This window comes from Sporobacter termitidis DSM 10068 (assembly GCF_900130065.1).
Classification (GTDB): Bacteria; Bacillota; Clostridia; order Oscillospirales; family Oscillospiraceae; genus Sporobacter; species Sporobacter termitidis.
In genome coordinates this window covers 1-57,671 of sequence record NZ_FQXV01000009.1, presented here as the reverse complement: position 1 = coordinate 57,671, position 57,671 = coordinate 1, and the positions used below count along the sequence as shown (strand labels likewise).

Annotated in this window: 46 protein-coding genes, 1 pseudogene and 2 riboswitches (1 of these 49 running past the window's edge); of the genes and pseudogenes, 9 read left to right on the top strand and 38 right to left on the bottom strand. The window is 58.1% G+C overall.

What is annotated here, in order from left to right; all coding sequences use genetic code 11:
• A protein-coding gene (locus BUB60_RS12845) for a mechanosensitive ion channel family protein (protein ID WP_073079966.1) crosses the window boundary here: on the top strand, positions 1 to 485 show its end. Its footprint begins 589 nt before the window's first position; the window shows 485 of its 1,074 coding nt (coding positions 590-1,074); the start codon falls outside the window, past its left edge; it ends in the stop codon at positions 483 to 485.
• A 51-nt stretch (positions 486 to 536) separates the two neighbouring features.
• Here the strand turns inward: BUB60_RS12845 and BUB60_RS12840 are convergent, their stop codons facing one another.
• From BUB60_RS12840 to BUB60_RS12820, 6 genes are all read right to left on the bottom strand, one after another.
• A complete protein-coding gene (locus BUB60_RS12840; RefSeq protein ID WP_073079963.1) occupies positions 537 to 1,922 on the bottom strand; it encodes an MATE family efflux transporter in 1,386 nt (461 codons plus the stop codon).
• 213 nt (positions 1,923 to 2,135) lie between these two features.
• A complete protein-coding gene (locus tag BUB60_RS12835; RefSeq protein ID WP_242941204.1) occupies positions 2,136 to 2,705 on the bottom strand; it encodes a phosphohydrolase in 570 nt (189 codons plus the stop codon).
• Between the two features lie 5 nt (positions 2,706 to 2,710).
• Positions 2,711 to 3,730 carry a helix-turn-helix transcriptional regulator gene (locus tag BUB60_RS12830; protein ID WP_073079693.1) on the bottom strand — a complete coding sequence of 340 codons (1,020 nt, stop codon included), beginning with the start codon at positions 3,728 to 3,730 and terminating at the stop codon, positions 2,711 to 2,713.
• Positions 3,731 to 3,798: 68 nt separating this feature from the next.
• The gene (locus tag BUB60_RS12825; protein ID WP_073079691.1) at positions 3,799 to 3,987 is read right to left on the bottom strand and encodes a hypothetical protein; all 189 of its coding nucleotides are present in this window, start codon (positions 3,985 to 3,987) and stop codon (positions 3,799 to 3,801) included.
• A gap of 28 nt (positions 3,988 to 4,015) precedes the next feature.
• Entirely contained in the window at positions 4,016 to 4,150 is a 135-nt protein-coding gene (locus BUB60_RS20765; RefSeq protein WP_278277507.1) for a hypothetical protein, read from the bottom strand.
• A 559-nt stretch (positions 4,151 to 4,709) separates the two neighbouring features.
• Positions 4,710 to 10,193: an S-layer homology domain-containing protein gene (locus BUB60_RS12820; protein WP_073079690.1), complete on the bottom strand. Its 5,484-nt coding sequence runs from the start codon at positions 10,191 to 10,193 to the stop codon at positions 4,710 to 4,712.
• Positions 10,194 to 10,263: 70 nt separating this feature from the next.
• A riboswitch (cyclic di-GMP riboswitch) is annotated at positions 10,264 to 10,369 on the bottom strand.
• 63 nt (positions 10,370 to 10,432) lie between these two features.
• A riboswitch (cyclic di-GMP riboswitch) is annotated at positions 10,433 to 10,512 on the bottom strand.
• A gap of 308 nt (positions 10,513 to 10,820) precedes the next feature.
• Here BUB60_RS12820 and BUB60_RS12815 point away from each other — a divergent pair.
• A complete protein-coding gene (locus tag BUB60_RS12815; RefSeq protein WP_341444225.1) occupies positions 10,821 to 11,096 on the top strand; it encodes a DUF1294 domain-containing protein in 276 nt (91 codons plus the stop codon).
• Between the two features lie 8 nt (positions 11,097 to 11,104).
• Here BUB60_RS12815 and BUB60_RS12810 read toward each other — a convergent pair whose 3' ends face one another.
• The 9 genes from BUB60_RS12810 to BUB60_RS12770 all read right to left on the bottom strand — a co-directional run bounded on the left by BUB60_RS12810 (position 11,105) and on the right by BUB60_RS12770 (position 20,450).
• Positions 11,105 to 11,716, bottom strand: coding sequence for an NUDIX hydrolase (locus BUB60_RS12810; RefSeq protein ID WP_073079689.1), 612 nt, complete (start codon positions 11,714 to 11,716; stop codon positions 11,105 to 11,107).
• 43 nt (positions 11,717 to 11,759) lie between these two features.
• A complete protein-coding gene (locus BUB60_RS12805) occupies positions 11,760 to 12,263 on the bottom strand; it encodes a metallopeptidase family protein (RefSeq protein WP_073079688.1) in 504 nt (167 codons plus the stop codon).
• Positions 12,264 to 12,560: 297 nt separating this feature from the next.
• Positions 12,561 to 13,259, bottom strand: a complete 699-nt coding sequence (locus BUB60_RS12800; protein ID WP_073079686.1) for an ABC transporter ATP-binding protein — start codon at positions 13,257 to 13,259, stop codon at positions 12,561 to 12,563.
• On the bottom strand, positions 13,252 to 14,094 hold the full coding sequence (locus tag BUB60_RS12795) for an ABC transporter ATP-binding protein (protein ID WP_073079684.1): 843 nt from the start codon (positions 14,092 to 14,094) through the stop codon (positions 13,252 to 13,254). Before BUB60_RS12795 ends, BUB60_RS12800 begins: the two co-directional genes overlap by 8 nt.
• The gene (locus tag BUB60_RS12790; RefSeq protein ID WP_073079682.1) at positions 14,091 to 15,167 is read right to left on the bottom strand and encodes a branched-chain amino acid ABC transporter permease; all 1,077 of its coding nucleotides are present in this window, start codon (positions 15,165 to 15,167) and stop codon (positions 14,091 to 14,093) included. The genes BUB60_RS12795 and BUB60_RS12790 overlap by 4 nt, the downstream gene beginning before the upstream one ends.
• A 10-nt stretch (positions 15,168 to 15,177) precedes the next feature.
• The gene (locus BUB60_RS12785; protein WP_073079679.1) at positions 15,178 to 16,062 is read right to left on the bottom strand and encodes a branched-chain amino acid ABC transporter permease; all 885 of its coding nucleotides are present in this window, start codon (positions 16,060 to 16,062) and stop codon (positions 15,178 to 15,180) included.
• Between the two features lie 138 nt (positions 16,063 to 16,200).
• On the bottom strand, positions 16,201 to 17,376 hold the full coding sequence (locus BUB60_RS12780; RefSeq protein WP_073079956.1) for an ABC transporter substrate-binding protein: 1,176 nt from the start codon (positions 17,374 to 17,376) through the stop codon (positions 16,201 to 16,203).
• 205 nt (positions 17,377 to 17,581) lie between these two features.
• Positions 17,582 to 18,589 carry an asparaginase gene (locus BUB60_RS12775; RefSeq protein WP_073079677.1) on the bottom strand — a complete coding sequence of 336 codons (1,008 nt, stop codon included), beginning with the start codon at positions 18,587 to 18,589 and terminating at the stop codon, positions 17,582 to 17,584.
• A 304-nt stretch (positions 18,590 to 18,893) separates the two neighbouring features.
• Positions 18,894 to 20,450, bottom strand: a complete 1,557-nt coding sequence (locus BUB60_RS12770; protein WP_073079675.1) for an FAD-dependent oxidoreductase — start codon at positions 20,448 to 20,450, stop codon at positions 18,894 to 18,896.
• A 181-nt stretch (positions 20,451 to 20,631) separates the two neighbouring features.
• Between BUB60_RS12770 and BUB60_RS12765 the strand changes: the two genes are divergently transcribed.
• The gene (locus BUB60_RS12765; protein WP_200796632.1) at positions 20,632 to 21,123 is read left to right on the top strand and encodes an RNA polymerase sigma factor; all 492 of its coding nucleotides are present in this window, start codon (positions 20,632 to 20,634) and stop codon (positions 21,121 to 21,123) included.
• On the top strand, positions 21,124 to 22,497 hold the full coding sequence (locus BUB60_RS12760; protein WP_073079671.1) for a hypothetical protein: 1,374 nt from the start codon (positions 21,124 to 21,126) through the stop codon (positions 22,495 to 22,497).
• 88 nt (positions 22,498 to 22,585) lie between these two features.
• On the opposite strand, the gene BUB60_RS12755 is transcribed toward BUB60_RS12760, so the two are convergent.
• From BUB60_RS12755 to BUB60_RS12745, 3 genes are all read right to left on the bottom strand, one after another.
• Complete coding sequence (locus tag BUB60_RS12755) at positions 22,586 to 23,689, bottom strand: uroporphyrinogen decarboxylase family protein (RefSeq protein ID WP_073079669.1); 1,104 nt, start codon at positions 23,687 to 23,689, stop codon at positions 22,586 to 22,588.
• Between the two features lie 32 nt (positions 23,690 to 23,721).
• On the bottom strand, positions 23,722 to 25,071 hold the full coding sequence (locus BUB60_RS12750; protein ID WP_073079667.1) for an AfsR/SARP family transcriptional regulator: 1,350 nt from the start codon (positions 25,069 to 25,071) through the stop codon (positions 23,722 to 23,724).
• A gap of 308 nt (positions 25,072 to 25,379) precedes the next feature.
• Complete coding sequence (locus BUB60_RS12745) at positions 25,380 to 27,545, bottom strand: ATP-dependent helicase (protein ID WP_073079665.1); 2,166 nt, start codon at positions 27,543 to 27,545, stop codon at positions 25,380 to 25,382.
• 258 nt (positions 27,546 to 27,803) lie between these two features.
• Here BUB60_RS12745 and BUB60_RS12740 point away from each other — a divergent pair, with 258 nt between their 5' ends.
• On the top strand, positions 27,804 to 29,813 hold the full coding sequence (locus BUB60_RS12740; RefSeq protein WP_073079663.1) for an oxidoreductase: 2,010 nt from the start codon (positions 27,804 to 27,806) through the stop codon (positions 29,811 to 29,813).
• Between the two features lie 477 nt (positions 29,814 to 30,290).
• On the opposite strand, the gene BUB60_RS12735 is transcribed toward BUB60_RS12740, so the two are convergent.
• From BUB60_RS12735 to def, 17 genes and pseudogenes are all read right to left on the bottom strand, one after another.
• On the bottom strand, positions 30,291 to 31,580 hold the full coding sequence (locus BUB60_RS12735; RefSeq protein ID WP_242941203.1) for an S-layer homology domain-containing protein: 1,290 nt from the start codon (positions 31,578 to 31,580) through the stop codon (positions 30,291 to 30,293).
• A gap of 15 nt (positions 31,581 to 31,595) precedes the next feature.
• Positions 31,596 to 31,823: pseudogene (locus tag BUB60_RS20870) on the bottom strand (S-layer homology domain-containing protein); the annotation flags it as partial.
• 250 nt (positions 31,824 to 32,073) lie between these two features.
• Entirely contained in the window at positions 32,074 to 32,913 is an 840-nt protein-coding gene (locus BUB60_RS12730; protein WP_159435416.1) for a YitT family protein, read from the bottom strand.
• Between the two features lie 243 nt (positions 32,914 to 33,156).
• Positions 33,157 to 34,386, bottom strand: coding sequence for a Zn-dependent hydrolase (locus BUB60_RS12725; protein WP_073079657.1), 1,230 nt, complete (start codon positions 34,384 to 34,386; stop codon positions 33,157 to 33,159).
• A gap of 18 nt (positions 34,387 to 34,404) precedes the next feature.
• Positions 34,405 to 35,928 (bottom strand): NAD-dependent dihydropyrimidine dehydrogenase subunit PreA, encoded by a 1,524-nt coding sequence (gene preA / locus BUB60_RS12720; protein ID WP_073079654.1) that lies wholly within the window; start codon positions 35,926 to 35,928, stop codon positions 34,405 to 34,407.
• A gap of 17 nt (positions 35,929 to 35,945) precedes the next feature.
• On the bottom strand, positions 35,946 to 37,313 hold the full coding sequence (hydA, locus tag BUB60_RS12715; RefSeq protein ID WP_073079651.1) for a dihydropyrimidinase: 1,368 nt from the start codon (positions 37,311 to 37,313) through the stop codon (positions 35,946 to 35,948).
• A 232-nt stretch (positions 37,314 to 37,545) separates the two neighbouring features.
• Complete coding sequence (locus BUB60_RS12710) at positions 37,546 to 38,730, bottom strand: ABC transporter substrate-binding protein (RefSeq protein WP_073079649.1); 1,185 nt, start codon at positions 38,728 to 38,730, stop codon at positions 37,546 to 37,548.
• Positions 38,731 to 38,781: 51 nt separating this feature from the next.
• A complete protein-coding gene (locus BUB60_RS12705) occupies positions 38,782 to 39,588 on the bottom strand; it encodes an ABC transporter permease (RefSeq protein ID WP_073079647.1) in 807 nt (268 codons plus the stop codon).
• Positions 39,585 to 40,409 carry an ABC transporter permease gene (locus BUB60_RS12700; RefSeq protein ID WP_073079645.1) on the bottom strand — a complete coding sequence of 275 codons (825 nt, stop codon included), beginning with the start codon at positions 40,407 to 40,409 and terminating at the stop codon, positions 39,585 to 39,587. Before BUB60_RS12700 ends, BUB60_RS12705 begins: the two co-directional genes overlap by 4 nt.
• A 2-nt stretch (positions 40,410 to 40,411) precedes the next feature.
• A complete protein-coding gene (locus BUB60_RS12695) occupies positions 40,412 to 41,227 on the bottom strand; it encodes an ABC transporter ATP-binding protein (RefSeq protein WP_073079642.1) in 816 nt (271 codons plus the stop codon).
• Between the two features lie 110 nt (positions 41,228 to 41,337).
• Entirely contained in the window at positions 41,338 to 42,489 is a 1,152-nt protein-coding gene (locus tag BUB60_RS12690) for an iron-containing alcohol dehydrogenase (protein ID WP_073079640.1), read from the bottom strand.
• Positions 42,490 to 42,501: 12 nt separating this feature from the next.
• Positions 42,502 to 43,830, bottom strand: a complete 1,329-nt coding sequence (locus tag BUB60_RS12685; protein ID WP_073079638.1) for an aminotransferase class III-fold pyridoxal phosphate-dependent enzyme — start codon at positions 43,828 to 43,830, stop codon at positions 42,502 to 42,504.
• An 877-nt stretch (positions 43,831 to 44,707) separates the two neighbouring features.
• Positions 44,708 to 45,637 (bottom strand): hypothetical protein, encoded by a 930-nt coding sequence (locus BUB60_RS20410; RefSeq protein ID WP_073079636.1) that lies wholly within the window; start codon positions 45,635 to 45,637, stop codon positions 44,708 to 44,710.
• On the bottom strand, positions 45,634 to 47,016 hold the full coding sequence (locus BUB60_RS12675) for a radical SAM/SPASM domain-containing protein (protein WP_073079634.1): 1,383 nt from the start codon (positions 47,014 to 47,016) through the stop codon (positions 45,634 to 45,636). The genes BUB60_RS20410 and BUB60_RS12675 overlap by 4 nt, the downstream gene beginning before the upstream one ends.
• Before the next feature lie 74 nt (positions 47,017 to 47,090).
• Positions 47,091 to 47,822: a L,D-transpeptidase family protein gene (locus tag BUB60_RS12670; RefSeq protein WP_073079631.1), complete on the bottom strand. Its 732-nt coding sequence runs from the start codon at positions 47,820 to 47,822 to the stop codon at positions 47,091 to 47,093.
• Between the two features lie 103 nt (positions 47,823 to 47,925).
• A complete protein-coding gene (locus BUB60_RS12665; protein WP_073079629.1) occupies positions 47,926 to 48,429 on the bottom strand; it encodes an amidase domain-containing protein in 504 nt (167 codons plus the stop codon).
• A 71-nt stretch (positions 48,430 to 48,500) separates the two neighbouring features.
• Positions 48,501 to 48,992, bottom strand: coding sequence for a peptide deformylase (gene def, locus BUB60_RS12660; RefSeq protein WP_073079627.1), 492 nt, complete (start codon positions 48,990 to 48,992; stop codon positions 48,501 to 48,503).
• 142 nt (positions 48,993 to 49,134) lie between these two features.
• Here def and BUB60_RS12655 point away from each other — a divergent pair, with 142 nt between their 5' ends.
• Entirely contained in the window at positions 49,135 to 50,076 is a 942-nt protein-coding gene (locus BUB60_RS12655) for a PrsW family intramembrane metalloprotease (RefSeq protein WP_073079954.1), read from the top strand.
• 385 nt (positions 50,077 to 50,461) lie between these two features.
• Here BUB60_RS12655 and ftsH read toward each other — a convergent pair whose 3' ends face one another.
• Positions 50,462 to 52,294 carry an ATP-dependent zinc metalloprotease FtsH gene (ftsH, locus tag BUB60_RS12650; protein WP_073079625.1) on the bottom strand — a complete coding sequence of 611 codons (1,833 nt, stop codon included), beginning with the start codon at positions 52,292 to 52,294 and terminating at the stop codon, positions 50,462 to 50,464.
• 306 nt (positions 52,295 to 52,600) lie between these two features.
• On the opposite strand from ftsH, the gene BUB60_RS12645 reads away from it, so the two are divergent.
• Positions 52,601 to 54,025, top strand: coding sequence for an MFS transporter (locus tag BUB60_RS12645; protein WP_073079622.1), 1,425 nt, complete (start codon positions 52,601 to 52,603; stop codon positions 54,023 to 54,025).
• A 98-nt stretch (positions 54,026 to 54,123) separates the two neighbouring features.
• On the opposite strand, the gene BUB60_RS12640 is transcribed toward BUB60_RS12645, so the two are convergent.
• Complete coding sequence (locus tag BUB60_RS12640; RefSeq protein ID WP_073079620.1) at positions 54,124 to 54,864, bottom strand: C1 family peptidase; 741 nt, start codon at positions 54,862 to 54,864, stop codon at positions 54,124 to 54,126.
• 245 nt (positions 54,865 to 55,109) lie between these two features.
• On the bottom strand, positions 55,110 to 56,015 hold the full coding sequence (locus BUB60_RS12635; protein WP_073079618.1) for a LysR family transcriptional regulator: 906 nt from the start codon (positions 56,013 to 56,015) through the stop codon (positions 55,110 to 55,112).
• Positions 56,016 to 56,252: 237 nt separating this feature from the next.
• Here BUB60_RS12635 and BUB60_RS12630 point away from each other — a divergent pair, with 237 nt between their 5' ends.
• Together BUB60_RS12630 and BUB60_RS12625 are read left to right on the top strand one after the other, a co-directional pair.
• Entirely contained in the window at positions 56,253 to 57,035 is a 783-nt protein-coding gene (locus BUB60_RS12630; protein ID WP_159435415.1) for an SDR family NAD(P)-dependent oxidoreductase, read from the top strand.
• A 108-nt stretch (positions 57,036 to 57,143) separates the two neighbouring features.
• A partial coding sequence (locus BUB60_RS12625) for an alcohol dehydrogenase catalytic domain-containing protein (protein ID WP_159435414.1) occupies positions 57,144 to 57,671 on the top strand: 528 nt, incomplete at its 3' end.

Sequence of the window (57,671 nt, the reverse complement as noted above, 5' to 3'; positions counted from 1 at the left end):
ATTTTATCGAGGCCGGCGACAAGTCGGGGACGGTCGAGCATATCGGCGTCAAAACGACGCGCCTGCGCGCGCTGAGCGGAGAACAGCTCATTTTTTCAAACAAGGACCTGACCAGCTCCCGTATTCAGAATTACAAGACAATGGAACAGCGGCGCGTCCTGTTCACACTTGGTGTGACATACGACACGCCGCCGGAAAAATTAAAAGAGATCCCAGACATTATGAAAAATATCGTCGAAGGCATTGCGGATACGAAGTTTTCCCGCTGCCATTTCGTCACCTTCGGCGAATACGGCCTGAATTTTGAAACGGCGTATATCATCATGAGCAGCGACTATGACAAATACATGGACATCCATCAGCAGGTGAACTTGAGCATCAAGGAAATCTTCGATCAAAACGGGATAGAGTTCGCGGTGCCGGCGCAGCTGCTGAAAATCCCGGGCACGGCCAGGCCGCCGGTAAATAAAAAGCTGCCATCCTGAGACGCTGCGTTTCTCAGAATGACAGCATGCTGACAGCCGGATAAAACCGTATCAGGAGGCCTGAAGCCGGGCGGCGCCAGGCTCCATCCTGCCGATGATCCTCTTCTTGACGATGTACAGGCACAGGACGTTGACGGCCAGCGTGATACCCCATGAAATGGGGTAAGACAGCATCAGGGTCATATAAGACCTGTAGATTCTGAAAACCGTTTCGACCCAGACCACCCGGAAGACGCAGATTCCCATGAAACAGACGATGGCCGGCAGGAGCGACGCGCCCATGCCGCGCATCACGCCGCAGGTGGTGTTGTTCAGGGAAAGCACGGCGTACGTGGAGCAGATGATCAGCAGGCGCAGCGCGCCCGTTTGCAGGACGACCGGCTCCGTCGCGTCGTAGATGCTGATAAGCGGCGTGCGGAAGACGACCGTCAGCGTACAGAGGACGGCGGAGACGAGCAGGACGAAGCCGCAGCAGCTGAAGTAGATGCGCCGGACGTTGTCGTATTTCTGCGCGCCCATGTTCTGCCCCGTAAACGCGATGGCGGCCTGGGGCAGGGCGTTCAGCGCCGCGTAGAGAAAGCCCTCGATGTTGATGGCCGCCGTGTTGCCGGCACCGACGTCAATATCGAAGGAATTGATGGACGACTGGATGAGCACGTTGGAAATGCCAAACATCATACCCTGCAGCCCCTCGGGGACGCCGATCTTCGCGATCATCCAGAGCTTTCTCCAGTCGATGCGGAGCTTTCTCAGCCGGACGGCGTAAGCGCCCCGGCTTTTCATCAGTGTCCGGAGCACGAGGGCGGCGGCAAGGCCCTGCGCCATGACGGAAGCGATGGCGACCCCGGCCACGCTCATGCCCAGGCACAGGACAAAAAACAGGTTGAGCCCCACGTTCAGGACGCCCGCCAGGCTCAAAAAGTACAGGGGACTTTTCGTATCGCCGACGGCGCGCAGAATGGCGCTCCCAAAGTTATACAGCGCGATGATGGGCAGGCCGGCGAAATAGATCTTCATGTAAACGGCGGAAAGGCCGATGATGCTCTCCGGCGTCCCGGTCAGCCGGAGCAGCGGCTCTGTGAGCAGTATTCCGCAGATGCCGATAAAAACGCCGCCGACCAAGCTGGCCGCGACGGCGGTATGTACCGTTATTTCAATACCCTCGTTATCTTTCGCCCCGTAGTACCTGGCCACAAGGACGTTGGCGCCGGTGGCGAGCCCCATAAAGACAAACAGTAAAAGCTCGGTCAGCGTAAATGTCGCTCCGACGGCGGCCAGCGCGTCGCTCCCCCGGAAGCGCCCGACGACCACCATGTTGACGGCCTGAAACATCAGCTGCAGGACACCCGCCGCCATCAGCGGAAGGGAGAACATCAGAATTTTCGGCGCAAGGGGCCCGGCGCACATATTGATTTCGCGATTGCGGCTATTTGGCATGCGGTTCAAGGGATTCATCTCATCTCGATATCATTGGTATCAGCAGATTATAGCACAGTCGAACGGTAATAAACAGAGCAAATTAAAAAAATTTTAATAACTTTTAAAATTCTCTTAATATTTAAAGCAAGAGGCCGGGAGGCTTTATATAACAATAGAAAAAATCCCGTCCCTTACGCTTCAAAGGACAGGATTTACGGCTGTCGGCGCAGGTTATTCCGGTGCAGCGTTGCCGGTCAGTTGTTTGAGGAGAAACAAAAATTCTTTTTCCACGGCGGCGTGGGGCTTCTCGGAAAAGTCGGGGTCGGAGCGCAATTCCGGCTCGTCCTGATAGATGGCGCTGCCGTGCAGGCGTTTGAACTCGTGGTGCATCAGGGCGTCGTCGATCGCCTTGAGGTGCGCGAGCTCCTCCGGCGTCATCGCGGCGGGGCCGAATTTCTCGTAAATCAGCCCTTGCAGCGTGCGCTCATAGTCGACATAACCGGGCAGCCGGTGCTTGACGGGGCGCGTGATGTCCGAGAGATAGGCCTCGCTGGCGTCGTGCAGCAGGCACGCCAGCCGGATTCTGTCCGACAGGCCGCGGTGCTCGGCCTCCCTGCTGCAGTTGAGGGAATGCTGCGCCACCGAATAAAAGGTCCTAAAATGCCCGTTGGCCCGCGTCATCATCGACAGGGCGTGGGCGATGTCTTCGAGGACGATGTCCTCGGGCCGGGGCGCGGTGGGGTCAAAACTGATATTTGCATAGGTCAGGATATGGTTCGGATTTTTCGCCATTGGCTCCATAGGTATCATGCTCCTTGCTTTGTTGCGGCTGCCGCCGGATTTCCGTACTGCCTCAGCGCCGCCCGCAGCAGCACGGTCAGCTTTTCCACGACGCTCTCCGGCGACAGGATTTTCGCCTCGCTCCCGAAGCCCGCCACCCACGCCAGAAACTGCGGGCTGACGGCGACGCTGACGCTGACCACAAAATGCGCCTCGTCGGACGGCACGGCGGACACGTCCCGTCCGAACCGGTCGATCACCACGCCGATGAGCCTGTTTTCAAATTCGATGCGGACCGTCTCCTCCTCGCCGCTGAACATGGAAAACAGCTTTTTGGAATAGACGGCGATGTCGAGGTTTTGAAAATGCTCCGAGCCGTCGCGCCCCTCTTCCGTCATGGCGATATCCGTCATTTTGTCCACGCGGTAGTGCTTGATCTGCCCGGCGGAGGAATCGTAGGCGATCATGTAGTAGTTTTCGTCGTCCCACGTCAGCGCGTAGGGGCTCGCCACGTAACGCACCCCGCCGTGCCGGAAGACCTTTTCCTTCGTCACGGAATATTCGAAATATTTAAAGCTGATCTTTTTGTTGTCCACAATGCCCGTATGGATCTTGTCGACATTATAATAAATGCTCTCGTTCATCGTTTTGACCCTGCCCGCCACGTAGACCTGCCTTTGGAGAGACTGTCCCTCCCATACGCTGCAGAGGCTCTCGATTTTCTTGATGAGCTCCATCGATTTTTTGTGGGTGATGAACTTTGAGGACTGGACGCTGTCCACCAGCAGCTTGAGCTCGGGCAGCTCGAAATCCTTGCTGGCCAGATAATAGCCGGTCGTCCGGCCCCGGGCGCTGACAATGTCGAGCCCGAACAGCTTGAGGGCCTCCAGGTCGTCGTAAATGCTCTTCCGCTCGGCGCTGATATCGTACCGCGCCAGCTCCGTGATGAGCTCGGGAACCGTGATCGCGTGGTGCTCGTCTGTTTTCTCCTGAAGGATCTTCATCAGGTATAAAAGCTTCAGCTTCTGGTTGGAGGACCTGGGCATCCTATCCCCTCCCGTCGTTTTTGTTCTTGAAATTCATTATATCATGCGGCGCAATATAAGGTTGCCGCTCAGTGCAGGAACAGCACCACCAGGACGGACAGGCAGGCGGCGACGAAAATGACGTTCCAGAACGTGTCGGCCTTGCGCGTATCCCTTGTCCTGCGGGGCTTTCTTTGCTCGTATAAGTAAATGATGTTGTCCGCGCCGTAATCCTCGCCGACCCACTGGCCGCAGCGCCCGCTGTTTCCGGTTCTCATTTTGGTTCCCTCCTGTTTTGTGTTGAATTTAAGCGGCCTCGATGGCGCGGAGCTCGCACTGCGCCTCGTATTCGCTGTCGGCGGAAAAGAGAAAGTCGCCCTGCTCGTCAAGCACTTCGACATGGCCGCCGGCATATCTGATTTTATATTTTCTTTCGTTCATAAAAACACGTCCTTTCATCTGTTCCGCCTTGTTATCTTAATCATAAGGCATCGGGTGTCCGATAAAACGGTCAATAAACGAAAAAAGCGCAGTTTGAACTGCGCTTTGGACGAAAAAACCGCCGGGATAAGTTCTTTGCTCCCGCCGTGCCGGGCGCTTTGTCACAGCCCTTTTCACCCCGTCATAAAATAACGTGAACGGAAAACAAGTGAGGTGACCGAAATGTTCAACAGCGATTTGACAGGTCTAAATGTTGTTGCTATCGGTATCGCGGCTGTCATACTCCTGGCCCTGATCGGGTGTTGCTGCGGATGCCATGATGATGAGGTATAAACATTAGCGGATTCTGAGATGATCGGACTTCTACTCGGGCGGATAGCTTGGTACATAACCGGACAGGGGTATTCGTCGATACACGGCATGCCGGAATACCCGTGTCCACAAAAAGACTACATATTTATTATAAGCAAAAAAAATAACGACGTTGCGGCAAAAGGACAGCGCCCGGCTCAGGCCGGGCGCTGTCTTTAGGATGTTTAAGATGATTTGTGGTTAATGATTAGGTGATCGGAATCCAAACGATTTTTTGGGGATTAGTTGTGTCCGGATGGGAGACTGAGTAACCAGGTACGGTTATCGTTAATTCAGGTGTTATATTATCTCCGTCTGACCAAATCTGCATGGTATCCTGCAATAAACTGTCAGTTATATTGAATACGCTTGAATACGATTTACTGCTTCCCACATCTACATTGACGCTGCCCCAGTCAGTACTGCCGATGCTATTGCCGCTTGCAGTGAAATGATCAGCTGTAACGGTCGAACTGTTGACAATCAGACCAGCGCCAATGTTATTTATAGATGTGACATAGGATAATACTACATTGTTCGAATCGACAACATTGATGCCTGACCTGAGTGAGCCGCTAACTGTCAGATTCTCAAGCTTCACAAGACTGTCGCGGACACCATTTATTGAAATCAGGTTTTTGGTGAAGTTATTCCCCTGCGAATACGTAAAATCATTCGCAGGGCTGATTGTAGCATTGCCAAGGCCAATAATGCTTATCGGTTTTGTAATTTGCAACTGGGAGGAGAGACTATAAGTTCCCGCGGCCACATTGATCGTATCCCCGTCAGACGCCGTATCGAGCGCCGCTTGAATGGTCGCGAAGTCTGCGGGAGCAGTACCGACGGTCAAGACCGCGCCGTCGTATCTGAGCGTCACACCGGCGCTGTTATAGATACGCAGGGTGGGCAGATCGGCGGAAGGCTTGGATGCATAGTCGCCGGTTCCGCCCAGGGATGCCGGCTTCTGAGCTGCAAAGCCGGGCTCGTTCAGGCTGGTAACAGATGCATCGGCTGTAGTTAAGGTCACGGTCTGATCCGGGAACTCGTTATCAGTAACGTTCAAAGTGCCTGTACTGATAGTCGCGTCCTTGACCTCGATCTCGGTATACCAGTTGTTGCTGAAAGTGTTGCCGCTTACGGTTATGGTGTTGAAATCCGTTTTCAGGGTCGGATTTGACGACGCCTGATCGTAATAGACAAGGCCCAGCGTCCAGTTGTCAGAGATCGTATTGCCGGTTATCTTGGTGTTATCGACGGTGTTGGTCATATTGATGCCGGTACGGTTATTGGTGATCGTATTGCCGGTGATCGTGTTGCCTTTGGTATTGTTCAGATAAATGCCGTTTCGGTTCAGGGTGACGATACAATTGGTTAAGGTATTGCCGGTTTTCCCTTGGCTGAAGATAACGCCGTTATTATTGAAGCTCCATGCGGTAAGCTCAGCCGCTGTATAATTGTGCGTTATGGTAAACCCGCTTACCTCCGCGTCGTTTCCGCTGAAGGTCAGCGGTGTCGCGTTTCCGTCGGTACCGACGATCGTTGTGGTCGAGGCGCCCGCGCCGACAAGATTAATTGAATTGCTGACAATGACACTTTCGTAATACGTTCCGGCCGGCGCATTGATCGTGTCGTCGGCTGTGGCCGCAGCGATCGCAAGATTAATGGTGGGGAATGCTCCTGAATCATTCAGCGTCACGGGCCCGTGGGTCGACCAATAATTCACACCGGACGCTTCAAAGGTCGTGTAGCTGCCGGGAAAATCGACATCGACCGTTGCGTTGTCGTTGACGTTCAAGCCGTCCGACCATATCTGGATGGGGTCGCTCAATACGCTGGCGCTGTCAATGGTAAAGGCGCTCGCCGTACTTACATTCTTGCCCGGGTCGACGTTCACGGCCCCCCAAAGGTTGCCGTTCGTTCTGAGATTCGTTGCCGCAACAGTCGAACCGTTGACCGTCAAACCGGCGCCGAGGCTGCTTGAAAGGGTAACGTTGCTGAGCGTGGCGCCCGACATGTAGGCTTGGATGCCATAAGCTATTTTGCTTGAATCAAATGTGATATTGGCAATGACCGGATTGGCTCCGCCGGTAATGTTAAGCAGGTGCTTCGTGTCATTTGATGAAGACCAGGTGGTGCCGCCCGCCTTGATCGTGACATCGCCAATGCCTGTGATATTCACGGAACTGTGGATGTCCAGCTGCTGCGTGACGGTATATGTGCCGCTCTTGAGATACCAGGTTTGATCATTGGCTTGATGCGCAATCGCGTCGCTCAGTTGATCGGCGCTGGCAATATATATCGCGTCGGCGGGATAACTGCTGACATAGCTGATATCGGGAACCTGCCACAGCGCGCTGTAGCTGGCGCCGAAAGTACGCGACTGAATAATGGTATATGTCGGAGCGGTGACAGCGCCCAGGCTCGTATCAATATTTTGTATCGCGTAATGATTTACAAGGGCCCCGTTGATGTACTGATAAATCGTCCCGGTGTCATATATCGTCGTTAGCGTATATATGCCTTCCACAGCCGGAACGTTGGCAAGCGGCTTCCATGCGCCGTTACCGGTGCTGTCCCACCATTCCCAGCCTTTATAGCCATCCGATGCAGGATCATTTCTGAACTCCAGAATAGCCCAGTCCACCGAGTTGTCTCTGGTTCTCGTTGTGGCGATACCGTTGGCATCGTCCACCTTGATCCACAAGGACGTTCTGACGCCGCTGCCGTCGAGCAGCTCGGGCGTAAGTGCAAGTGTCGTCTCGACCTTCCAATTATCCGTCAGGCCCACGCCGGTGTAAGCGCCTTTACCCTGCCAGTCATACCATGAATTCGAGTTTTGCTGCTCCGAGGTCGTTATTGTAACATAACCCGGCGCGGTCTCGTCCCATCCGCCCGGCGCCGTCCGGTCCGGAGCCCATGGCTCCAGAGCTGCGGTGGAGCCGTAACTGTGCGTACTTAAATAGTCTTGCAGGTTCGTTGTAACCGTCAGCGTATATGTGTTGGTCGCCAGGACCGTATCGCCGGATTTGACCTGTACGGTGACGGTATATATTCCCGCCGGAGCGAAGGGATTTACCGTGCCGTTTGCCGTCGTGACCTGAGGTACGCCGGCTGTTACGCTGTAGCCGCCTGTCGGTCCGTACGTATAGCTGTTATAAGCGCCGGTGATTTCATATGGTCCTGACGGCTGTTCGTCTCCGACTGCCGTACCGAGCTTATATGAGCTGAAAAGCGTGTTGAAGTTGACGGGCTGCCCGTCCTTGAGCAGGCTGATGACCGTCGTCAGTCCGCTGGCGTCATAGTTGCTGGTCATTGTGACGACAGCTTCGGGGAGCGCAGCGCCCTGCGCCACCGACGCCGAGTCTGAGTCGGGGGTGAGTGTAATCGTCTCGGCGGCGTTTGCGGCAGTGAGATAGTACTGCGTCTGATCGGATTTGATCGTCGTATTCGTTTCGGTCGGAACATTAGCACCTGTTACAGAGCCCTGACCGTTGATAACCCAGAGCGTCGGGCGGGCATAAGCCTCGGTTGCGTTGACCAGCGTTCCGCTCACCGTAAGGGTCGAATTGGCAAGACCGGTATCTGTGCCTTTTGAGACTTCGATGCCGCCGAAAGCATTGCCGCTGACGTCGACAGTTCCGGTCAGGGTCACCTCGGAGCCGTTGACCAGTAATGCGGCATCGCCTCCGGTCAGCTTGATATTGCGAAGCGTGACGCCGGTTGTGTCGTAGACGTGGAGGACATAGTTGCCTTTCCAGCCGGCTTCATCGCCCGTGAAGGTGATGGCGTTGTTTCCGCCATTGATTGTTACGGGACGGCTTATCAGGATTTTTTCGGCTGTGCTGAACCCTGCCGTGATGCTGATTGCCGTGATACTGGGATTCTCCAGTGCCGTCTGGAATTCTTCTAATGTCGACACGTTTGCCGATGCCGGGTTTGTCGCATTGGCTTCAACCAGATAGTATTGAGTTTGATCTGCTTTTACAGTTGTGTTTTGCGTAAGCGCGTCTGCTCCTGTTACAGTGCCCTGGTCATTCACCAGCCATATGGTTGGCTGGCCGTATTCTTCGGTTGTGTTGGTGAACGTCACTCCGGTTACTGTCAGTGACGAGTCATTTGCAAGGCCTGCGCCTTTCGATACCTCGATGCCGCCGAACTCGTTGCCGCTGACGTCGACAGTTCCGGCCAGGGTCACTGCGGAGCCGTTGACCAGTAATGCCGCGTCGCCTCCGGTCAGCTTGATATTGCGAAGTGTGACGCCGGTTGTGTTGTAGACCTGGAGGACATAGTTGCCCTGCCATTCGATTGCATCGCCTGTGAAGGTGATGGCGTTGTTTCCGCCATTGATTGTTACAGGACGGCTTATCAGGATTTTTTCGGCTGTGCTGAACTCCGCCGTGATGTTGATTGTTGTGATACTGGGATTCTCCAGTGCGGCCTTGAATCCTGTTAATGTCGAAACACTTGCCGTTGTCACCGGCCCGCCGCCGCCGCTGGGGGTATTGTCGACGTCCTTCGTGCCGAGGACGGCGTGGTCGCCGGAGACCTTTTGGGGCATGTTGCCGGTGAGGGAGACGCTGTCGGAATTGATGACCGCGTTGGTGATCGTGCCGTTGTTATTGATGGAGAGGGCGGCGTTCGCCGTCAGGGTGGTGACGGCCGAGGCTTTGTCGAGATCGAGCGCCGCGTTTGCGCCCGTCACATTGAGGGTGGTGATCGACGCGCCGACGGCTTTGACGCTCACGCCCGCGGCGATGGTGACGCTGGAGAACGAACCGGTCAGGATGATGTCGTCGTTTCCGTCATCGATATAGACAGCGTCAACAGTCGCGCCGCTTTCTGTGACGACCCTGATCTGGCCGTCGTCCGTTTTTTCAAGAATGAGGTTTTTGATCTGGCTGGTGCCCTGGATATGTATGGAGTTCGCGCCGCCGCCCCGGACGATCGTATTCCCGGTGACGTTGACGTTTGTCAGGGTGACGTCTCCCGAACCGACGCCCTCGGCAATGATGAGGTCGCCGGTGATGGTCATGTCCTTCAGCACCACGCCGGGGGTGTTGACGATGGCCACGCCGCTGACGCTGCCGGTATATTCCTTCGCTTCGGTATAGTAGCCCTTGATCGCGTTGTCGAGAATCGTGATGACCCCGGCGCGCGTGATGGGCGATTTCGGGTCGAACGCGCCCTGATTGCCCTGGATAAAGCCGCGTGCCGCCATTGCGTTCACATAACCCTGCGCCCATGAAGAGATGCTGGCGCCGTCCGTAAAGCTCGAGGCCGCGGTGCTCTCGGAGAGGCCGAAGGCGCGGCCGAGCATGACGGCGGACTCCTCGCGGGTGATGTTGTCCAGCGGACGAATCAGCCCGCCGTAGCCGGTGATGATCCCGACGGCGTTGGCTTTAAGGACCGCGTCTGTATAATAATCCTGCTTCAGATCCGTAAAGTTGTTCTGCGCTTTCGTCTGGAATTTCATCAGACGGTCGACGATGACGGCCATTTCGCCGCGGGTGATCGGGTCGTCGGGACGGAACTTACCGTCCGACCCCTGAATGATACCCAGCCCGCTCCATTTTTCGATGGCCGCCTGGGCCCAGGAGTTCTGCGTATCCGTGTATGCCGCCAGCCCTGTGGCGGGCAGCAGGGACAGGACGAAAACGAGGGATAGGATAATGCACAGGATCTTTCGTTTCATATTTTTTATACCTCCAATTTGTATTAACTGAGATAAAAAAAGGCCGCATGCAATACGTTATCAACGTACCAGATGCGGCCGGACTGCCAATGCAAAAGTGGGCGTGCCATCGCCTCTTTTGTGAAGGCTCCTGAGCTTTGCGCCCGCGCCTTTCAGCGCGTTTGCCAAATATTCACAATTAAATGCGGGGGTAAAGAAAAAACCGCATAAAATACGTCAACAAAAATCGTCAACGTATTCGATGCGGCCGGACTGCCATACTTAATTCAGGCTCCGAGCTTTGCGTCTCCGTCTTTCGACGGATTTGCCAAACATATGTAATTAACATTGTTTTTAAATTATTACATTATTTATGCATTTTGTCAATAAAAGAGTGTTTTCAAATTTAATAAGGAAAAATGAGAACATTATCGTTTTGTTATTTATTTTCCGTAATTTTCTCATAATTTTTGAGAAAATTACGACAATTGTTTTGAGAATCCCCAGGGCGTGATGTGGCAAATTAACAAATTCTATTATTTTGACAAAGAATTTGGGAGAAAACCAACTAAAATAAACAAAAAAGCTTCACCAGCGTGACGCCCGGTGATATAGTGGGAGCAACATTACCGGCGCGGGGATGAAGACGTGATATTAAAGCTGCTGATCGGCTATCTCTTAATAATCAACCTGACGGGTTTTATCAGCATGGGCAGGGACAAGCGCAGGGCCATATCCCACGGGCCCAGAACTCCGGAAAAACGGCTGTTTGCGTACGCGCTCCTGGGCGGCAGCCTGGGGAGCCTGCTCGGCATGTCGGTCTACCGGCATAAAATAAGGCACCTCAAGTTCACCGTCGGCATGCCGCTCATTCTGCTCCTGCAGCTTGCCGTTGCCGTGGCCGCCGCCGTTTATTTCAAATAGCGCCGTGCTCAGCCGAGCCGGTATCGGTCGATGAGCGCGGCGGTCGATTGGACGATGTACGCGGTGATGCCCCAGATCATCAGTTTCCCGTACTGGTAAAAGAGAACGTCATAAGACCCGCTGGCCCATGGATAGTTCTCGCCGCCGGGGATGCGCTCATAGGGGAAATCGCCCGGCAGCCGGCCCACGATCGTGCTTTTGAAGGTCTCGGGCGGGTTTTTGAGGAAAAAAGCGACGGGTACCGCAATGACCTCCGCCACCTCCTCCGGATTGAACGTATAGCCGTAGTCCCGGAGCTCCCCGACAAACGGGTAGATGATGATGTCGAACGGGGAGACGAAAACGTCGCCGGGGCCCAGCAGGTCGATCTGAGACGGTTCGAGCCGGAGCTCCTCCGTCGTTTCGCGCACGGCGCAGGAGACCGGCGTTTCGCCGGCCTCGAGCTTTCCGCCCGGAAAGCAGATTTCCCCCGGTTGGCGCCGGAGGCTTCCCGCCCTTTTTTCAAATATCAGCGACCTGCCGTCCGGTGTCTCCACAATGGGCACCAGGACGGCGTATTTTTTGTACCGGTCCTCGCCGATCAGAGAGACGCGGCGGGACTTGAAATCAGCTCTGTCCAACGCGATAACCCCTTATCAGTGCAGTGCGGACCCGAGCGGCCGTTCAGACGCCGTCCTCGTCACCGTCGTCCGCGCCGTCCTCGTCGTCATAGTCCTCATCAAAATCGTCCTCGTCGAAATCGTCGTTGTCATAATCCTCGTCGTAATCCTCATCGTCATAGACGTCGTCTTCCTCGTAATCCTCGCCGCTTTGATAATCGGCGATATGGCGGCTGTCGATGCGCTCCAGATCGTCGTCGCCGGCCAGGGATTCGATGTGATGACGGAATTCGTGCCGGACGGTGCTTCGCAGCTTCTCTTTGATCCTGTCGCTTTTGAGATAGCCGTAGACGCGCATGAACGACCCGTAATAGATGGAAATATACCGGCCCAGGCCGCCGCCCCGGTGGTATTCCCCGAGGATGTAGAGGTTGCCGTCGACATCCTTTTCGTGGTGCTTGGCCTCGGGCAGGAGAATGATCCCGCCGTTGAGCTCCTCGAAAAACTCCGGCGGGAACTCCCCGGCGATATCGTCCAGCATATCCTGCATTTCTTCAATCGTTATCATATGAGCGTCCTGCTTTGACGAATGATTTTTCCTCAGTATACCATATAATCAGACGCAGGCAAAGGCCCTTTGGCTCGTCATTCCCTTCCGAATCGTAGGGGCCGCCCTCCTCGGCGGCCCGCGCTGCGCATACCGGGGGAACGGGCCGCCGAAGGCGGCGGCCCCTACGGGTTATGATCGTGGCGCTCTTCATGTCGATAAATCTGCATGCAGCCCCTTGTCCGATAAAGCCCCAAGGGCTTTATCGGCAATTTGAAGAGGGGTACGATTACCGTACCCCTCTTACCGTTGATTTTGTTACGCGCCCAGATACGCGGCTTTGACGGCGTCGTTGACCAGGAGGTCTTTGCCGGAGCCGGTCAGGGTGATGCGGCCGGTCTCCATGACGTAGCCGATGTCCGCCGTCTGGAGGGCCATGTTGGCATTCTGCTCGATAAGCAGGATCGTGATGCCCTGCTTATTGATCTCGCGGATGATGTCGAAGATGCCGCGCACGACGATGGGCGCCAGGCCCAGGGACGGCTCGTCCATCATCATCACCTTCGGGCGGCTCATCAGCGCCCGGCCGACGGCCAGCATCTGCTGCTCGCCGCCGGACAGCGTGCCGCCCATCTGCCAGGAGCGTTCCCGCAGGCGCGGGAAAAGGTCGTAGACCCAGTTGATGTCGTCGTCCAGCTTGTCTTTGCGGAGATAGGCCCCGATTTTCAGGTTTTCGCAGACCGTCAGGTCCGGGAAAATTTTCCGCCCCTCGGGCACCAGGGTGATGCCGCGCTTGACGATCGCCTCCGGCGTCTTGCCGGTGATCTCCTCGCCCAGGAATTCGATGTTCCCCTGGCCGGGCTTCACAAGGCCGGAGATGGCGCGGAGCGTCGTGCTTTTGCCGGCGCCGTTGGCGCCGATGAGCGTGACGATGCTCTTTTCGGGCACTTCAAAGGTGATGCCCTTAACGGCCTCAATGCCGCCGTAGTTGACCTTCAGGTCGGTGATTTTAAGCATCTTCGACCACCCCCAGATACGCGTCGATAACGTGCTGATTTTTCTGAACCTCCTCGGGCGTCCCCTGGGCGATGAGCCTGCCGAAATCCTGGACATAGATGCGGTCGGAAATCTGCATGACAAGGTCCATATGGTGCTCGATGAGGAGGATGGTCAGATTGTATTTGTTTTTGATCTGGACGATGAACTCGCTGAGCTCCTGCGTTTCCTGCGGGTTCATGCCGGCCGCCGGCTCGTCCAGCAGCAGGAGCCTCGGGTTCGTGGCCAGCGCGCGTGAGATTTCCAGACGCCGCTGCAGGCCGTAGGGCAGGCTGCTGGCCAGGTCGTCCTTCATAGGCAGAAGGGCCTGCTCGTCCAAAAGCGCCAGGCATTCCCTCCGGGCTTTTCGCTCCTCCCTGTAGTTCAGGCGGAAGGTGGCCGTAAAAATGTTCTGCCTGGCCCTGATGTGCTTGGCGATCAGGACGTTTTCCAAAACGGACATGCTCTTGAACAGCCGGATATTCTGAAAGGTGCGGGCGATGCCGAGCTTTGTGATCTGGTCCGGCGTATGGCTGACGACCCTTTTGTAGAGGCCCTTGTTCTCGCCGGCGTACAGCTTTTTCATTTTCCCCTGCGGGTGGTTTGAGGCGATGGTGCTGCCGCAGAAGGTGACGCACCCGTTTGTGGGCTCGTAGACGCCTGTGATGCAGTTGAAGGTCGTCGTCTTGCCGGCGCCATTGGGGCCGATGAGGGCAACGATCTCGCCCTCGTTCACATCGATGGACAGGTTGTTGACGGCGATAACGCCGCCGAACTGCATGGTCATATTTTCAACGTGCAGAATGTTGCCGCTCATTTCGTGACCTCCTTTCTGCCGAAGCGCTTTCGGAAGAAGCGCCGGATATCGCCGAAGGCCCCGAAGGAGAACTCCTTATCGCCCATGATGCCCTGCCTGTAAAACAGCACGACGATCATGATGATGACGGAAAAGACGACCATCCTGAAGCCCGAGCCCAAAAGCGGGACCTTGAACGCGCCGATGTAGGTGTCGGTGTCCAGGAAGCGGAGCCACCATTCGCTGGCCGCGATGAACAGGAAGGACGCCAATACGCTGCCGGATACGGAGCCGAGGCCGCCGATAACCACGATGAGCAGGAGCTCATAGGTCATGGACGATTTGAAGGCGCCGGCCTGGACGGTGGTTTGGTACATCGCCAGGAGCGCGCCGCCGATGCCGGCGAAAAAGGAACTGATGGTGAAAGACATCTGCTTGTGCTTGGCGAGATTGATGCCCATCGCCTCGGCGGCGATCTCATCGTCCCGGATGGCCTTGAAGGCCCGGCCGTACGAGGAGTTGATAAGCAGCACGATCACCGCAATGCAGATGCCTGAAACAATAAACGGAAAGTAAACCGTATCGAATGTCGGAAATTTGCGAAGAAGGTTCGAGGCGTTTGTCACGGGGCCGAAGGCGTCCCACTGGAAGAAGGCCCGGATGATCTCGGCAAAGCCCAGCGTGGCGATGGCCAGGTAGTCGCTCTTCAGCCGGAGGACCGGCAGGCCGATCAGGAAAGCGAAGATGGCCGCGGCGAGGCCCGCCATGACGAGGGCAACGAGTATGGGCACCGTGAACTGGATGATGCCGCCGTCGAAGTACTGGTAGACGGCCGCGTGCTCCTTAAGCGGAATCGTAAAGATCGCGTATGTATACGCGCCGATCAGCATAAAGCCCGCCTGCCCCAGGCTGAACAGGCCCGTAAAGCCGTTGACCAGGTTCATTGAAACGGCGACGAGGGCATAGATGGCGCCCTTTTTCAGGACGATAAAGAGCATGGAGCTTGCCGGCAGAAGCTGCTCGCAAAGCGTCAGTATGATGAACAGGGCGGCGAGAGCGGCAATGGTATAAATCAGTTTTTTCTTTGTACTCATAGCTTGAAACCTATACCTTATCCGTAAATTTTTCGCCGAAGAGCCCTGTGGGTTTCGCAACGAGAATGATGATGAGCAGCGCGAAGGTAAAGGCGTCCGAGAAGGTCGTGAGGCCCAGCCCCTTGATGATATTTTCGCAGATGCCGATGATAAACGCGCCGACAACGGCGCCCGGAATACTGCCGATACCGCCGAACACAGCCGCGACAAAGGCCTTCAGGCCCGGCATGGCGCCGGAGGTGGGCGTCACCGTCGAGTAATTGGAAAAGTAGAGGATCGAGGCGACGGCGGCCAGAAGCGAGCCGATGATAAACGTGGTGCTGATGACGGAATTGATCTTGATGCCCATAAGCTGGCTTGTCTCAAAATCCCTGGAGACGGCGCGCATCGCCATGCCGATCTTCGTATATTTGATGAGCAGCACAAGAACCACGACGAGCACGATGGTCAGCACCGGCGTGACGAGCGTGACGAGCTTTGTGGTCGCGCCGGCGATGGCGACGGAGCTGCTGATGCCGGGGATCACCGGATACTGCTTGGCAAGGCCGCTGGTGAAATAGAACGCGCAGTTCTGCAGGAGGTACGACACGCCGATGGCGCTAATCATGATGGACATGCGCGGCGCCGTGCGCAGCGGCTTGTACGCCACGCGCTCCACAACGAAGCCTAAAAGCACCGTGATCAGGATGACCAGCGGGAGGGAAACGTAAATCGGCAGTGTGGCCGACAGATAGACCATCAGAAAGCCCGCGACCATAAAGATATCGCCGTGGGCGAAATTGATGAGCCGGAGAATGCCGTAGACCATCGTATACCCGATGGCAATCAGGGCATACTGCCCGCCAACCGAGATACCGGCCAGCAGATACGGCAGATTTGAAGTGATAAATTCCATAATGGAACCTCCGTTTTTGGCTGACTGGAGCAAATCCTTTTTAGAGCGGCCGCTGACGAGGCCCCAAAAGGTTATCTCATCTGCGTAATGTGGCGGGGGCACGCGCCCCCGCCATATCACACAGACAAATGTCCGAAATTATTTGATGCCCTGGATCGCGACAAACTTCCACGCGGCGTTCGCGGTATCAACGCTCTTGATATACGCCTGGGTACGCAGCGCGTCGCCGTTGTCGTCAAACTTGATGTCGCCCGTCACGCCGGTGTAGGTGGTCGCAGGCATGGCGGCGAGAATTTTGGCGGAATCGACGCTGCCGGCGTTTTTGATCGCCTGCAGGGCCGTCATATAGGCGTCGTAGCCCAGCGCGGAGACAGCCGAGACGATGTCGTTGCCGCCGTTGTTCTGCTTCTTCTCAGCGTTGGCGTTGAGCCAGGCTTTGAAGTCCTGGACAAAGGTGGAGCCCGCCGTGGATTTGTCGCCCTCGTCAAAGAAGGTGGAGACGCTGACATCGAGGCTGGAGCCCTTCGCGGCGTCCAGAATAACGGAGTTATCCCAGGTGTCGCCGGCCAGGATCGGGATATTGAGGCCCTGGGAGGCGGCCTGGCTGATAATCAGGGAAGCGGCGTCTGTGGAGGTGGGGGCGAAGAAGACGTCGGCATTGGCGTTGGCGGCGTTGGTGAGGAAGGCTGTGAAGTCGCTGTTGCCCTCCGGGAAGGTCGCCGCGACGACCGTGCCGCCGAGCTTTTCAAACGCTTCCTTGAAGTAGTTGCCAAGGCCCACGGAATAGTCGTCGCCGAGCTTTGTGAGTATGTAAGCGGTCTTGGCCTTATACTGGTCCGCGGCGAAGTTGGCAAGGACCGTGCCCTGGAATGGGTCGAGATAGCAGATACGGTAATAGAAATCGTTGCCGCTTGTGACCTGCGGGTTGGTGCAGGAGATGCCGATAACGGGGAGGCCCGCTTTGCCGAACACGTCGCTGGCCGCGATGGAGACGGCGGAACCGTAAGAGCCGAGCACGAGCTTGACGCCTTTGCTGACGAGTGTCTGCGCGGCGGACGGCGCTTTGTCGGTGGAGGACTGGTTGTCGACGACCTCAAGCTGCACCTTGTAGGTTTTGCCGCCGATATCAATGGTGGGCACCTGGGAGTTGGCAAATTCGATGCCGAGGACTTCCTGCTTGCCGCCGGCGCCGTTGTCGCCCGAGGCGGGCTCAAAAACGCCGATCTTGATGGTGTCGCCGCCGCTGCCCCCGCAGCCGGCTAAAAGCAGGGTGCTCATGCTCAGGGCCAGGAGAATTGCAAGTACTTTTCTCATATCATTCATATTCCTTCCCGAAAAATATCTGTCTGCGTTCAATTTTGCATGGCAGACATTACGTGGGTTTATTTTAAACTATTTTTCTCCGGGCTTCAACAAGAACTTAACATAAATTTAAAATTTTTTCTGCCAAATAATGCGTCAATGCATCAATGCAATGAAGTAATGTGTTAAATCAACGAATAAAAGGGCGCTTTTTTTGCTATACGCTTTCGCAATCTATTTCGCCCGATATATCGCTGGTAAACATAATACGGATTTTGTCGGCGACGGCGGCTTGGCCGAGGCACCACATGAGCTTTGTCACGGCGGCCTCCGTGGTCATGTCCCTGGCCTGGATGATGCCGGGGTGCTCCACCAGGCGCATCCCGGTCTGATAGATGGAAAAGTCGCAGGATTCATAGAGGCACTGGCTGCAGACGACCACCACAACGCCGCTGTCGGCCAGCTCCTGCAGCGCCGAGATGAGGTCCCGGCGCATAAAATGCATGCCCCCCGCGCCGAACGCCTCGATGACAACGCCCCTGCAGCCGGTATTCTGCAGCATTTTGAAGACATCAGGGTTGAGGCCGGGAATGATTTTGATCAGCACCACGTCGGAGCTCAGCGCGCTCTTCAGCGCAAAGTCCCCGGCGGGCCGGACGACCAGGTCTTGATTGATGATCAGCCCTCCGACGTCGACCTTGGCCACGGGCGGACAGTTGATGCTCTCGAACGCGTCAAAGCTCATCGTCCGGACCTTGACGGCGCGGCTGCCGCGCATCACCTTTCTGTTGAACGCCAGAAAGACGCCGGGCGTGCCGCTGGCGGCCATGGCGAACGCGCAGAAGAGATTGTCCTTGGCATCCGTCAGCGGGTGAGAGATGGGCAGCTGCGAGCCCGTCAGCACAACGGGGAACGGCACGTTCAGCAGCATGAACGACAGAACGGACGAGGTGTACGCCATCGTGTCCGTGCCGTGGGTCACCACGACCCCGTCAAAATCATGGCGCGCGTCATAGATGCACCGGGCGATGACCTGCCATTCCTCCGGCTGGATGTTGGAGCTGTCCAGCTGAAAAAGATCGCGGGTCGTCACATCGTACCGCTCGGCGAGGGAATTGACGGTTCTCATGATGTCCGAGCTCAAAAGGCCGGGCTTGAGCCCTTCCTCGCTGTTCTCGGAGGCAATGGTCCCGCCCGTTGTGACAAGCAGAATTTTCTTTTTCATAGGCCCTCCCGTGCGCCGGTAGGCAAAAAATCATAAATCTCGTCAGCGGGACTTCATTCGACAACCCGCTTCCTGACGTCACCATGTTATAGCAATTATTGTTGATGTCAATAGGCAATTCGTCAAAACCGGGCGGTTGTGGGCAAGCGCCGGGTCCCCGGGATTTTTCCCTGCGGAAAGCGAGGGCGGGATGGCCTCATCCCGCCCTCGGCATACACGCGGCTGCACAGTCACATGATGCATCTGCCCCCGTAGGGGTCGTCGTCCTCCGCGGCCCGTTTATGAAATACACGCCGCCGCGCCGCTACTTCATATCCTCCGCGGCGAGGTTGAAGCGCATGGTGACCTTGCCGTTTTTCAGCCGGACGCCCATCATGTCGCCCCGGAGCCTGACAAACTCGTGCTCCTGGTCGTCCAGACTGCTGGCCTGGGCCAGATAGGCCCAGTAGCCGTCCGGCGCCTTGTCGAGCGGGACGCCGTTGTCGATCATGGCTTGGCGGACACGGCGCCCGTCCAGCTGCCGGGGCGTAATCTCCTCCTTCAGGCACAGGTCGGCGGCGAGACCGGCGGCCTGGCCGGTGGCCATGCAGATGGCGATGATGCGCACCGCCGCCATGGCGTGGAACTCCGTGGAAACGCAGCGGCCGGCCACCAGCAGATTATCGACCTTGAGCGGGACGAGGCAGCGGTAGGGAATTTCGCAGTACTGCGCGGGATTCGTCCACACGGCCCAGCTGTCCTTTTCCGGCGGGCAGAAGGGGTGCATGGCCCTGTCGCAGGGATTTTTGATGTTGATGGCGCCCGGGATCGGCTCTTTAGAGTGAATGTGGTGCCGAAAGCCGTGGTAGCCGCTGGTGGGGTGGTGGGTATCGTAAATTTCGGGGAACTTGGCGATGCTGTCCTCGAATTTCGCGGCGGCGGCGATGTCGGTGTCCTTCAGGACATATTCGCCCACGATGCGGCGGGAATCGCGGATGCCGGGCAGGCTGCCGATGGCGGCGATCCGGCAGTTTTCAAAGCCGGGGACATATTTGCGGTAGGCTGCCTCGATCCAATTGCTCTGCTGATGCTGCTCCACGACCTGCCGGGTGAGGTCCTCCACGTCCAGGTTGTGGTTATAAAAGCTGTGGCCCACGCAGAAGGAGACGTCGGCGGCCTCGTCGGCTGCGCCGGGTATCTGGTTGATGAGCCCGCCGGGGAAGATGGGGTAGGGGAGGTCGCCGTTCTTCACAGCCTCATCCATGCACGCGCCGGCCAGGCACATGTTTTCGGGATAGCCGCCGTTGTCCTCCACCCACGCCTTGTTGGCCTCGCGGAATTTCACCAGATTGACGTTTGCCATGCGGATGCCCATGGTGTGCGCCAGGTTCAGCCCCATATACTCGGCGTTGCCCACCTCGTAGGGGACGCCCGCGAAGGCGGCCACATCGGCGTCTCCGGTGGTGTCGATAAAGAGTCGGGCGGAGATTTCCAAAAGGCCGGATTTGGTGTGGACAAGGACGTCCTTGATCTTGCTGCCGTCCATGTTGACGCCCACGGCGTGGCAGCCGTATAAAATGCGGCAGCCGGCCTGCAGGAGCATTGTTTCCATTTCGTATTTGCATTTCTCCGGCTCAACCGAGGGGCTGTGGGGCGTGTTGCAGAGATAGCCCTGTTCGTTCAGGCGGTCCAAAAGCTCCTTGCATAAGCCCTCGACAATGCCGGCCACCCCCGTGACGTAGCCGTTTGTCATGAGGCCCCCGAGGCTGTACATGTTCTCAATGAGCAGCGTCCGCAGGCCGCGCCGCGCCGCCGTGACGCCCGCCGCCACCCCGGCGCACCCGCCGCCGACGACGAGCACATCCACATCGAATTTTTTCATACGATACCTCCTGTTAAATCGGTATTTTTGACGATGCCATATTCTGCTCCTCAGGCTAGCACAGCCAGGACGCAGCTTTGGTTTCAGGCGAGGTTGAAAGGCCGATGCTGTCTGTATGTCACAAAAATTATTATTTATTCGTTATAATAGTTGAAACCGGGTTTCGAGAGGAGACGAACTGTTGTTGAATGAATTTAATCTGGAGGAAGCGGTCCGGTGCTACGGTCCGAAGCTGTTCCGTTATGTATACACCCTGCTGTGCGACTATCACGAGGCGGAGGATATCGTCCAGGATGTATTCATTGCCGCCTACCGGGGACAAGCCCGCTTCGACGGGGAGAACGAATCGGCATGGCTGTATAAGATCGCTTATAACAAAAGCATTGACTGTATGCGCCGGCGCAAGACGGTGTCCTTCCAGGAGCTGCATGAAGACACGCTTGCCGCCGAACAAAACTTCGACGCCGGATACAGTCCCGCCGTCATTCGCGCGCTTCGCCGGCTGACGGATGAAGAGCGGGCGATCCTGCTCGCGCGGATTACCGAGTCGCTCAGCTACGAAGAGCTTGCCGGACGTCTGCGTCTGTCGGAGCCCGCGGTGCGCAAGCGGTACGAGCGGGCAAAGAAGAAGCTGGCGGAGTACTTAAATGAAACGGAAAGTGAGGCATTTTGAATGATAAGTTTTGACAAGGATGAAAAATTTATCTCCGATGCGCTTGATGTATTGGATCTTGAACTGGCGATACCGGATTTGATGTCTGGAATCCGGCATAAGCTCGACGTCGGTACGGCAAACCCCAAAACAAGATGTAAACCCATGCGAGTTCTGATCGTTGCTGCCGCCGTCGTCGCCGTACTTGGACTCACCGCGGCCGCCGCGTCGCTCGGCGGCTTCGACTGGCTGCTGAAAAAAGCCAATCCGCCCTTTGGAGACGCTGTCAAGCCCATTGAGCAGAGCACAATCTCCCAGGGAATCAAGGTCACGGCCGTCGCGGCGGAGAGCTCCGGCGATATGGCGATCCTCTATGTGACGCTGGAGGACACGGAGCATCTCGGCAGGGTGACGGAGGATATGGGAATCGACCTTGACTCGACAGGCGTGAGCATGTCCGCTGAACAGATATATTTTGATAAGGAGACCGGTATCGCGGCGTATCAAATCCGTCTGGGCTCGACCGGCACCTTCGACGGGCAATCGCTTTCGTTGAAGATGAACGGCCTGCTCTACGGAGGGACGGACTTGGGCGAAATCCGCATGGGGATTGACCTCGCTAAAGCGGCCAAACAGGGCGAGCATATCGGCCAGCCGTATTCGGACCCCAAACAGGCGCCCACGGAACAATTGACGCCGGGTCATCTTGCTGACATCCCCGGGACGAAATCGGCTTGGGTTTCTGCGATCGGGATAAATCACGGGTATCTCGCGGTGCAGTTCGCCCAGCCCGCGGGTGTGGACAGATTTATGGATGCTAACAAAATACAGCCGTACCTATTGGATGCCGGCGGGAACATTATTGTTGATAACGGTCCAGGCGTAACAGGTTTTAAGACAGACGCGCAGCTTCACCCTATCCATACGGTGCAACAAGGCGCATATGACTTCATGGAGTATTACTTTGCCGTCGATACTGCGACGCTGGACGGTTACACGCTCTGCTTCAAGGGCTCTGTGTGGGATGTTATTTCCGGAGAATGGAAGCTGGATGTCAACTTCGACAGCCTTCAACATCTGGCACGCGAAGTCAAAGCCGATATCACCGTCGGTAAAGTGCAGCTGAAGGATGTGGTACTGAAAATAAATCCATTTGGTATGACGCTAACCGGATACGGTGGGGAGAATAACGACTGGCTTGCTCCTCATAGCGTCAAAACAATTCTTGAGACAAAAAAGGGCAATATCGAGCTACAAGCCATAAGCAGTTCGAGCTCTGCTCCGGGGGAACCTTACGAATTGATTTGGTACGCAGCTTCCACAATAGATATAGACAGCGTCATCGCCGTCCGCATCGGGGACAACAGGATCGAGCTTAAAAACCAGACAGCCTGAAGGCGCCGCTCTTTTTCGTAAAAAATCCCCGAAAGGTCTGCCGTATGCCCGGGACCTTTCGGGGATTTTTCAGTTGGGGCAGGGCCTTTTACCGGCCCTGTTCCTTGTCGTAAAACTCGCGGCTGTAGGCGTACAGCTCGGTGACGGAATCCCACAGGAGCTCGGGGTCCCGCTCGAAGAGGTTGGCGGTAAAGCCGCCGCTCTTGCCGTAGATGTCCACGGAATTCCTGATCTTCTGGAGCAGCTCCTCCTTTGGCAGCGCCGTGCCGGGCTCCAGGCCCTCCATGCCGGTGTTGAAGCCGATTTTGCCGCCGTACTTTATCTTCATCGCCGGAATGTCGACGGCCCGCCGCTGAATCTGCAGGAGCTCGGCGCCCATGTCGATCATGTACGGGATGAAGCGGGTGATGTTGCCGCAGGAGTGCAGCATAAAGTGGACGCCCTTCCCCCGAACATGGCTGATGATGCGCTTCGTGGGCTCAAACACCAGCTCCTCCATCATTTTCGGCGAGAAGAAGGTGTCCTTCTCCGTGCCCCAGTCGTCGTGGATGGTCATGAGGTTCACCGGGTACAGGCTGCACAAGAGGTCGACCAGCTCAATCATGTGGTCGGCCAGGCGCTCAAAGAAGGCACGGACGGCCTCCGGCTCCAGCGACAGGGCAAACATGCCCTCCGTATAGCCGCCCAGGACCGCGATAAGCCGCTGGATGCAGCCGTTGTGCAGGTCGATATGTAAAACCTTTTTCGGGTCGTAGTCATTTTTCATGAACGCGTCGGCCTTCGTTTTCCAGTCCCAGTTGCTGAGGACGGGGAACTTGATGACCTTTTCCCACTCGGTGATGTCCTCCAGGAGATGGGTGTCGGGCGTGTTCGTGGCGCCGCCGGCGGAGACCACCCAGGTCAGCGGGACGCCGAACCAGTCGGTAAAATCGTAGTCCTCGGTGGTCTTCCGGTGGAAATCGGCGCCGATCTGCGCGCCGATGCCCAGGTCCTGAAACATCAGGGTCTGATAATCGGTCAGCGTGTTGGGCACCCAGAGGGGGTCTTTTCGCGTAATGGCGCGCTCGAAGTTCTGCAGCGGCGTGATGGGCGTGTCGAACCGGGGCACGTCGACAACGGCGTCGCTGAACATGACCGGAACCTTCCCGGTGGGGACGGCGGGATCGAGATACTTGGGCCGTGGGTATTTCATAAGACCGCTCCTTTGACTCATATCGTTAATTTTTATTTTTTACTCTCATTCCAGACGTCGATGAATTCTTTCCGCTTCTCCGGAGACAGCAGCTTTTCCACACGCATGTAATAGCTTTTGGCCAGCTCCAGCTTGTTCAGGCTGACCAGCGCGCCGATGAGAAAGGCGTAGACCTCGCCGTCGTCGTAGCAGATGCTCAGGACGTTGGAAACAGCCTCGAATATCTTGCCGTACTGCGCCGTCTCCTGCAAAAGCGCGAGATATTCCTTTAAAAGCTCCAGGTATTTGATCTGGTAATACCCGACCCAGCCCATGAGCCATATCTCCGACTCGTAGCCCGGCAGCATGTCGCCCTTATAAACCCGGAGAATCTTTTCATAAATGATCTGCCTGTCGACGGCGGACAGCTTGGAGGAATGGACCCTGTCGCAGAGCTGGTCGAACTCCTCCGCGTCGATGATGAGCGTCAGAGCGTCGTTTACAGCGTACGTGCCGGCCCTGGCCACAACGAGCTTCTGGGGGCAGACGCTGTCGAGAATCTTCCGCACCCGGAACGCCACGCCCTTGACCATGCCGTACGGGTTGTCGATGAGCTGGTCCGGCCACAGCACATCCGCGATCTCCCGGACCGGGATCGTCCTGCTCCTGTTTTTTAAAAGGTATAAAAGAAAACGGCTGCACTGGACGGAGGAAATGTCGGAAAAGCTCAGGCTGCCCAGATTCGTGTAGATATCGAAGCCGCCGAACAGCTTGATCACCACGTCGTCGTCGGCCAGCTCCGGGGAGTAGTACCGGGAGGGGTTTTGCAGCTGCGACATCCGGAGCGCCCTGATTTCGTTGGCCAGCGCCTTTGTGGACAGCGTGAGAAAGCTCGTTTTGTTCAGAAAGCGCCGGGCGTTATGGACGCCGAAAAAGGCCACAAGCCCCGTCCTCGTTTTGAACGGGACGGCCATAGCGCTTTTTATGCCGTGCTCCTGGAGCCATTTATATTCCTCCGGGTGGGCCGCTGTGAGGTCCTCGTCGGTAAAGCAGAACTGCTCGTCCTTGCGGATGATGTCCGTAAAAAGGTTTGAGAACAGCAGCGCCTCGTCCGGGCCGCGGCCCGCCATGTCGAAGCCCTCCCGGGCCTTGACATAGAGATACTGACATGCCTCCAGCTCCTCGTCCAGCTCCAGGATAAAGGCCAGGTCCGCGTCGTACAGGGTGAGGGACGCCGTCAGGCAGTCGTAGATGTTGGCCTCGGGGGCGTCCAGCCCGTGATAATTTTTTTCGATGTACTGCCAGGCCGCCTCAAACAGCACCGGGTACAAAAGCTCGTTGCCGGCACCGTCCGTCACCGGGCAGGCGCGGCATTTTATATCGTTCAAGGCTTCCGTATCCATCGTCACAGCCCCCCTTCATCACATTCTACGGCCCGCCGGTTGCAAAAGCAGTTTTACGGCAGGTCAAAAAGCGGCGTTTTCGGCGGCGGACCCGGCGCGCGGCCTTATTATAAAGAAGCGCCGGCAAATCTGAGCCGTCACAGCAGAGATTTCCGGCGTATTTCGGTTGTGTTTTGATGCCGGCGTTCAGCCACGTTTTGTAAAATCAGTATATCATTTAAACCCCGGGGTGTACATACGTGATTGGCGCCTCGGCCATTTCTTTCTCATGCCTCTGCCATAACGTATACGCCGGGGCAAAAACGGCGTTATACCTGAGACGGCGCCCGTTCCAGCCTGGCGCGCATGCTGATTTTTCGCGGGGTGGGGATGCTGTCGAACTTGACGAGATAGGCGTTCTTATCCCTGTCGATATCGACGATTTCACCCGAGCCCATAATGCTGTGCACGACGCGGTCGCCGGGGCCGAAGGAGGGTCCCGCCGCTGTCAGCTCCAGCATTTTTTCATTGCTTTCGATCATAAGGCGCGTGTCGGAGACGAGGCGGGGGTCCAGCTCGCCGGTGTAGGTGAGGAGGGCCCTGTCCACATTAAAGATGAAGCGGGAGGGATAGCGGTAGGAGCCGTCCAGGTTCCGGCCCTCGGCGTCGGTGAGGCAGAGCCTTTTTTCCGCCCGGGTAAAGGCGACGAAGCACAAACGCCGCTCCTCCTCCATGCCCTCCCGGGTCAGCACCTTTTTGGACGGGAACACGCCCTCCATCAGGCCGCAGAGGAAGACGTAAGGAAATTCGAGGCCCTTGGCCGTGTGGACGGTCATCAGCTTGACGGCGTTTTTGCCGGACTCGGCGTCGCCCGCCGTCATGAGCGCCACGTGGGCAAGGTAGCTCTCGAGCGTCGATTCCTCGCCGCAGTTGATTTCAAAGTCGTGGACGGACTGCTTGAGCTCGGCCAGATTGTCCAGCCGCTCCTGACTGCCCTCCGTGCGGAGGAGCGCCTCGTAGCCGCTCTCGTCCAGGAGCTTGCTCAGAAGCTCGGAGACGGGCAGCTCGCTGACAAGGGCGGAAAAACGCTCCACCAGCGCCAGGAGGCGCTTTGCTTTCGTGTTCTTGAAAATATCGTCGTCAACCGTGCGCTCCAAGGCGGCGTACAGCGTGCAGCTGTTTTGGACGGCGTAGTCCTGCAGGAACTTCATGCGCCGCTGGCCCAGGTTGCGCTTCGGGACGTTGGCCACCCGAAGAAACGACAGATCGTCACGGAGGGAGACGAGCCGCAGGTAGCTCAAAGCGTCCTTGATCTCCATCCGCGAGAAAAACTGGACGCCGCTGAAGATCGTGTACGGCAGCTCTTCCCGCAGAAACACCTCCTCCAGCGTGCGGGAGAGGTAATGCGCCCTGTAGAGGATTGTGATATCCCGGAGCGGGGCGCCCCTGTCCGCGAGGTCCTTGATCTCATGGGCGATCCACAGCGCCTCCTCCCCGGCCGTCCTGGCGTGATGGTAGACGACGGGCGCGCCGTCCGGCAGCGTGGGGATCAGGTCCTTGTCAACCCGGATTTTGTTGGCGGCAATGAGGGCATTGGCCGCGGCCACGATCTGCGGCGTCGAGCGGTAATTGCGCATCATCATAATGGTCCGGACATTGGAAAATTCCTTGTCGAACTCCAGCAGATACCGCACGCTGGCGCCCCGCCAGGTGTAGATCGTCTGGTCCGGGTCGCCGACGATGAAGAGGTTTTTGTGGTAGTCGCAGAGGACCCGCATCAGGCGGTACTGCAGCGCGTCGATGTCCTGGAACTCGTCGATCATGATGTATTCCAGCCGCTGCTGCCATTTCAGCCGGATGGCCGCGTCGATGTCAAAGATGTGCAGCACGTATTTGATCAAATCATTATAGTCCAGGCCGAAGCATTTTTTCTCCTGATAAAGGTAGCCCCAGAAGATGATGTCGTCGGCCGCCGCGGCGTTTAAATATTTCTCCTGCAGCGCCTCGGGCGTCATGGCGATCATGAGCTCGTAATACTCCGGGTCTTTCACGAGCTTGCGCATTTCGATCATGTCCCGGGCCTTCCCGAAGGTCATGTCCCGGAGCGTGAGGCCGCGCTCCTCATAGATAAGCTTCAGCATGGCGTCGATGTCGGCGTTGTCGAGGACAAGAAAGCTCTTGGGATACTGGACGGCGCTGATGTCCTCCTGCAAAACCGAGACGCAGAAGCTGTGGAAGGTGGAGATATAGCCCGTGTCGTTGTCGCCGGTGAGGGCTCTGATGCGCTTTTTCATCTCGGCGGCCGCTTTATTGGTAAAGGTGACGCAGAGGATGCCGGACGGCAGCGCGCCGATTTCACTCACCAGATACGCAAAGCGGTGCGACAGGGCGCGCGTCTTGCCGGAGCCGGCCCCCGCGATGACGCGGTAAAACCCCTCCGTGGCCGTCACGGCCTGCAGCTGCTCGGTATTGAGTCCGTCCAGAATGTTGTCCATGCGCTTCACCGCCTGATAGAATATCTCCCCGTCACCGCAGGGTGCATAAATGTTACATATAAGGGCGCGGAGGCGGCCAACGGCCGTTCCTGCATAAACAAATAGTAGCATTTAACATAAACCTTGTCCAGCACTGCGCAAAACCGAATGAACACATACCAAAACGGCAGGCATTGCGCGCTGAAACAATTGCATTACCGCCGCCGGTAATGATATAATCGGAATCAGGAAAATATAATCGAAAGGAAGCAGACATATATGGGATCCAAATACGAGCATGTATTTGCACCGATCAAAATCAGAGGTATCGACTTTAAAAACAGGGTGACCTTGGCGCCCCCGTCCCCCAACGTCGCCAATCAGGACGGCACCATGTCCCGCGATTTCGTGGACTGGATGCGCCCCCTGGCCCGCGGCGGCACGTCGATCCTCTACGTCGGCAACGCCACCGTCGACAAAAACGAATGCCACGACGAGGAGACCCAGATCGATCTCGGTACGGACCGGTGCGTCCTGCCGCTCAGCTGGTATGCCGAAATGGCCGCCCAGTACAACTGCCATGCCTCCTTTGAGGTCAACCACAACGGCAAGGACACGGCCTTCGAGACCGTCGGCCACGCGCCCTACAGCGCCTCTTCGATCATCACCTCCTCGGAGATATCCCGCGCCAAGCGTCTTGGACGCGCGCCGATCCCCTCCATCGAAATGACCCATGAGAAGATCGCCGAGACCGTGGATAAGTTCGCCTCGGCCTGCTACCGCATGAAGGAGGCGGGCATGGACATCGCCCTTATCCACGGCGGCCACGGCAATCTCATCAGCCAGTTCATGAGTCCCCTGTACAACAAGCGCCAGGACGAGTACGGCGGGACGACCGAGAAGCGCGCCCGCTTTGCCATCGAGGTCTGCGACGCCATCCGCAAAAAGGTCGGCAACAACTTTGTCATCGAGTTCCGCATCTCCGCCGACGAGATCGCTCCGGAGGGCATGCACTTCGACGAGACGCTGAAGATGATCGAGTACCTGCAGGACCACATCGACATTCTCCATGTGTCCGCCGGCCTCCACAGCGACTTTGACTTTAAATATTACCGCAACTGGTGCCAGAACTTCCTGATGCCCAGGGGCTTCAACGTCCATTACGCCCGGGACGTCAAAAAGGCGTTCCCCAACCTTCTCGTCACCACCGTCGGCTCCATCACGAGCCTCGACCTGGGCGAGGAGATTCTCGCCAACGGCTGGGCCGATTTCGTTGCGATGTGCCGCCCGCTGATGGCGGACCCCGACATGCCCAGGAAGTACGCGCAGAACCGCCCCGAGGACCGCAGGCCCTGCCTCCGGTGCGACGCCTGCACTCGCTTCTTCCCGCCGAGGCCCCTCAACTGCGCCGTCAACCCCTATTCCGGCGTATTTAAAGAAATTAAGGACGGTGTTGTCCCGAAAGCCCCCGTCAAGAAAAAAGTCGCCGTCGTCGGCGGCGGACCGGCCGGCCTCTACGCCATGATGGCCCTCTGCGACCGGGGTCACGACGTGACGCTTTATGAAAAAACGAACCAGCTGGGCGGCAGCGTCGTCCCGGCGGCCCACGCGCCCTTCAAGATCGACTGCCAGGATTACCTGAAATGGCTCCTCCGCGAGGTGACCAAGTATCCGGCAAAAATCCTCATGAACACGGAAGCCAGCAAGGAAATTCTCGATAAGGAGGCCTACGACGCCATCATTGTCGCCGTCGGCTCCAAGCCCATCGTCCCGTCAAAGATTCCCGGCATCAGCAAGCCCCACGTCCACTGGGCGCCCGACGCCGAAATGGGCAAGGTGCCCGTCGGCAATAAGCTCGTCATCGTCGGCGGCGGCGCCGTCGGCCTGGAGGCGGCCATCGACTTCAAGCAGATGGGCAAGGATGTCACGGTCATAGAAATGCTCGACACCGAAAAGCACTTTGTTTCCCTCCGCCAGAGCTCCAAGCACGCCGGCGACGAGATGCTGGCCATCATGGAGGAGCAGCGCATCCCGCTGCACCTGAATAACCGGCTCGAAGAGGTCCGGGATGACAAGATCATCTGCAAGGACCTGGCCACGGGAGAGCTCGTGGAATATCCCTGCGATACCGTCCTGCTGGCGCTGGGCATGACCCCGCTCACGGACGTGGCCGATGCGCTGCGCCACAGCGCGGCGGAAACGGACGTCTTCATCGTCGGCGACGCGAAGGCTGTCGGCAATATCTCGACGGCGACGAACGGCGGGTTCCAGGCGGCCATACATATCTAAAATGCCCACCCGCCCGCCCGATAGAGGTATAGGGGGCTTCGCCCCCTATGACCCCTGATGGGGCTGCGCCCCAAACCCGGCTCGGGGCTGCGCCCCGGACCCCCGGGCGCTGCGGCGATCCTGCTTGGGGCTGTGCTCCAGACCCTGCGGTGATGCGCATTTACTTGATGCTGTTTGCTGATAGAGGCTGTCGGGAGACAGCCTCTATCAGACTGTAGACAAACCTATTTTCGAGATAAAAGTTTTGCAGAATTTCCGCCGCGCACGGCGGAAACACGATGGAATCCGTCATTTCCGGCGGCGTGTACGTCGGAAATGACACTTCTCATGCGGGGAGCGGCTGAGCGAGCTGCATGCAGCTTTTTGTCGGCAAAGCCCGGGGGGCTTTGTCGACAGTTTAATAGAGGCTGTCGGGAGACAGCCTCTATTACTTTATTTCTATTATTATGATCGGCAAAGAAAGCGTCCAAGCTGGGTCTACAGGCCCCGTGCGGTGTCGAATATGGACGTGTAGCCTTCGCTGTTTTCGCCCGACAGCAGCCAGTAATCAAACCCCAGGCTATGATCGAGTCCGTCGAACACATGAACCTGCAGGTTGGTCAAGCCCAGTGCATTAAATTGCGCCTGGACATCGTATGCGCCCTGGACCGGGCAGTTTAAGTCGTAAGTGCCCTGGAAGATATGAATGGGCATGTCCCGTACCTTTGTCAGGATATCGCCTGTTTTGCCCAGCGCAAAATGGGCCTTGAACCAGCCTGCCGGCAGAGGCAGGAAGTTTTGCACGATCCATTCGGTGTCGTTGCGCTCAATGGCGGAGAGAAGCGCCTGATGAAGCTGGGCACGGGGCAGACCGGCAAAGTCCTCAACGTCAATGACGTCGTTCTTGTTGGCGTCAAGCTCGTCAAAGCTCATGTCGTAAACAAGCGGCGAGACGCCGATCACACCGTATGGGTCTGCTTCGTACTGCGCCTTGGTGATGGACGTTTGGCCTTCGGCATCAAAAGCGATGGTATAGTAGAACAAGGTCTGCGCCCCGTCCAGCTGCCAGTCGAGGATTTCTTTCATATTCATGTCGGGATATCCGGCCAGCAGCAGCGCGTCGATTCCGTTGTCAGGCTCAAGCGCCGCCAGCGGCGCCACAATCGCCCCCTCGCTCCAGCCCAATAGAACGATTTCGGCGTCTTTTGTCACTTTGAAATCCTTAATGTCCTTAATAAAGGTCACGACATCCTTGGCACAATTCTGGGGTGTGTAAGTCCCGTAGACATCCCAGTTTATGGTATAGTAGGGATTTTCCTCGGTCAGCTGCACACCTCTGGTGTTATATGAGAAAAAAGCCGTGTGCTCCGCGGCGAACTGATCGGCAAAATAATCATAGTACTTGTACCGATAGGGCGGCTGGAGTCCCTTCGTCTCATAAGTGCTGGGGCCGGTCCCGTTGACGAGCACCACCACCTTGCCTACCGTTTCATCCCCTTCGGGGAGACATAGCCGGCCTGTCAGCTCAAATCCGTCATGGGATGTTGTCTGAATCAGCTTGCTATACCACGGCCTGCCCTTGATGGAGGAGGCTTTGGCTATGGCAAGATCCGCCTCCGCTGATGTCAGCGGCTTATTGGGCTCAAAGGCCCCGTCCTTGTTCACAGTAAAAAGTCCGTTTGTACAAGCCGAGGCAACGCTTTCGGTTGCCCAGCCGGGGATATCCCGGGCATCGGAGAATTGTATGCCGGCATCGGACGGCGGAAGATCGGCGACCCGGTCGAGCATAACGGCGGCCTCCATCCGGGTGATATATGTATCCGGAGCACATCTGCCGTCAGGATATCCCTGCAAATAACCCGCCCGCCTGGCGGCCATCATTTCATAGGCATAGGGGTGCTCTAGCCCAGCATCGCTGAATAATTTACCGTCGGTTGTGAAAAAGTTATACGCCTGATTGATCAAGGCGGCAAATACACCCCGTGTGACTGGTTCCGCACTGGTGTCAACAGCAAGAGCCGGCGTCGCCATCGCTATCGCGAGCAGACATGCGGTGAATAGGGACAATAGCTTTTTCATAATCCACTCCATTGTTTTCATAAAAATATAATCATATGCAAATCTGCCATTATTATATATTTTTTATTGCTCCGAAGCAAGCTGGACCCTGCTTACGGCAGCAAGCAGGGCGCTTTTTTGCGTACAGTGTCTGGCGGACGGGCCTGCGGCCCCGCCGGCATTGAAAAAGCCCGGCCGGCGCCGGGCCGCTTTATTTATTTGCTTAAAAGCCACGGAAGCCTTTGCCGATGATTTCGCTGGAGTTTGTGATCATCAGGAAGGATTCGGGGTAGTTCTGGCGCAGAAAGCGGCGGAGGGAGGCCGCCTGTAGGCGGGTGACGGCCGTGATGATCAGGTATTTCCGCTCCTGGGTATAGCTGCCCTCGGCCTCAATGACCGTCGCGCCGCGCCCCACGGTGCCGTTTATGTAGTCGCTGATCTCGTCCTTGTGGGCCGTCACGATGGAGACGCATTTACAGAGGTTGATGTTTTCGATTACAAGGTCGACGACGGTGGCCTTCATCACGAGGCCCAGGAGCGCGAACAGTCCGGCCTGTACCCCGAACAGAAATGACCCCAGCGTGATGACGGCGTCGCTGTACAAAAGCGCCGCCCCGATGTTGATACTGGCGTGCTTTTTCAGGAGCATGGCCACGATGTCCGTCCCGCCCGTGCTCCCGCCGATGTTGAACAAAATCGCGGAGCCGACGGCGGGCAGCAGCACGGAATAAATGAGCTCCAGGAAGGGCTGGCTTGTGAGGGGCGCCGGGACCGGCACGAATTTCTCCAGCAGGAGCATCGCCCCCGAAAGCGTCACCGTCCCGATGACGGTTTTGACGCCGCACTCTTTCCCGCAGAATATAAAGCCGAGGAGCAGCATCAGCAGGTTGATCGCCGTCAGCACCGTGCCCGCCGACGACAGGTGAAAATAGCCGCTGAGGATGATCGACACGCCGGAAACGCCGCCGGTGGAGTAATGGTTGGGCACCTTGAAAAAATAGACGCCCACCGCCACCAGCAGGGCGCCGGCCACGCACAGGCCATATTCCTTCAGCTTTTTCATTCGTTCCTCCAAAACTGCGCCTTCCGGAGGACGCCGGCGGCACCGCCGGCGCGCGGTTCGGCAATAATTCATCGATTAATTTACCCGACATTAATTTACATAAAATAACTGCGTTTGACAATAGAAAAATGACGGCAAAGCATGCCCGCCGCGCCGAAAAATGCGGACGGCCAATGGTCGTCCCTACGAAAAACAATAAGTCATGCCGTAGGGACGGCCATTGGCCGTCCGCGAATATTAGCCTTATTTTGTGCTGTCGATGGTGAGGAGCGTGTCCAGCAGGACGTTGACGCCCTTGAGGCAGCTCTCGGTGGGGGTGTGTTCCAGCTCGCTGTGGCTGTGGCCGCCGACGCTGGGGACAAAGATCATCGTCGTGGGGATGAGGTCGATGAGGTACTGGGCGTCATGGCCCGGCCCGCTGTACATGCGGCGGCTGGAGTAGCCGTATTCCCTGGCGCACCGCTCCACGATGTCCACCAGCCCGGGCGTGAAATTCACCGTCTTGCGCGACCAGTCTTCCCTATAGCCGGTTTTGCATTTCTCTATCTCCGCCGGCATCTTTTTGATGATATCCATCACCTTTTTGAGGACCTTCGGGTCCTGGTGCCTGGCGTCCAGGGTGAATTTCACCTCGCCGGGAATGATGGTGTGGATGTTCGGGTGGCAGGAGATCTTGCCGGTGGTGTACACCAGCCTGCTGTCCAGCCTGTCGAGCTCGTCGTGGAGGTGCTGGATCGCCTTGACGGCGGCGTAAAGCGCGTCCTTCCTGTATTTCATCGGCGTGGTGCCGGCGTGGCCGGCCTGTCCGGTGAACGTGAACTCATAGTTGATCATCCCGCACACGCCTTCGACAACGCCGATATCGATGCCCTCGCTGTCCAGCACCGGGCCCTGTTCGATATGCAGCTCAATGAGCGCGGCGTATTTGTCGGCCGTCAGGCGGTTTTCCTCGCTGCCCTTGTAGCCGCTTTTCTCCAGCGCTTCCCCGAAGCTGTAGCCCGGCACGTCCTTGGCAAACGATTTCAGCATCGCCGCTTTGTCGAATTTGCCGGTGATGACGCCCGAGGACATCATAGCGGGCTCGAAACGGGCGCCCTCCTCGTTGGTCCAGACGACGACGGTGATCGGGTGGCGATGGGGGATGTTTTCCCGGACGATTGTTTCAGCGGCCTCCATGGCCGCGAGCACGCCCAGCACGCCGTCGTAATTGCCGCCCTGACGGACGGAGTCCAGGTGCGACCCGGTGGCGATGGCGGGCAGGTCCTCGGCGCCGGGGAGCGTGGCGTACATGTTGGCCATATCGTCGGTGACGACGGTGGCCCCCAGCGCCTCCATCCTTTTTTTGAATTCGGCCCTGGCGGCCGTCGCCTCGTGGGACAGCGAGAACCGGGTGATGCCGCCCTTGCCGGTGTCGCCGAATTTGCTGAAGGTTTTGATTTTATCGTCCAAGCGCTCTAAGCTGCATGAAATCATGAAAATGCCCTCCTTAATTTAACCGACGTTTGAAATGATTCTGTCTTTCGTCACGCGCACCCCCGGCGACACGGCCCCGGCCGGGCAGACGGCCACGCACAGGTGGCAGCCCACGCAGCGGCGGGCGTCCATCACAGGCCGGCCCGTTTTGTCATCCTGCCGGAGCGCCTGGTGGCCGCCGTCATAGCAGGACAGACAGCACCGGCCGCAGCCGACGCATTTGGACCTGTCGAACCGGGGATAGCAGATGCTGTCCCTGTCCAGCGCCTCCGCCGGCAGGATATTGGGGAGCGCGCGGCCCACGATCTCGCCCACGCTCTTATACCCGCGGGCGGCGAGATACAGCCGCATGCCCTCGATCATATCCTCGATGATCCTGTAGCCGTACTGCATGACGGACGTTGTCACCTGGATGTTCTCGCACCCGAGGGCCATGAACTCCGCGGCGTCCCGCCATGTTTCGATGCCGCCCATGCCGCTCACCGGCACGCCGGCGAGCTTGTCGCAGCTTTTCATGGCCTGGATAAAGCGGAGCGCGATGGGCTTTACCGCCTTGCCGGAGTAGCCGCCCACGCTCGTCCTGCCCTGGACGTCGGGGCCGGAGGCAAAGGTGTCCAGGTTCACGTTCATGATGCTTTTGATGGTGTTGATGGCCGCGATGCCCGTGGCGCCGGCCTCAATGGCCGCGATGGCCGGCAGCTCCATGTTGCCGATGTTCGGGGTCATTTTGGCCAGGATCGGCAGGTGTGTGCCCCGTCGCGTGGCGCGGGTATAGGCGGCGACGAGCTCGGGGTTCTGGCCCACGTCGGAGCCTAAGCCGTTTGCGGCCATGTGCGGGCAGGAAAAGTTACACTCGAGGATGTCGGCGCCGGCGGCCGTCATCACCTCGGCCAGATAGGTCCACTCCGCCTCGTCCTGCCCCATGATGGAGGCAACGATGACCTTCGTGGGGAAATCCTTCTTCAGCTGGCGGAGATAGGCGAGATTTTCGTTGAGCGGGTGCTCGGAGATCTGCTCGATGTTCTTGAAGCCGACAAAGGGGACAGATTCCTTCGTCAGCGCGTCGAACCTGGGCGACACCTCGTTGGCGGCAAACGTCCCGATCGTCTTGAAAGCCACGCCCGCCCAGCCCATCTCAAAGGCTTTGGCAACCATCTCATAGTTGCTGCCGACGACGGAAGAGGAGAGGAAAAACGGGTTTTCGCAGCGGACGCCGCAAAAATCGATGGACAGGTCCGTATCTTCCGACGAAAGCCTGTCGTAGGTCGACGCCGTCAGCATGATCTCGTCAACGGGGACCGGTCGGCTCATTTTGCCCTTCAGGCAGGCCGATAAACAGTCCTTCGTGGCGCAGGACGCACAGGGGACGGGCTCCGGCAGCCTGTTCGCCGCGCCCGAAAAGTTTTCAAACCGGAGCGAGCGGATAATGGTGTCCGCCGCCACGCCGTACGGGCAGGCCTTTCGGCAGGGGGCCCCGGCGCACAAAAGGCAGCCGCCGACCTCCTCCGGGAGCGAAACGTCTCTATAAGCCGGATTATTCATAGGTCGCACCTCGCTTTTCAGATTTTCGGCGCGCGCTTGACGAATTCGCCGTAGCCCGGCTGGCCCACGAAAGCGCCGTTGTCATAGACGAGCCTGCCGCGCACGTACGTCTGAACAGGGTAGCCGTGAAGGGTTTTGCCCTCCCAGATCGTGTGGTCGTAGTCGGAATGCATGTTGGAAACGGAAATCGTAAAGTCCTTTTTCGGGTCGTAAACGACGATGTCCGCGTCCTTGCCGGGCGCCAGGGAGCCCTTCTGCGTGCAGCCGAAAATCTTCGCCGGGTTCGTGGCGCACAGCGCCACGGCGCGGCTCCACGTAATTTTCCCCGCGCCCGCCGCGGACAGCATATACGGATAGAGATTCTCAACGCCGGCGCATCCGTTGGGAATTTTGGTGAAATCGTCCTTGCCCCAGTCCTTTTCATAGCTCTGGAAGGGGCAGTGGTCGGTGGCGACGGTGTCGATGAGGCCGGTTTTAATGGCGTCCCACAGGGCCTCGCGGCTCTCCTCGCCTTTCATCGGGGGCGAGCAGACGAAGTTCCGGCCGTCCTCCCGCTTGTAAACGTCGCAGGTGAATTCCAGATACTGCGGGCACGTTTCCACATAGATGTCGTGGCCCTCGAGCTTCGCCGCAATGGCGGCCTCCAGGCCCTCCTTGTCGGCCATGTGCACGATGTAGAGCGGCGCGCCCACGGATTTGGCCCAGTGGACGGCCCGCTTGTCGGCCTCGGCCTCCACGAACTCCGGCCGCGACAGGTAATGGTACCAGGCCGAGGTTTTGCCTTCCTTCAGGAATTTTTCGATGTTCATGTCGATGACATCAGGGTTCTCGGCGTGGATGTTGGTGATGGCGCCGACCTCTTTGGCTTTCAGCAGAACCTTGATGAGCGTTGCGTCGTCGACCATCATGCCCTCTTTTTTATAGACCAGAAAGCATTTGAAGCTGGTGATGCCGTTATCGACCGCGGCCTGGAACTCGTCGAGGAGCGCCCCGCCGTTCAAATCCGTGATGATGCAGTGGAACGCGTAGTCCACGCAGGCCTCGGGGTCACACATGGCCTTTCTTGCTTCGATGATCTCCATGATGCCCATGCCCTTTTTCTGCATGGGGTAGTCGAACACCGTCGTGACGCCGCCGCAGGCGGCCGCGCGGGTCCCGGCCAGGTAGCCGTCCGCCGACACCGTCCCGCCGAAGGGCATGGCCAGATGGGTGTGCGCGTCGATGGCGCCGGGCAGCACCAGCTTCCCGGCGGCGTCGACTGTTTGTTTGGCGTCAACGGACAGGTTTTGTCCGATACAGGCAATTTTTCCGTTTTCCACGGCGATATCGGCGATAAAGCTCTCGTCGGCGGTGACGACAGTGCCGTTTTTTATCAGTAGATCCATAGTCAAACCTCCAATACACAAAATGCAGGTTAGAAACCGAATGAATGAGAGGGCGGGGAGCCTTGTGCATCGATTCGGTTTCTAAGCTCCAGTCTGTCCGATACGTCCTTGCCTCCCTTGGACGAGGGAGGCTTAGGAACGGCGGGGCGATGTGGGCATCGCCCCCTACGGGCTTTTACAGGTTCCGCCGTAGGGACGGCCGTTGGCCGCCCGCCGTTTCCCGAATGTTTATTTACCCGTTGATCTTGTAGACGAGAACGAGGCCTGATCTCTGGAAGATCTGGGCGACCTCGGTGAGGCTCATGCCGCCGGCGTTGGCCGCGATCAGGTTGGAGACCCACGTCACGCCGAAGTCGACCTGCCCGCTGTTGACGGCCGTCGTCTCGCTGATGTCGCCGCCGCCCGGGACGATGGTGACGTTGAGGCCCACGTCTTTATAGTAGCCCTTGTCGAGCGCCACGTAGTAGCCCATGAACTGCGCGTCGGGCAGCCACTTCAGCTGGATGGAGATATCCGTCTTCTCGGGGGCGCCGAACTTGCCGTCGGTGCTCGCGGACGCCGCCGCCCAGTAGGAGGTGTCGCGGATATCGTCCAGCGTGAGGGACTGGAGCTTAGAGGCCGCGACGGAGTCGTCCAGCTTGATGTACTTCTTGGCCAGGTCCAGCGTCTGCTGCATGGCGGCTTCGTCCATGTTGCCGATTTTACTGACGGCGCTGCCCTTCGTGTCGGTGGTGACGAGCTTTTCCACCTCGTCGGCCATGTACGCCTGGTGATCTGCGGAGACGGAGGAGCCGTATTTGTAGCAGATTTCCGCGGCCTCCTCCGGATTGGCGACCGCGTATTCCCAGCCCTTGAGGGAGGCGTAGAGGAACGCCGTCACGGTGTTCGGATTGGCTTTGGCAAAGGCGCTGGTGGTGAAGATGTTGTCTTCCAGCATTGCCACGCCTTCCTCGTTCATGTCGATGGTTTTGACCTTGTCGCCGTAGCTGTAGCCGCCCTCGTAGCTGTTCTTGACGAGGCCGAGCTCGTTGTACGTCATGGCGGAGGCCAGCGCGATGGTGTCGTCGTCAAAGCCGTTCATGTCAAACGCCTGGCTGAGGAAGGTGGTGGGCAGGCCGTACTTGCTCAGGAGCGCCTGAATCTCGTATTCGTTGCCGAGGCCCCAGTTGCCGACCTTGCCCTTGCCGGCGGCGTCCTTCACGACGCTCTCCGCCGTGGCGGCGCTGCCGTAGTACAGGCCCGCGGCCTCGGAGGCCGACGGGGAAGCCGACGCCTCGGCCGAGGCGGATACCGAGGGAGAGGGGGACGACGCGCTCCCGGACGACGTTCCGCATCCGGCAAAGGTGAGCACGGTCATGGCGCCGGCAAGCAGCAGCGTACATATTTTTGAAAACTTGGTGGTACTTTCTTTTTTCATGATTTTTCCTCCTTGTCATATAAAGCTGTTTTATATTGAGCCGACGGCCGGTTATCTCCGGCCTTTCAGCAAAATACCTTCGGCGATGAGGAGCACGGCGTAGAGAATGATGCCGATGACGCAGGCCACGACGATATAGGCCCAGGCTGTGGCGTACTGCGACAGGACGATGTTTTCGCGGATCGCGCGCCCGACGCCGACGATGTACTCGGCGAAATATTCGCTGACGAGCGCGGAGATGATGCTGGCCGGCACACTGACCCGGAGCGCCGTAAAGATGTACGGCACGCTGCTGGGGAGCCGGAGCTTTTTGAAAATCGTCCATTTGCCCGCCGCGTAGGACTTCATCAGGTCCTCCGAGTACGGCTTGAGTTCGGTGAGCCCGCGGTAGGCGTTGATGCTCATCGCCACGGTGCACGTCAGCATAACGACGAGCATTTTCGCCAGCATGCTGCGGACGTTGGGGTCCTTGCTAAAGTCTTTGGTGAGGTTGTTCATGATGGGCGCGATGGCGATGATCGGTATGGCGTTGAAGGCCGAGGCGATGGTGAGCCCGCCCTTGCCCCACTTGGTGAAAACAGCCGCCACGATGCCCAGCACGTAGCCTAAGAGGGAGCCGAGCACCAGCCCGCCCAGAGCCACGATGAGCGTGGCCTCCACGTTCTTCATGATGGCGCCGAAGTTGTCTCCGATGATGTGGAAGATGCGGCCCGGCAAAGGCAGCGTGAACGTGTCGGTCCCGATGAGCTTGTGGAGAAGCTGCGTCTGCCAGAGGACGACGATCAGGATGCCGAACGCCACGGGATACGCCACCGAGGTGATGGTTTCTTTGTTGAATTTGTTTTTAAACTTCTTCATTTTCTCACCCTCAAAAGCCTTCCCCGCCGGTTCATGGCGACTTTTTCGAGAAGGCCCATCAGGTAATAGCTCAAAATGCCGATGATGGCGCTGACAAAGACGATCTGCCAGAAGACGTAGATGGTCATGGCGTGCTTGAGAGACTGGGACAGCATCGTGCCGAGCCCGCTGCCGCCCTGCAGCGTATCCACCAGGATCGAGGCGGTGATGGCCATGGGGGCCGAGATCTTCAGTCCGGTGAACAGATAGGGGATGCAGGAGGGGATCAGCAGCTTTGTGTACACCTGGAACTTGCTGGCCGCCAGCGAATACATGAGCTCGTGCTTTTCGCGCTCCACGGCCTTGAAGCCGGCCAGGGCGTTTGTGGCCACGGGATAAAAGGTCAGTATCGCCGCGATGATGGTCCGGCTCTTGTTGATGTCCTTCGTGATGGCCAGGATGATCGGGGCCATACCGAGGATGGGGATCATCTGGATGATCATCAGGTACGGAAAGGCGATTTTCTCCGCCGGCCGGAAGAGATTCATGACGAGCGCCAGAATAAAGCCGATAACGGCGCCGATCAGGAACCCGGTCCCCGCGCGGGCCAGGGTGACCCCGGCGTTTGACAGCACCAGCTCTATCGCCGTCTGCTTGCCGTTGACGAGATTCGTGGAAAACACGGAGGCCACGATCTGGTACAGGTGCGGCAGCGTATTTTCCGGCGTCCGCTTCGTCTGGGCGATCACCGTGGCGCCGATCTCCCAGAGGACGATGAGGCCGATGACCCAGACGACCGTCACCATTTGCCTGGAGGTGAGGGCCTTCTTTAAAGCTTTCATGCTCAGACCCCCTCGAAGCTGTTTCTGACCTTTGCAACGAGCGCGTTGAATTCCGGCGCGTTTTTGTCCTTCAATGCCCGGGGCCTGGGGATATTTACGTCCACGACGGCCGATATCCTCCCGGGGTGCGGCGACATGACGACGACCCGGTCGGCCAGGAAGACGGCCTCGGAGATGTTGTGCGTGACGAAAAGGATGGTCTTGTTCGTCTTGCTCCAGATCGTCAAAAGGTCCTCGTGCAGCTTTTCCTTGGTGAATTCGTCCAGGGCGGAGAAGGGCTCATCCATCAGGAGAATTTCCGGCTTGATGGCCAGCGCCCGGGCGATGTTGACCCGCTGCTGCATGCCCCCGGAGAGCTCGTGGGGATACTTTTTGCCGAAGTCGTAAAGGCCGACGAGCTCCAGCATTTCGGTGACGGTGGCCGTCCTGTACTTTTTCGGCAGACCCATCAGCTCCATCGGCATGCAGACGTTCCGCCGCACCGTCCGCCAGTCGTACAAAACGGGGCTCTGAAAGACGATGCCGTATTTCTTCTGGAGCCGGACCTCCCTGGGCGACAGGCCCCGCACCGATATTTTGCCGGAGGAGGGCTGCTGCAGGTCGGCGATCGTTCTGAGGAGCGTCGTTTTGCCGCAGCCGCTGGGCCCGACCAGGGAGATGAATTCCCCCTGCTTGATTTCAAGATTCACGTCCCGGAGGGCGGCGACGGGCTCGCCGCCGTCCTTGTCGGGAAATTTGACCGAGAGGTTTTCAATGCTTATTTCAGTTTCCTTGGTCACGGGAGCGGAAAAATCTCTGGAGAGAAATTCGCTTTCCATGCTTCTTGCAGCAGCCATAGCTATCTCCTTCTTATTCCAATAAAAAAACATAAAGGCGCAAAGCTGCCGCCTTACGCCTTTGTAATAGCCGGTATTAAATTTTCAACGCCTTACCAGAGCTTTTTGTAAATGGCGATCAGATCGTCCCTGCACAAATCTTTTCTGGTGTTCGACGGGCTGCCGCTCAGCATGGCGTCCGTTGCCATCTTGTCGCATTGCGCGTCGAATTCCGCCTTGACGATGCCGTACTCGCGCAGCGTCGGGATATTCAGCGCCCCGCAGAGCTTTACGAGCGATGTAAGGAAAGCCCCGGCGGCTTCCTTATCACTGGCGGACGCGTCGGCGGCGCCGATGGCGCGGGCGATGGCGGCGAACCTGTCGTAGCAGCCGTCCAGCACGTAGGCGAGGCATTCGGCGATGAGCATCGCGTTTGAAATGCCGTGGCTGACGTGGAAGAGCGCCCCGATGGGCCGCGACATGCCGTGCACCACCGTGACGGAGGCGTTGTTGATGCAGACGCCGGCCTCATACGCCGCGATCGCCATCTCCTCCCGGGCCCGCTTGTCGCTTCCGTCTTCGTAAGCCTTGACAAGCCAGGAGAATATGCGCTTTATGGCGTCCAGCGCGTACATGTCGGTGAGGGTGTTCGCCCGCCTGGAGGTGTAGGATTCCACCGCGTGGGTGAGCGCGTCCATGCCCGTGGCCGCCGTGATGTCCCTGGGGGACGAAACGGTGAGCGTCGGGTCGATGACGGCCAGGTCCGGCAGGAGGGCGTCGCCCTTGAGGAGCATTTTGACGTCGTTTTCCGTGTCGGTGATGATGGTGAACTTCGTGGCCTCCGAGCCGGTGCCCGCCGTTGTGGGGATCAGCACGAGGGGCGGGAAGCCGCCGGAAATCTCCCTGCCCATATAATCGGAGATTTTGCCGTCCAGCACCGTCATGGCGCCGATGGCCTTGGCGCTGTCCAGAGGGCTCCCGCCGCCGATGGCGGCAATGAAGTCACAGCCTGCTTCGCGGTAGGCCCTGACGCCGGCGGAGATCATTTTGTCCGTCGGCTCGCCGGTGATGTCGTTGAACGCTGCCCAGGCGATGCCCCAGGCGTCCAGCCGGCCCGTCAGAACCTTCAGGAGCCCCGTTTTGGTGACGATTTTGCCGGTGACGATAAACGCCTTTTTCCCAAAGCCCCTGATATAGGGCTCGCAGGACTCCAGAGCGTTCTCGCCGATCACCGTCCGGCCGGGCAGGGTGAAATGATAAGCCATTGTCTCACCCGCCTAACCGAGGAACTTCTCGTCCACGATGGAGAGCACGTCGTCCAGCTTTTTGAGCTCCTGGGTGAGCTGCTCTTCGGTGATGATGAGCGGCGGGGCCACCAGGACCACGTTTTCATGGGTGTACGTCATGAACTTCCGCTCCGCCAGCAGGCCGATGATTTTGCCCATGAGGCCCTCCGGGTCCTTGCCATAGGGGACGAGAGGCTCTTTCGTGGCCTTGCTCTTGACGAGCTCCACCGCCGAAAACAGGCCGATGTACCGCACGTCGCCGACACTGGGGTGTTTGGCTTTCATCTCTTCCAGCTTCTCGCCCAGCACCTTGCCGACCTTGTTTACATTCCCGAGGATATCGGCTTCCTCAAAATAATTCACACATGCCACGCCGGCCGCGCAGGCCAGCGGGTGGCCGCTGTACGTCAGGCCGCAGGAGAGGAGGTTGTCGTCGAAATATTCGGCGATCGCCTTCGAGACCGCCACGCCGCCCAGCGGGATGTAGCCGCAGGTGACGCCCTTGGCAAACGTCACGATGTCGGGCTTTACGTCAAAATTCATAAAGCCGAACATTTTGCCAGTGCGGCACCAGCCGGTCATGACCTCGTCGCACACCATCATGATGCCGTACTTGTCGCATAGGGCGCGTACGCCGGGCAGATAGCCCTTCGGCGGGATGATAACGCCGTTGGAGCCGGTGACCGTCTCCAGAAAGATGGCGGCGACAGAGCCCGCGCCCTCGTACTGGAGCTGCTCCTCGAGCTTGGCCAGATAATATTTTGTGGCGTCCTCTTCGGATTTAAAGTCAATCGGCTCCCTGTATATATACGGGTCGAAGAACTTGATAAAGCCCGGTACGCCCGGCTCCAGAGGGAACCGCCGCGGCTCGCCCGTCAGGTTGCCGGCCCCGAAGGAGGAGCCGTGGTAGCTTCTGTACCGGCTGAAGACCTTATTGCGCCCGGTGAACATCCGCGCCATTTTGACGGCGTTTTCGTTGGCGTCGGCGCCGGCGTTGGTGAAGAACACCTTGCCCATATTGTCCGGCATCAGCTCGATGATCTTTTTTGCCAGCTTTGCGCGGGACTCCGCGCCGTAGGACGGGCCGATAAAGCAGTACTGGTCCACCTGCGCCTTGATGGCGTCGCCGATGGCCTTGTTGCCGAACCCGAGGTTCATGTTTACCAGCTGGGAGGACATGTCGGTGTATCTGTTGCCGTCATAGTCCCAGAAGTAGATGCCCTCGGCTTTTTCTACGGAAATCGGATTCAGGTTCTTCTGCTTGCTCCAGGATTGCAGATTGTATTTTTTCAGTGTGCTGCGGATTTCTTCCCCGGTCATTTGTTTTTACCCCCCAAAAACAAAAACAGCAGCGATGATCTAAAAAGCATCGTTGCTGCTGGATTACGTCGGTCATTGACGTGTATTCGGTTGTCGGCACGCGGTCTTTCACGCGCCAAAGTGTTTTGCCATGCTCGTAGTATAGCCGAAGCGCATTTTAAAAGCAATACTCCTGTTCAATAAAAATATCAAAACTTCATCACCTGTTTTTATGCAAGGTAACAATGGAGCGGTTGCAAAACAGGGGGTATAATTTTTGGGGTCATGAGGGAACTTATAAATCGGATGCGGAAAATCTATGCAATTATCGCCGTAATATGGGCGTTTGCCGGGCCGCCTGGCAGAAAAATGCAATCGCCGGATAATTGCAGGATAAATTAAGAAAAGATTCATTTAAGGACATATAGTTTTTGCCCGCCGTTTTACCCGGGCGGCACCGTTCGACACAATGTCCGCATCCCTCCCAAGGCTCCCTCAGACGAGGGCGCTCAGCCTGTCGGATAAAGCCCTTTGGGCTTTATCCGACAAAAGGCAACGTGCAGGCCACTCAGCCGTGGCCTGCACGATAAGTGTCATTTCCGACGTACACGCCGCCGGAAATGACGGATTCCACCTTGTTGCCGCCGTGCGCGGCGGCAATTCTGCGAAGCTTTTTTGCTGTATATGAGTTTTTCGACAGCCTGGGCTCCCTCAAACGAGGGAGCTGTCGCCCGCAGGCGACTGAAGGAGGGAGTTTGTTGCGCGTCCTGAGTACTTCTCCCGGCGCAACGCGCCAGCCGCCACGCCGACAAGAGCGGCGGGAGCAAGCCCCCGCCCTGCCGTGGACTGTAAATCAGCGCCGCAGCTGTAGGGCAGGGGCTCTGCCCTTGCCGCCGCTTCAAATCCGCTTTTTGGTCAGCCGCGCTTTTAATTTATCCGTATCCACGGCGGCGCCGTAAAAGTTCTTGGCAGAGCAGCCGGCACGGCCGCCCCCGGCACAGGCGCAGGCGCAGGCACAGGAGGCGCAGGCACAGGCGCAGCCTCCGCCGCCGTGGCCGCCGCCATGAAAGCCGCCGCCCCAGAAACCGCCTCTGTAGCGGCCGCCGCCTCCCGCGACGGCGGCAATGACAACAATAACGACGATGACGACGATGGAAATGACCGCCGCGCCGTCTCCGGAGCCGGTGGATACCTGGATGCTGCCCTGCTGCTCCTGCATGCTCTCGGACGTGGCGAAGACGCCGCCGTCGTACCGCACGATTGCCGTCAGCCGCTTGCCCGGCTCGAGCGCCGTGCTCCACGTCAGGTAATCGCCCTCCGCGCCGGTTGCGTCCGAATAGGCGACGTTTGCCTTGTTCCAGAGGATTTTGAGCGAATCCACCCGAATATCGTCGAACCAGCCGGGCACAAACGTGAAGGAGCACGTCTTGTCCTCGCTGTCCAGCCTGTACATATAGGACTGATGGATGGAGAAGTCCAGGGGGACCGTTTCGCCCGCCGTGTAGGCCCGGTCGAGATCGAGGCGGACATAGCTGCCGCTGTCGCTCAGGTAGCTGATTTTTTTGACAGTGCCGGAGAGCGCCTTGAGGGAATCGGCGTGGCTGTTGGGGATGCCGATCCTGACCCAGGTGAGGGGGCCCTCGCTGGTGCTGTCCAGGACAAGCCAGTCGATGTGGTATTTCAGGTCCAGCGTGCCGTCGCTCCGGGGGTCGACGGTGATGCTGTAGCTTTTGATCTCGTCCAGCGGCCCGGCGGCGCGCGCCGGGGAAACAGGCGTCAGCACCGCCAGCAGGAGGACGGCGGCGGCAAAACCCAGAATTTTTTTCATGCGCAGCACTCCTCCGATTTCCCGCCCAGCTGGCAGCGCTTCTCCATTTTTGCCGATACGGCGCGGATTTCCCGGCATCGGCGGCCGTTCCAGATTTCCCGCCAGGGCGTCGTCAGCATGTTGCCGAGGCCGGGGTCTGAAAGCCAGCTCTGACAGGGAACGACGGTGCCGTCGGGCGCCACGGCCATATTGCTCAGGCACGCCCCGCAGGAGGGGACGGTCTTGAAGCCGATCTCCCGGAGCCGCGCCTCGGAGACCCAGCCGGGCGAGGTGAAGCTGATGTCGATATCGTTTTCCCTGCAGTAATCAACGGCGCTTTTTAAAATAGCGGCCAGTTCTTCCTCATTGAGCTGCGTGCCGGCGGAGGCGTCGCTCCTGGCGTTGCCGGCCGGGATCAGGCCCGAGCAGGAGACGTAGCGGACGCCGAGCCCTTTCAAAAAGCGCAGCGTGGCCGTATAATCCCTGTTCAGCGCGCACAGCGGCGTGTTGACGCTGACGCTGAGGCCCGCGCTCACCGCGTTTTTGATGCCCTGGACGGTTTTGTCAAAGCTCTCCGCGCCCACGAGCTTGTTGTGCGCCGCCGGGTCGCTGGAATACAGCGTCACCTGGACGCTGTCGAGGCTGGCCGCGCACAGGCCGCGGCAAAGCGCCTCGGTCAGGAGAACGCCGTTTGTGTTGAGCCGGGTGATGAACCATTTGGAATAGTCGACCAGCTCCACAAGATCGTCCCGCAGGGTGGGCTCGCCGCCGGTAAAGGTGAGCTGCGGAATGCCGGCCTCGCGGCATAAGTCAATGACCCTTTTCCAGTCGTCCGTCGTAAGCTCTTTTGCCTCGGAGAGCGGCTGGCGGGCGGCGTAGCAGTGCAGGCACTTGTTGTTGCAGTGCCAGGCGCCGCCCCTGCTGAGCGCGCTGAGCATCAGGTCCATCCGATGCGGGGCCGTCATGTGCCCGGCGTATTCGGCCAGCGACAGGGCGCCGAGCTCCTCGTCCGGCGCGCGCCCGGCGGCCACGTCGGTGAGCGTTTTAATGATCCGCCACAGGTCGCCCCTCAGCGTTTCTTCCCGGACGCTGCCGTAAACGCGCTTTACGGCGGCAATCGTTTTGCCGATCACGTCGTCCCAGTCGCCGTCCCCCATGTCCTTCCCGTCGTAGCGCTGAATTTCGTCCATGAAAGACGACAGCAAAATCGCCCAGGAGGTGCCGATGGGGAGGATGTCCTGCCCGTTTAAAATAATGACGCTGGGGACCCTGCGCCAGACGCTCCGCCCCGGAGGCACCATATGTATCCGCACGACGCCCTCGCTGCCGGGGTTCAGCGTCACGTGCTTGACAAACCCCATATGCTCCCTGAAATACCGCGTTTCCTTAAAACCCATCATAACCGTCACCCTCTTGCTGAAACTGCCACTTATTCCTTTATATTACTGTATGTCCCGGCGGATTTCAATAACAATCACTCGTTCAGGGCGCAGAGCAGCTCGTACATCCTCCGGCCCACGGTGCCGCTTTCCTCTAACCCGCTGGATTTCTGGAACGCCCGGACAGCGCGCTCCATCCCGCTGCCAAAGACGCCGTCCATGCCGCCGGTATAATATCCCAGGCATTTCAGCAGCTTCTGCGTTTTCTGCACGTCGCTGCCGATCATCCCGTTTTTCATGTCCCGGAACGGCGCGTTATCATGCTTGATATACACCGCCGTGCCGTAGGAGACAAGCTTTTTGACCGCCAGCGCGTCCGCGTCGTGCATCCGGATGCAGCCGTGGGAGGCGTGATACGAGCCGACCACCCAGGGCTGCACCGTCCCGTGAATCCCGTATTTGCCCCAGGGCACGTTGAGCCCGACCCAGCTGCCGCCAAAGCCCTCGCCCCAGCTGGCGATTTCAACGACCTTCCAGGCGCCGGCGGGGGACGGCGACTCCGGCGTGCCGCCGGATACGGGGTACGTTTTATACTGTCTGCCGTCCATGAATACCACCATCGTCAGCCGGTCGAGATCGATCAGCAGGGTGCAGCCCTTATCGGCGATACGGTAGCCGAGGGATTTCAGCCGCTCCACGTCAAACGGGTTGCGCGCTGCCGCCGCGCCGCCCCCGCCGGAAACGTAAAATGACTGCAGCAGAGCGGCAGTCAGAAGGATTATGGCGATCAGATGCAGTTTTTTCGGCTTTCCGGCGATTTCAGACACCCCCGCGGCGGGCGCGCATTGATTTTTACTTTCATTGTGCGCGCCGCGCCGCGCGTTTATAAAGGTAAAATATGCAAGAAGCCCGCCGCGTCAAAAAGCGCGGTCACCGGCGGACGTGAAGAATGTGCAGAAATCTGATGTTTTGATAGTCGTAGCTGTTCAGCGGCCTGTAGTCCGAATCGTCCGTATGGGTGGCCACGAGGATGTTGTCCCGATCCGGCACGGCCCCTGCCGAAACGACAAGCAGCGAGTGCTGAAAGGCTTTCCCCTCAAAGGACAGCTGGATGACGTCGCCCGGCAGGAGCTCCCCGATCGCCGCCTCGGCGGCGCGGGGCCCCGGACCCTCGGCATTGCTTACAAGAAAGTTTCTCAGAAACGGCACGCCGGACCAGGAGGGCGCCTTGTGGTTGGCGCTGATGTAATACCACCCGTAGGTCTGGTCGTAGTTCATCACCCGGGCGCCCGCGTAGATGCACTGCGAGATAAAATTTGTGCAGTCGCCGCCGATGCCGTCGTAATTATAGTAGGCCGGGTTTCTGGAATAAGCCCAGCGGTGCGCGTAAGCGACGGCGCTGGCCCTGTCGTAATCGGCCGTGTCCTTTGGCATAAATGTAACCTCCGAATTGTTATATGTACGGGACGGACGGACCGTCCCGCGAGTTTTTTACAGCGCCTGCTTTATTCGGCAGGCCGCACCCCCGGCCGGGGTACGGTACTCGGGTGCCGCGTCTGATAGGCTCTGTCGGTAAACAGGATGCCCTCCAAATGGTCCGACTCATGGCTGAGCGCCGCGGCCACCCGGCCCTGCCCTTCAAAGACGAAGGGCCTTCCGTATTCGTCCAGTGCCTTGATAACCACTTTTAACGGGCGCTTGACTTTCCCAAAAATTCCGGGAAGGCTGAGACAGGCCTCCTGCGAGTCCTGTACGCCTTCCGTGCGCTCGATCGTCGGGTTGACGAATTTGACATAATTCGCGCCGTTTCTGATGACGAACAGCCTCAGAAGAACGCCCACCTGGGGCGCGGCGAGGCCTACGCCGCCGGCGTCTCTCAATGTATCCGTCATATCGTTCAGCAAAGACTGTATTCTGTTGTCGACTTTCCCGACTCGAAGTGCCTTCTTTCTTAAAATTCCATTTGTCTGCGCCCTGAGGATCTTCAGAACAGCCATGCAGCGTGTTTCACCTCGGGTTTAATTTGTATTGCCTGACATCCTATGTCTCGCGCGCGGGTGAAGTTCGCGCCCGCCTCATAATATCCCGCCCCGCGGGAAATGACTGATGGTGAATTACTACGAAACGCGGGTTTTTATTATGGAAAAAGTGAAATTTATCAATCTGTACACGGACGTGCTGAAAAAACACACGACGGCCGACGCGGAGAATCATTTTATACTGGGCGCCCCTATGACGACGCCGGACATCGAAAAAACGCCGCCCGAGCTCCCCAAGCCGTGGCTGTTCGCCCGGGTGCTGGCCCTGTCGGTGGTGGCCTTCTTCGCCTTTTACGCCGGCGCGTTCATCTTTAAAAACGCGCTGTTCCTGCCGGGGCTCATCCTGTTCGGCTCCGTCATCACGCCGCTGTCTCTGCTGATGTTTTTCTGGGAAATCAACATCCTGCAGAACATCTCCATCTATAAGCTGACGCTTTTGATGCTCAAGGGCAGCATCGTCTCCCTGCTCTGCGCCGTAACGCTGTACGCCATCCTCGACGGGCGGAAATCGCCGCTCCTCATCGGCTTCGTCGAGGAGACCGCAAAGGTGCTGACGATTTTGCTCCTGGTGGACCACCGGCCCTATAAGTTCCTCTTGAACGGCATGCTGATCGGCGCGGCCGTCGGCACGGGCTTTGCCGCCTTCGAGAGCTCGGGCTACATTCTGGTCACGGCGCTGCAGTCCGGTATCCCCACCATGCTGAACACGATTTTCTGGCGGGCGCTGTTCACGCCGGGAGGGCACATCGCCTGGGCGGCCCTCACTGGCGCCATGTTCATCCTCGTAAAGGGCGAGCGCACGTTTAATATGAAGATGCTTTTAGACTCCCGCTTTCTCGGCATGTACGCCCTCGTCATCGTGCTGCACGCTCTGTGGGACACCGAGTCCATCCAGCTCGTGGCGTACAACATCCCCGTGGTGCCCGTGGCGCTCACCGTCGTGTCCTGGGTCATCCTGTTCGCCATGATGAAAATCGGCTTTCGCCAGGTTTTCCGCGTGGTAAAAGGCGGCGAGGGAACGGGCGAACCCGGCAACCCCTGAGAATAAGGCCCGGCGGCGGATAAATACATTCCGTGACCACGCCGCTGCCACTTCCCAACGCGCTTTTTTTGTCGGCATAGTAAAAATTCGCGTGCGCACCGTAGGGCGGGAGCGAGTCCCCGCCCTACACAAATATTGATACTTCCATCCCGTAGGGGACGCCGCCCTCGGCGTCCCCTACGGCGCGCACAAGAAAAGGGCCGCCGAAGGCGGCGGCCCCTACACGCTTATTTAAGAGTCATTCATGCTTTGTCAAGTGCCAATTTCATGCTTTGTCAAGTGCCAATTTCGTGCTTTGTCAAGTGCCAATTTCGTGCTTTATTAAGTGACATTCCCGCACTTATAAATGTCATTCCCGCGAAGGCGGGAATCCATACGGACGGTATCAGCACATGGCGGGCTCGGCCTGATCGTTTTCGATGATCTCCTTCAGCTCCGCGCCGGACATTTTCTCATGCTGGCACAGGTGCGCGGCCACGGCGTGCAGCTTGTCCAGGTGGGCGGTCAGGATATCCCTGGCCTTGTCCTGGGCGCTGCCGATGATTTTCTGTATCTCGGCGTCGATCTCGGAGGAGACGCGGCCGGACAGAGCGCTCTTTTTCGTGTAATCAACGTCCGAGCCGTATTTGACGGGGCCGAGGTTTTCGCTCATGCCGAACTTCATCACCATGGCCCGGGCCATGTCGGTGGCGCGCTCGATATCGTTGGAGGCGCCCGTGGAGATGTCGTCAAAGGCGATGCTCTCCGCCACGCGCCCGCCCAGGAAGATGCAGATTTCGTCCAGCATCTCGTTCCTGGTCTCGAAATTTTTGTCCTCCTCCGGCGGGGTCAGCGTGTAGCCGCCCATCCGGCCTCGGGGAATGATGGAAATCTGCTGCACCTGCTTCTGGGACGGCAGATAGGCCGTCACCAGGGCATGCCCGGCCTCGTGATAGGCCGTGAGCCGCTTCTCCTTCAGGCTGATGACCCGGGATTTCTTTTCCGGGCCGGCGACGACCTTGATGATCGACTCCTCGATGTCCGGCATGTCGATGATCTGCTTGCCGCGCTTGGCGGCCAGCAGCGCCGCCTCGTTCAAAAGGTTTTCCAGGTCCGCGCCCGTAAAGCCCACGGTGGCCTTGGCGATATCGTTGAAAACCACGTCGGAGGAGATGGGCTTCTCCCGGGCGTGGACGCGCAAAATCGCCTCGCGGCCCTTGATGTCGGGCGCGCCAACGTAGACCTGGCGGTCAAAGCGGCCCGGCCGCAAGAGCGCGGGATCGAGAATATCCACCCTGTTGGTGGCGGCCACGACGATGACGCCGGCGTTGGACCCGAAGCCGTCCATCTCCACCAGCAGTTGGTTGAGCGTCTGCTCCCGCTCGTCGTTGCCGCCGTGCATCCCGGCGCCGCGGCGGCGCCCGACGGCGTCGATCTCGTCAATGAACACGATGCAGGGCGCGACCTTCTTGGCCTTTTCAAAAAGGCTCCGCACGCGGGAAGCGCCCACGCCCACGTACATTTCCACAAAGTTCGAGCCGGAGATCGAGAAAAACGGCACGCCCGCCTCGCCGGAGACGGCCTTGGCAATGAGCGTTTTGCCCGTGCCCGGCGGGCCCACCAAGAGGACGCCCTTCGGGATTCTCGCGCCCAGCCTGTTGAACCGGCCGGGATTTTTGAGGAATTCCACGAGCTCCTTCAGCTCTTCCTTCTCCTCGTCCGCACCGGCCACGTCGGCAAACGTCTTTTTGTCAAGGGTGGCCTGAGCCTTCTCGACCTTCAGGTGCCCCAAGGGCATGGCGTCGCGGTTTTTCCTGCCGGCGGCGCCGTAGTGGAAGACGAGAAAGGCGATCCCCGCGATAAATATAAGCAGATACGGCAGCGCGCTCAGCCAGGACGAGGCATCCCACCCCTGCACAAAATCATAGACGATTTTGCCGTCCGGGTGCGCGTCGTTATAGGTGGTGACGAGGGGCGTCACCTGCCGGATGAAGAGCTCGGCGTCCGGTACGGCGTATGTAATCGTGTCGCCGCTTCTGAGGTCGGCGGAGAGAAGGCCGCTGGACACATTGAACGAGAACTTCTCGACCTCATCCTGCTGGAAATACCCGATGATATCCGAGTAAACCGGCTTTGGGCTCTCCTGTTTCGGCACGAGCCTGACGACAGTAATTCCGAGCGCCGCCAAAAAGAGCAGGGCGGCGACGATGATCAGCAGTATCTTGCTTTTTCTTTTCATAACGTCACTTTCTGCAGCAATATTCACGGCGCTTTGAATGGCACAAGGCCGTATATCTATTATACATGCCGGCCAGGGCCCTGTAAGGCCAAAGATTCTGGAAAGGCATTAAATATCTAACATTATTCATAAATTGCGCGGCCCTGCGGCGCGGGCGCTGCGCGCAAAATGCCGAATCTCGGCCGCCCTGTTGTTTTCCCGAAAGCGTTGTGCTTAAATAGAGCCAATGAATATCACACGGGCCTTTCCGCCATAATTCTGACGATGGGTAATTTACCGGAAACGGCTCAACGCGGGGGATAGAGATTGAATACTGAAATCACAAACGCGAGGAAATGGACCATTATCGTCATTACGTCCCTGTCGGCCTTTATGGCCACGCTGGACGGCAGCATCGTCAATATCGGGCTGCCGATGATGTCCAGCGAGCTGCACGTATCGATCGAGTCGATCCAATGGGTCGTGACGGCGTATCTTTTGACCATATCGCTCATGCTCCTCATCTGGGGAAAGCTCTCCGACGTCTATGGGAAAAAATACATCTTTGCCTCGGGCTTTCTGATCTTTTCGCTGGGCTCGGCGCTTTGCAGCTTTTCCCATTCGCTGCCGTTCATCGTCGTGTCGCGGATCATTCAGGCGCTGGGCGCCGCGGCGATGATGTCGCTCTCCCAGGCCATCGTCACGGGGACGTTCCCGCCCACGGAGCGCGGCAGGGCGCTGGGCGTTTTGGCCACGATGGTGGCGCTGGGCAGCCTTGTGGGCCCGAGCCTGGGCGGCATTCTCGTCAGCGCCTTCGGATGGCCGTCCATCTTTTTGATCAATATCCCCATCGGGGTGGCCGGGTTCATTCTGGCGATCGTCATCATTCCCGAGATCTTTGAAAAGCAGAAAAGCCAAAGGTTCGACGTCGCCGGGACGGGGCTGTTCTGCTTTTCCATGCTGCTGCTTTTCCTCGGCTTGCTGTTTGCCCAGGAGGGCGCCTTCCCGGTGATCTGGCTCATACCGATCGTGCTCGTTTCCCTCGCCGGGCTGTGGCTGTTCATCCGGGTGGAGCGGAAAAAGGAAAATCCGCTTTTGAATATCGGCCTGTTCAGGCTCCGTGAGTTCTCCTTCGGCCTGGTCGCCGCCTACCTGACGTATATCGCCCTGAACTCCACCATGCTGTTTATCCCCTTCTACCTGCAGGACCTGTTGAAGTTCGACCCGCTGAAGGCGGGGCTTATCGTGTCGGCCTATCCCATTGCCATGGCGATCGTCGCGCCGGTGAGCGGCTGGCTTTCCGACCGCATCACCTACCGGCCCCTCACCGTCGTGGGTCTCGCGGTGACGACGGCGGCGCTGGTGCTCCTGGCCACGATCAATGAGACCACGAGCATCGTGAAGATCATCCTTTTGATGGTCATGCTGGGCGGCGGCTTCGCCGTGTTCCAGTCTCCCAACAACTCCAGCGTTATGGGCTGCGTGCCCCGGGCGCAGCTGGGCATCGCCGGCGGGGCCAACGCCCTGTTCAGAAACCTGGGGATGGTTTCGGGCACCACGTTTTCCGTCCTCATCTTTTCCTTTGTCTCAAAGCTCAACATCAATAATCTGACCGGCGGCTTCAACGCCCAGTCCTTTGTCAGGGGGCTGTCGGTCATCTTCATCTTTTGCGCCGTGTGCACCTTTGCCGCCATGCTCGTCAGCCTCACCCGCGCCGTCCGGACGCGCGGCGCCGGGGAGAGGAACACGTAAGCGCCGGACCATGTGCAAAGGCGAGATATATTTGCCCTTTTTCGATGCGTGCCTGTATATAAAACTGCCGGCTGAGCTGAGCCGGCAGTTTTGTCAAGTCACACGGCTATGGTCCAGGAATCGTAGGCGAGCTTGCTTTCGACATACTCGTAGGGCAGGTAGAAGTACCCGCCGGCGCCCCAGCGCACGCCCCAGCTGTTGCGCACGATGAGGACCTTTCGGACATCATTGTAGCCGACGATCAGAGCGGCATGGCCGCCCAGCAGCGCCTCCTTCTCAACGTCCGGCATCGGCACGCTGCCCGTCCGCGCAACAAAACGGGACTCGAAGCTCTCATAGATATCCATGCCGATCATGACGGGGAGCTTCTTCGTGGCCAGATACTGCCGGATCTGATCGATATCGTCCGCCGTATCACCGTCGAAGGTGGCGTAGGAGGCTATGGTATACTTCCGCGCGTTTATATAGGCCTCGGCCGATGGCCTTTCCTTGAATTTATCAATGTCGTAAGGGGCAAAGCGCTCCTCGCAGATGCCGTCTCTTTTGAGCGCCTTGCAGATGTCGCGCATCTGGGCCCCGGAATCTTCCCTGACGTTGCCGCGCAGGGCTCTCTCCTGATAATAGAGAAACATCCTTGACAGCGCGACGGGTGTCCCGGCCAGCATCATTCGTGCGGAGGCGCCGGCGTTGGCGGTACAGGAGCCCAGCGTGCCCTGGTCGAATACGGCCGGACACCGGGACCGCAGGTCCACAAGCCTTGGCAGCCGCTCGCCCTCAAGCCGCGGCAGCCTGTAGTCCCTGCGGTCTTCTCTTTGGCGAATAAGCCTGTATTGATGCATTCATTATCCTCCATTTATATCGTTTATATCGTTTATATCGTTAATCGGTCGCCCGGGTCGTTATTGACATGACTCTTGCGCGTGCAGCTTCACTGGCCGGACGACATACCCGGCCGGCTTATTCTACGCATGCAGGCCAACCGTTTGTGACAACACCGTCGGGAAAACGCCCGCCGCCAAAGAAAAAAGAGCCTCCAAATCGCTTGGAGGCTCTTTTTTATATCCGCCGAGAGCTTGGCGGGCGGTCAGGCACTGACGCTTTCCCCGGCAATCAGGTTGATGAAGCCGCGCGCCTCGGAGGAGAGCCGGTCGGGCCGCCACGCCACCACGACATGGTGATTTTCCGGCTCCGGGAGCGGGTAATATTTGATATCGTCAAACCCCAGGTAATTGAACCGCCCGATGATGCCTACACCGCAGCCCTGCCGGATGTTGTACAGGAGCGTCAGGAAATTCGGCACAAACTCCAGGCCCTTTGGCGTAAAGCCCATCCTCCCGCATTTCTCCAGCGTATCGTTTAAATTGGACAGATCCTTCGGTATGGGCACCGCGTAGAAAACCTCGCTGCTCAGCGCGGCGTAATCAAGCGTGTCCGAAGCCGCCAGCGGGTGGCACGCGCTGATGGCGATAAAGCGCTCAAATTTCGAGATGCGCCGGAAGGAAATGTCCTGCATGTCGGCCACTGAAAAATCCTGGGTAAAAATCAGGTCGGCGTCTCCGAATTCCAGCGTCTGGCGCAGCTCCCGGAAGTCAAACAGCGTGACGTTTATCATGACGTGAGGGTACTTGCTCCGGTATTTGGCGACGATGGCCTTCAGCCTGTCAAAATCGGCGGCGGCGTCAAAGGAGCTGGGCGCCACGATGCGCAGCGTCTTTGCCTGCTCGGAGGCGCTGCGCGCCGTTTTGATCGTCTTGTTCATGTTGTAGTACAGCGTTTCAAGATTGGAATACAGGTATTTGCCCTCGTCGGTGAGGGACAGCCCCTGGTTGCTCCGGGTGAACAGCTGGAGCTCCACGCCCTCCTCGAACCTTTGGAGCGTTTTGCTGAGCGCCGATTGGGAGATGAACATAGCGTCGGCCGCCTTGGAGAGATTCAGATATTTTGCGACGGTCAGGAATGCCTCCATCTGTTGAAAAGTAATATTGTACATACGTCAACCCCACCTTCCGCCGTTTGTTTCGGACTGCCTTTTCAAAAAAGATCGCCGCTCTTCCACGGATGTAAGAGCAGAGACAATATTAATATTATACAAAACTTCTGCGGTATATTAAAGTATTTATTAAACATTTGACATATAAATCTATGGACAGCCCGTAAAAACGAAAAATACCGGGGCTTGGAACAGGTCTCCGGGAATTTTATGAGCGACGATGAGAAGGAGGAAAAAATGGCACAATATCTTGATTACGGATTTCAGGGCAGAGCCGCGATTATCACCGGCGCAGGGACGGGCATCGGCCGGTCCTGCGCTGTTGAGCTGGCCAAAGGCGGCGCCAAGGTGGCACTCTTCGGCCGCCGGGCCGAGAAAATTCAGGAGACCTTAGCAGAATGTCTGCAATATACGGACAGAGCCATGGCGCTGTCCGTGGACGTCAGCGACGAGACCGCCGTGAAGGATGGGGTGGGCAAGGTGCTGAAGGCTTTCGGCAAGGCGGACATCCTCATTAACGATGCCGGCATCGAGTCGCGCCTGAGGCCGGGGCAGACGTTTTTCGGGGACCTTTTTGACGCTCTGGGCCCGGAGGAATACCTCAAGTTCTTTAAAATACACGCGCTGGGACACTATCTCATGAACCTGGCCGTCATCCCCGACATGCAGAAAAATCATTTCGGCCGCATCGTCAACGTCACCTCCGTCACCGGCGTCAACGGCGCGTACTCCACCCCCGGCTACACGGCCTCCAAGGCCGCCGCCATCTGCCAGACGAAGGCCTTTGCCAAAAAGTACGGCAAGGACAACATTGCGGTAAATTCCATCGCCCCCGGCATGGTGGACACGCCCATGAAGATCGACGCCACGCCCGAGGAGTACGCCGCCGTCGCCGGCATAACACCGCTGGGCCGGGTGGCCCAGCCGGTGGATATCGCCCGGGCGGCCATGTTCTTCGCTCAAGAAAACCTGTTCGTCACCGGCCAGAACCTGATCGTTGACGGCGGCTCGAACATCTAGCGGACCTTGCCGCAGGGCGGGACGACCCGGCCCGCCGTCGAGCCTGTACCAGGTCAATCGGCCATATGAATAAAATACAAGCCATAAATTTGAAAGGAGTCGATACATATGCGTTGTAAAGCTGCGCTTGTCCCGAAAATGGGACTTGACATCGTGGTGGAAGAGGTGGAGCTGGCGGAGCCGGGGGACTATGAGGTCCGGTTAAAGATCATGACGTGCACCATCTGCCACAGCGATATCCACGCGCTGACGGGTGAGCACGGGGCATACGAGGGCCCGGGCATGGCGGGCCACGAGATTGCCGGCATCGTCGACAAATGCGGGGCGAAGGTGACGTACGTCAAGCCCGGCGACCGGGTTTTGTGCACCGAGGTGCGCCAGGGCTGCGGCCACTGCGACCAGTGCCTGCACGACCGCCACTGGTTCTGCGAAAATGTACCCCACACCAGCGACCTGTTCCGCATCCCCAGCCCGTATACCCGGTTAAATGGTGAAGTCATCATCCAGACCTGCTCCGGGGCCAGCGGCTTTGCCGAGTACACTAATGCCCACGAGTCCATGCTCTGCAAGCTGGACGACGATATACCCTTTGAGATCGGCTCCGCCCTGGCCTGCGGCTTCATGTCCGGCTTCGGC

Excerpts from the sequence above, each read along its gene's own strand:
- BUB60_RS12840 (WP_073079963.1), bottom strand. The coding sequence starts at position 1,922 with ATGCCAAATAGCCGCAATCGCGAAATCAATATGTGCGCCGGGCCCCTT.
- BUB60_RS12835 (WP_242941204.1), bottom strand. The coding sequence starts at position 2,705 with ATGGAGCCAATGGCGAAAAATCCGAACCATATCCTGACCTATGCAAAT.
- BUB60_RS12830 (WP_073079693.1), bottom strand. The coding sequence starts at position 3,730 with ATGCCCAGGTCCTCCAACCAGAAGCTGAAGCTTTTATACCTGATGAAG.
- BUB60_RS12825 (WP_073079691.1), bottom strand. The coding sequence starts at position 3,987 with ATGAGAACCGGAAACAGCGGGCGCTGCGGCCAGTGGGTCGGCGAGGAT.
- BUB60_RS20765 (WP_278277507.1), bottom strand. The coding sequence starts at position 4,150 with ATGAACGAAAGAAAATATAAAATCAGATATGCCGGCGGCCATGTCGAA.
- BUB60_RS12820 (WP_073079690.1), bottom strand. The coding sequence starts at position 10,193 with ATGAAACGAAAGATCCTGTGCATTATCCTATCCCTCGTTTTCGTCCTG.
- BUB60_RS12805 (WP_073079688.1), bottom strand. The coding sequence starts at position 12,263 with ATGATAACGATTGAAGAAATGCAGGATATGCTGGACGATATCGCCGGG.
- BUB60_RS12800 (WP_073079686.1), bottom strand. The coding sequence starts at position 13,259 with ATGCTTAAAATCACCGACCTGAAGGTCAACTACGGCGGCATTGAGGCC.
- BUB60_RS12795 (WP_073079684.1), bottom strand. The coding sequence starts at position 14,094 with ATGAGCGGCAACATTCTGCACGTTGAAAATATGACCATGCAGTTCGGC.
- BUB60_RS12790 (WP_073079682.1), bottom strand. The coding sequence starts at position 15,167 with ATGAGTACAAAGAAAAAACTGATTTATACCATTGCCGCTCTCGCCGCC.
- BUB60_RS12785 (WP_073079679.1), bottom strand. The coding sequence starts at position 16,062 with ATGGAATTTATCACTTCAAATCTGCCGTATCTGCTGGCCGGTATCTCG.
- BUB60_RS12780 (WP_073079956.1), bottom strand. The coding sequence starts at position 17,376 with ATGAGAAAAGTACTTGCAATTCTCCTGGCCCTGAGCATGAGCACCCTG.
- BUB60_RS12775 (WP_073079677.1), bottom strand. The coding sequence starts at position 18,589 with ATGAAAAAGAAAATTCTGCTTGTCACAACGGGCGGGACCATTGCCTCC.
- BUB60_RS12770 (WP_073079675.1), bottom strand. The coding sequence starts at position 20,450 with ATGAAAAAATTCGATGTGGATGTGCTCGTCGTCGGCGGCGGGTGCGCC.
- BUB60_RS12760 (WP_073079671.1), top strand. The coding sequence starts at position 21,124 with ATGATAAGTTTTGACAAGGATGAAAAATTTATCTCCGATGCGCTTGAT.
- BUB60_RS12755 (WP_073079669.1), bottom strand. The coding sequence starts at position 23,689 with ATGAAATACCCACGGCCCAAGTATCTCGATCCCGCCGTCCCCACCGGG.
- BUB60_RS12750 (WP_073079667.1), bottom strand. The coding sequence starts at position 25,071 with ATGGATACGGAAGCCTTGAACGATATAAAATGCCGCGCCTGCCCGGTG.
- BUB60_RS12745 (WP_073079665.1), bottom strand. The coding sequence starts at position 27,545 with ATGGACAACATTCTGGACGGACTCAATACCGAGCAGCTGCAGGCCGTG.
- BUB60_RS12740 (WP_073079663.1), top strand. The coding sequence starts at position 27,804 with ATGGGATCCAAATACGAGCATGTATTTGCACCGATCAAAATCAGAGGT.
- BUB60_RS12735 (WP_242941203.1), bottom strand. The coding sequence starts at position 31,580 with ATGCTCGACCGGGTCGCCGATCTTCCGCCGTCCGATGCCGGCATACAA.
- BUB60_RS12730 (WP_159435416.1), bottom strand. The coding sequence starts at position 32,913 with ATGAAAAAGCTGAAGGAATATGGCCTGTGCGTGGCCGGCGCCCTGCTG.
- BUB60_RS12725 (WP_073079657.1), bottom strand. The coding sequence starts at position 34,386 with ATGATTTCATGCAGCTTAGAGCGCTTGGACGATAAAATCAAAACCTTC.
- preA (WP_073079654.1), bottom strand. The coding sequence starts at position 35,928 with ATGAATAATCCGGCTTATAGAGACGTTTCGCTCCCGGAGGAGGTCGGC.
- hydA (WP_073079651.1), bottom strand. The coding sequence starts at position 37,313 with ATGGATCTACTGATAAAAAACGGCACTGTCGTCACCGCCGACGAGAGC.
- BUB60_RS12710 (WP_073079649.1), bottom strand. The coding sequence starts at position 38,730 with ATGAAAAAAGAAAGTACCACCAAGTTTTCAAAAATATGTACGCTGCTG.
- BUB60_RS12705 (WP_073079647.1), bottom strand. The coding sequence starts at position 39,588 with ATGAAGAAGTTTAAAAACAAATTCAACAAAGAAACCATCACCTCGGTG.
- BUB60_RS12700 (WP_073079645.1), bottom strand. The coding sequence starts at position 40,409 with ATGAAAGCTTTAAAGAAGGCCCTCACCTCCAGGCAAATGGTGACGGTC.
- BUB60_RS12695 (WP_073079642.1), bottom strand. The coding sequence starts at position 41,227 with ATGGAAAGCGAATTTCTCTCCAGAGATTTTTCCGCTCCCGTGACCAAG.
- BUB60_RS12690 (WP_073079640.1), bottom strand. The coding sequence starts at position 42,489 with ATGGCTTATCATTTCACCCTGCCCGGCCGGACGGTGATCGGCGAGAAC.
- BUB60_RS12685 (WP_073079638.1), bottom strand. The coding sequence starts at position 43,830 with ATGACCGGGGAAGAAATCCGCAGCACACTGAAAAAATACAATCTGCAA.
- BUB60_RS20410 (WP_073079636.1), bottom strand. The coding sequence starts at position 45,637 with ATGAAAAAAATTCTGGGTTTTGCCGCCGCCGTCCTCCTGCTGGCGGTG.
- BUB60_RS12675 (WP_073079634.1), bottom strand. The coding sequence starts at position 47,016 with ATGATGGGTTTTAAGGAAACGCGGTATTTCAGGGAGCATATGGGGTTT.
- BUB60_RS12665 (WP_073079629.1), bottom strand. The coding sequence starts at position 48,429 with ATGCCAAAGGACACGGCCGATTACGACAGGGCCAGCGCCGTCGCTTAC.
- def (WP_073079627.1), bottom strand. The coding sequence starts at position 48,992 with ATGGCTGTTCTGAAGATCCTCAGGGCGCAGACAAATGGAATTTTAAGA.
- BUB60_RS12655 (WP_073079954.1), top strand. The coding sequence starts at position 49,135 with ATGGAAAAAGTGAAATTTATCAATCTGTACACGGACGTGCTGAAAAAA.
- ftsH (WP_073079625.1), bottom strand. The coding sequence starts at position 52,294 with ATGAAAAGAAAAAGCAAGATACTGCTGATCATCGTCGCCGCCCTGCTC.
- BUB60_RS12640 (WP_073079620.1), bottom strand. The coding sequence starts at position 54,864 with ATGCATCAATACAGGCTTATTCGCCAAAGAGAAGACCGCAGGGACTAC.
- BUB60_RS12635 (WP_073079618.1), bottom strand. The coding sequence starts at position 56,015 with ATGTACAATATTACTTTTCAACAGATGGAGGCATTCCTGACCGTCGCA.
- BUB60_RS12630 (WP_159435415.1), top strand. The coding sequence starts at position 56,253 with ATGGCACAATATCTTGATTACGGATTTCAGGGCAGAGCCGCGATTATC.